Origin of the sequence: Mucilaginibacter sp. (genome assembly GCF_039921305.1) — a bacterium.
Lineage (GTDB): Bacteria > Bacteroidota > Bacteroidia > Sphingobacteriales > Sphingobacteriaceae > Mucilaginibacter.
Genome location: NZ_JBDSCA010000047.1, coordinates 1 through 57671 on the forward strand (window position 1 = coordinate 1; position 57671 = coordinate 57671).

General features: G+C 42.1%; 40 protein-coding genes and 1 riboswitch (1 of these 41 running past the window's edge). Of the genes, 34 read left to right on the forward strand and 6 right to left on the reverse strand.

Annotated features, from left to right (window positions below; all coding sequences use genetic code 11):
• The 3 genes from ABIN91_RS14385 to ABIN91_RS14395 form a co-directional block, all read left to right on the forward strand.
• Window positions 1-240: hypothetical protein (locus ABIN91_RS14385; protein WP_348051902.1), on the forward strand; the 240-nt coding region annotated here is incomplete at its 5' end.
• Window positions 241-345: 105 nt separating this feature from the next.
• The gene (locus ABIN91_RS14390; protein ID WP_348051904.1) at window positions 346-969 is read left to right on the forward strand and encodes a hypothetical protein; all 624 of its coding nucleotides are present in this window, start codon (window positions 346-348) and stop codon (window positions 967-969) included.
• A gap of 171 nt (window positions 970-1140) precedes the next feature.
• Window positions 1141-2652, forward strand: coding sequence for a malate:quinone oxidoreductase (locus tag ABIN91_RS14395; RefSeq protein WP_348051905.1), 1512 nt, complete (start codon window positions 1141-1143; stop codon window positions 2650-2652).
• 416 nt (window positions 2653-3068) lie between these two features.
• Here the strand turns inward: ABIN91_RS14395 and ABIN91_RS14400 are convergent, their stop codons facing one another.
• Both ABIN91_RS14400 and ABIN91_RS14405 read right to left on the reverse strand, forming a co-directional pair.
• The gene (locus ABIN91_RS14400; RefSeq protein ID WP_348051906.1) at window positions 3069-3242 is read right to left on the reverse strand and encodes a hypothetical protein; all 174 of its coding nucleotides are present in this window, start codon (window positions 3240-3242) and stop codon (window positions 3069-3071) included.
• 167 nt (window positions 3243-3409) lie between these two features.
• Window positions 3410-3580, reverse strand: a complete 171-nt coding sequence (locus ABIN91_RS14405; protein ID WP_348051907.1) for a hypothetical protein — start codon at window positions 3578-3580, stop codon at window positions 3410-3412.
• Window positions 3581-3889: 309 nt separating this feature from the next.
• Between ABIN91_RS14405 and ABIN91_RS14410 the strand changes: the two genes are divergently transcribed.
• The 11 genes from ABIN91_RS14410 to ABIN91_RS14460 all read left to right on the forward strand — a co-directional run bounded on the left by ABIN91_RS14410 (window position 3890) and on the right by ABIN91_RS14460 (window position 22219).
• Window positions 3890-4483 (forward strand): sigma-70 family RNA polymerase sigma factor, encoded by a 594-nt coding sequence (locus ABIN91_RS14410; RefSeq protein ID WP_348051909.1) that lies wholly within the window; start codon window positions 3890-3892, stop codon window positions 4481-4483.
• Between the two features lie 64 nt (window positions 4484-4547).
• Window positions 4548-5747: a FecR domain-containing protein gene (locus tag ABIN91_RS14415; protein WP_348051911.1), complete on the forward strand. Its 1200-nt coding sequence runs from the start codon at window positions 4548-4550 to the stop codon at window positions 5745-5747.
• A 189-nt stretch (window positions 5748-5936) separates the two neighbouring features.
• Window positions 5937-9257 carry a TonB-dependent receptor gene (locus ABIN91_RS14420; protein WP_348051912.1) on the forward strand — a complete coding sequence of 1107 codons (3321 nt, stop codon included), beginning with the start codon at window positions 5937-5939 and terminating at the stop codon, window positions 9255-9257.
• A gap of 12 nt (window positions 9258-9269) precedes the next feature.
• Window positions 9270-10820: a RagB/SusD family nutrient uptake outer membrane protein gene (locus ABIN91_RS14425; RefSeq protein WP_348051913.1), complete on the forward strand. Its 1551-nt coding sequence runs from the start codon at window positions 9270-9272 to the stop codon at window positions 10818-10820.
• A gap of 495 nt (window positions 10821-11315) precedes the next feature.
• Window positions 11316-11912, forward strand: coding sequence for an RNA polymerase sigma-70 factor (locus ABIN91_RS14430; RefSeq protein WP_348051915.1), 597 nt, complete (start codon window positions 11316-11318; stop codon window positions 11910-11912).
• Window positions 11913-12072: 160 nt separating this feature from the next.
• Window positions 12073-13080, forward strand: a complete 1008-nt coding sequence (locus ABIN91_RS14435) for a FecR family protein (RefSeq protein ID WP_348051917.1) — start codon at window positions 12073-12075, stop codon at window positions 13078-13080.
• Between the two features lie 188 nt (window positions 13081-13268).
• The gene (locus ABIN91_RS14440) at window positions 13269-16697 is read left to right on the forward strand and encodes a TonB-dependent receptor (RefSeq protein ID WP_348051918.1); all 3429 of its coding nucleotides are present in this window, start codon (window positions 13269-13271) and stop codon (window positions 16695-16697) included.
• Between the two features lie 11 nt (window positions 16698-16708).
• Window positions 16709-18565 (forward strand): RagB/SusD family nutrient uptake outer membrane protein, encoded by a 1857-nt coding sequence (locus ABIN91_RS14445; protein WP_348051920.1) that lies wholly within the window; start codon window positions 16709-16711, stop codon window positions 18563-18565.
• Window positions 18566-18635: 70 nt separating this feature from the next.
• Window positions 18636-19043, forward strand: a complete 408-nt coding sequence (locus tag ABIN91_RS14450; protein WP_348051921.1) for a hypothetical protein — start codon at window positions 18636-18638, stop codon at window positions 19041-19043.
• A gap of 29 nt (window positions 19044-19072) precedes the next feature.
• Window positions 19073-20071, forward strand: a complete 999-nt coding sequence (locus ABIN91_RS14455) for a DUF4466 family protein (protein ID WP_348051922.1) — start codon at window positions 19073-19075, stop codon at window positions 20069-20071.
• Between the two features lie 198 nt (window positions 20072-20269).
• Window positions 20270-22219 (forward strand): heparinase II/III family protein, encoded by a 1950-nt coding sequence (locus tag ABIN91_RS14460; protein ID WP_348051924.1) that lies wholly within the window; start codon window positions 20270-20272, stop codon window positions 22217-22219.
• A gap of 164 nt (window positions 22220-22383) precedes the next feature.
• Here the strand turns inward: ABIN91_RS14460 and ABIN91_RS14465 are convergent, their stop codons facing one another.
• The 3 genes from ABIN91_RS14465 to ABIN91_RS14475 are packed head-to-tail and all read right to left on the reverse strand — an operon-like array spanning window position 22384 to window position 27383.
• Window positions 22384-22875: a DUF4231 domain-containing protein gene (locus ABIN91_RS14465; protein ID WP_348051925.1), complete on the reverse strand. Its 492-nt coding sequence runs from the start codon at window positions 22873-22875 to the stop codon at window positions 22384-22386.
• Between the two features lie 51 nt (window positions 22876-22926).
• Window positions 22927-25935: a hypothetical protein gene (locus ABIN91_RS14470; protein WP_348051926.1), complete on the reverse strand. Its 3009-nt coding sequence runs from the start codon at window positions 25933-25935 to the stop codon at window positions 22927-22929.
• Window positions 25935-27383: a toll/interleukin-1 receptor domain-containing protein gene (locus ABIN91_RS14475; RefSeq protein WP_348051927.1), complete on the reverse strand. Its 1449-nt coding sequence runs from the start codon at window positions 27381-27383 to the stop codon at window positions 25935-25937. Before ABIN91_RS14475 ends, ABIN91_RS14470 begins: the two co-directional genes overlap by 1 nt.
• Before the next feature lie 676 nt (window positions 27384-28059).
• Window positions 28060-28152: riboswitch (TPP riboswitch) on the forward strand.
• Between the two features lie 70 nt (window positions 28153-28222).
• On the opposite strand from ABIN91_RS14475, the gene thiS reads away from it, so the two are divergent.
• Genes thiS through tenA form a run of 9 tightly spaced genes read left to right on the forward strand, consistent with a single transcriptional unit; the run spans window position 28223 to window position 35997 of the window.
• The gene (thiS, locus tag ABIN91_RS14480) at window positions 28223-28426 is read left to right on the forward strand and encodes a sulfur carrier protein ThiS (protein ID WP_348051929.1); all 204 of its coding nucleotides are present in this window, start codon (window positions 28223-28225) and stop codon (window positions 28424-28426) included.
• A 17-nt stretch (window positions 28427-28443) separates the two neighbouring features.
• Window positions 28444-30327: a phosphomethylpyrimidine synthase ThiC gene (thiC, locus tag ABIN91_RS14485; protein ID WP_348051930.1), complete on the forward strand. Its 1884-nt coding sequence runs from the start codon at window positions 28444-28446 to the stop codon at window positions 30325-30327.
• Window positions 30327-30926, forward strand: a complete 600-nt coding sequence (locus ABIN91_RS14490) for a thiamine phosphate synthase (protein ID WP_348051931.1) — start codon at window positions 30327-30329, stop codon at window positions 30924-30926. Before thiC ends, ABIN91_RS14490 begins: the two co-directional genes overlap by 1 nt.
• A 6-nt stretch (window positions 30927-30932) precedes the next feature.
• Window positions 30933-31577 (forward strand): thiamine phosphate synthase, encoded by a 645-nt coding sequence (locus ABIN91_RS14495; protein WP_348051932.1) that lies wholly within the window; start codon window positions 30933-30935, stop codon window positions 31575-31577.
• A gap of 11 nt (window positions 31578-31588) precedes the next feature.
• Complete coding sequence (locus tag ABIN91_RS14500) at window positions 31589-32356, forward strand: thiazole synthase (RefSeq protein ID WP_348051933.1); 768 nt, start codon at window positions 31589-31591, stop codon at window positions 32354-32356.
• Window positions 32349-33461, forward strand: coding sequence for a 2-iminoacetate synthase ThiH (thiH, locus tag ABIN91_RS14505; protein ID WP_348051934.1), 1113 nt, complete (start codon window positions 32349-32351; stop codon window positions 33459-33461). Before ABIN91_RS14500 ends, thiH begins: the two co-directional genes overlap by 8 nt.
• Window positions 33462-33471: 10 nt before the next feature.
• A complete protein-coding gene (locus tag ABIN91_RS14510; protein WP_348051935.1) occupies window positions 33472-34524 on the forward strand; it encodes a HesA/MoeB/ThiF family protein in 1053 nt (350 codons plus the stop codon).
• Window positions 34521-35357: a bifunctional hydroxymethylpyrimidine kinase/phosphomethylpyrimidine kinase gene (thiD, locus tag ABIN91_RS14515; RefSeq protein ID WP_348051936.1), complete on the forward strand. Its 837-nt coding sequence runs from the start codon at window positions 34521-34523 to the stop codon at window positions 35355-35357. Before ABIN91_RS14510 ends, thiD begins: the two co-directional genes overlap by 4 nt.
• On the forward strand, window positions 35344-35997 hold the full coding sequence (tenA, locus tag ABIN91_RS14520; RefSeq protein ID WP_348051937.1) for a thiaminase II: 654 nt from the start codon (window positions 35344-35346) through the stop codon (window positions 35995-35997). Before thiD ends, tenA begins: the two co-directional genes overlap by 14 nt.
• Before the next feature lie 386 nt (window positions 35998-36383).
• On the opposite strand, the gene ABIN91_RS14525 is transcribed toward tenA, so the two are convergent.
• Entirely contained in the window at window positions 36384-36989 is a 606-nt protein-coding gene (locus ABIN91_RS14525) for a sigma-70 family RNA polymerase sigma factor (protein WP_348051938.1), read from the reverse strand.
• A 209-nt stretch (window positions 36990-37198) separates the two neighbouring features.
• Between ABIN91_RS14525 and ABIN91_RS14530 the strand changes: the two genes are divergently transcribed.
• The 11 genes from ABIN91_RS14530 to ABIN91_RS14580 form a co-directional block, all read left to right on the forward strand.
• Complete coding sequence (locus ABIN91_RS14530) at window positions 37199-38353, forward strand: FecR domain-containing protein (RefSeq protein WP_348051939.1); 1155 nt, start codon at window positions 37199-37201, stop codon at window positions 38351-38353.
• 195 nt (window positions 38354-38548) lie between these two features.
• On the forward strand, window positions 38549-42004 hold the full coding sequence (locus ABIN91_RS14535) for a TonB-dependent receptor (protein ID WP_348051940.1): 3456 nt from the start codon (window positions 38549-38551) through the stop codon (window positions 42002-42004).
• 20 nt (window positions 42005-42024) lie between these two features.
• Window positions 42025-43461 carry a RagB/SusD family nutrient uptake outer membrane protein gene (locus ABIN91_RS14540; protein WP_348051941.1) on the forward strand — a complete coding sequence of 479 codons (1437 nt, stop codon included), beginning with the start codon at window positions 42025-42027 and terminating at the stop codon, window positions 43459-43461.
• A gap of 108 nt (window positions 43462-43569) precedes the next feature.
• Window positions 43570-45906, forward strand: a complete 2337-nt coding sequence (locus ABIN91_RS14545; RefSeq protein WP_348051942.1) for a GH92 family glycosyl hydrolase — start codon at window positions 43570-43572, stop codon at window positions 45904-45906.
• A 15-nt stretch (window positions 45907-45921) separates the two neighbouring features.
• A complete protein-coding gene (locus ABIN91_RS14550; RefSeq protein ID WP_348051943.1) occupies window positions 45922-47085 on the forward strand; it encodes a glycerate kinase in 1164 nt (387 codons plus the stop codon).
• On the forward strand, window positions 47082-47864 hold the full coding sequence (locus ABIN91_RS14555) for an aldolase/citrate lyase family protein (protein WP_348051944.1): 783 nt from the start codon (window positions 47082-47084) through the stop codon (window positions 47862-47864). Before ABIN91_RS14550 ends, ABIN91_RS14555 begins: the two co-directional genes overlap by 4 nt.
• Window positions 47864-49318 carry an SLC13 family permease gene (locus tag ABIN91_RS14560; protein WP_348051945.1) on the forward strand — a complete coding sequence of 485 codons (1455 nt, stop codon included), beginning with the start codon at window positions 47864-47866 and terminating at the stop codon, window positions 49316-49318. The genes ABIN91_RS14555 and ABIN91_RS14560 overlap by 1 nt, the downstream gene beginning before the upstream one ends.
• Before the next feature lie 22 nt (window positions 49319-49340).
• Window positions 49341-50219 (forward strand): 2-hydroxy-3-oxopropionate reductase, encoded by an 879-nt coding sequence (locus ABIN91_RS14565; RefSeq protein WP_348051947.1) that lies wholly within the window; start codon window positions 49341-49343, stop codon window positions 50217-50219.
• Between the two features lie 11 nt (window positions 50220-50230).
• Complete coding sequence (locus ABIN91_RS14570; RefSeq protein WP_348051948.1) at window positions 50231-51556, forward strand: enolase C-terminal domain-like protein; 1326 nt, start codon at window positions 50231-50233, stop codon at window positions 51554-51556.
• Between the two features lie 564 nt (window positions 51557-52120).
• Window positions 52121-56305 carry a two-component regulator propeller domain-containing protein gene (locus ABIN91_RS14575; RefSeq protein ID WP_348051949.1) on the forward strand — a complete coding sequence of 1395 codons (4185 nt, stop codon included), beginning with the start codon at window positions 52121-52123 and terminating at the stop codon, window positions 56303-56305.
• A 305-nt stretch (window positions 56306-56610) separates the two neighbouring features.
• Window positions 56611-57671, forward strand: partial view of a TonB-dependent receptor gene (locus ABIN91_RS14580; RefSeq protein WP_348051950.1) — the beginning only. 2119 nt of this gene lie beyond the right edge of the window; the window shows 1061 of its 3180 coding nt (coding positions 1-1061); its start codon is at window positions 56611-56613; the stop codon falls past the right edge of the window.

The window sequence follows — 57671 nt, forward strand, 5'->3', positions numbered from 1 at the left end:
GCTTTTGTTGAGGAGGCTCAGGAATCAAGAACCAAGAATCAGGAGGAAGAGGGTTTTGTGGTGAATGGTGATGGGGAGCTTGTTGCGGAGGCTGCTATAGAGGATGCAGTTATGCAGGTTGATGATGTCGATGTCTTGGAGGGTTCATCCGCTACAGCGGGAAAAATCCTTACTTTATCCCCCCCTGTTGATACAGTTTTTGCTGGAGTAGGGTATACCAGAGTTGGTCGGGATTTATAATCCCCGACCTAACATTAAGTGGATTTACAATATAGGAATTATAAACCCCATATCCCTTCTCAAACATCCGGCCTCGCCAAACGTTCTATAATCAAACCAAACGCCATGCCTACAGAAGACTCAAACATCCCCGCACAGCAAAAAGGTAACCAGCACGATACCGTTGAGCAAATCACGGTTAAAACCCGTGAACAGGCCATCGGGCTTTATTACGAGGCAAGGACGCGCTTGCTGGATGTATCCAATTGGAGCCAGATAGCGCACGGACCGTCTTCAGAATTTACCCTTACCGATAGTGAGGGCCATAAAATAACCAGACTGGCACAGCAGGGCGATAAATTAAAGATCGACCTTCCGGGACCGGGCTCATTAATAGGCGGCGGTAACGATTGGGTGCTGATAGAACAGATTCAGGATGAACTGGATTCACTTTTGGATACTGAGCTTACATCTATACGGGTTAGGCCAACCTATAACCCCGAGAGTGACGAAGCAACTATAGCGCATTTTTTTACTAATGATGCTACCAGTACATTTTTGATAAAACGCTTTGGTACCACGGTAAGCGCCGAAATACATGGCCGAAATGAAATACCCAATACCCATGGCAATTTTATTGATGTAATAAGGCATCTAAGTGTTGCTATGGGCGATTTGTTTGGCTTCTCAAAACCGCAATGGAAACATTTGACAAAGGGTTTGCTGGATAATGAGCTGAAGCAGAAATAGACAATTTTAACTGAATACCGGCATTGAAAACGGCAGGTTGTCGTATTTTTAAGATACTGTTAATTTAAGAGCACCATTTGGGTTGCCTATTGTCATAATTGCATCAATTAAACTTTATTTTTGAAATAAAGTTTAAAAAATAGGGCTATATTTGCATTCTTAATAAATGTTATGACTAAAAAGAATAAATCCGTTGAAAGCCCTGATGTAGTGTTGATTGGCGCCGGAATTATGAGCGCAACGCTTGGCGCAATGCTTAAACAATTGCAGCCCGATTTAACCATCGAAATATTTGAAAGACTGGACATTGTAGCCGGCGAAAGCTCGGATGCCTGGAATAACGCGGGCACCGGCCACTCTGCCCTTTGCGAATTGAACTACACGCCGCAGCGCGAAGATGGTTCGGTTGAAACAGCAAAAGCCGTTAAAATTGCCGAATCGTTCGAGGTATCAAAAGAATACTGGGCTTATTTGGTTGAGCAGGGTTTAGTTGAATCGCCAGAAAAGTTTATCCGCAGCATACCACACATGAGCTTTGTTTGGGGCGATAAAAACGTTGATTATTTAAAAAAGCGCCACGAAGCATTGGAGCAATTCCATTTGTTTAAAGGCATGCAATATACCGAGAACCACGCCGAAATAGCCGAATGGGTTCCCCTGATTATGGAGGGCCGCGATCCGAATGAAAAGGTTGCAGCTACCCGTATGGAGATAGGTACTGATGTTAATTTCGGTTCGTTAACCCGTAACCTGTTTAATTACTTAACAGCCCAGCCAGGCGTTAAAATGCACATGAACCACGAGGTTAGGGATTTGAAACAAGATGATAACCATAACTGGGATGTTACCGTTAGGGATATCAACACCAAAAAGAAACGTAAACTAAAAACCAAATTCATATTTATAGGTGCAGGCGGTGGCTCGTTGCTGCTGCTCGAGAAATCAGGCATCCCGGAAGGTAAAGGTTTTGGTGGTTTCCCGGTAAGCGGGCAATGGCTAAAATGTGTCAACCCGGAGGTGATTGAGCAACACCAGGCCAAAGTTTATGGCAAGGCAAGCGTAGGTGCGCCGCCAATGAGCGTTCCGCATTTGGATACCCGGATGATCAACGGAAAAAAAGCTTTGCTGTTTGGCCCGTACGCGGGTTTTTCAACCAAGTTTTTAAAGCACGGTTCGTTTATGGATCTGCCTTTATCTATCAAGGCAAATAACATTTTACCAATGATGAAGGCCGGATTGGATAACATTCCGTTAACTAAATATCTGATAGATCAGGTTCGCCAATCGCCAGAGGATAGGTTAGATGCCCTTAAAGAATACTGCCCAACAGCCAAAATGGAAGATTGGGAACTGGAAGTTGCAGGCCAGCGTGTACAGGTAATTAAAAAGGACCCTGAATTGGGTGGTATTTTAGAGTTTGGTACCGAGGTAGTAACCGCTGGCGATGGCAGCATTGCCTGTTTGTTAGGTGCATCACCAGGCGCGTCAACATCGGTATCTATTATGCTCGACTTATTGAAACGCTGCTTTGCCAGCAAACTATACACACACGAGTGGCAAGAGAAATTAAAGGAAATGATCCCGTCATACGGTCAGCCTTTATCCGAAAATAACCAGCTTGCCGAAGAAACCCGTGCCCGTACCAGCGATGTACTGCACCTGGTTACTTTACAGGAAGCATAATTTGATCCCGAAAGCCGGATATCCGATTCCGGATTTTAATATAAAGGGAAAGGGCTTTGCAAATGCAAAGCCCTTTCCCTTTATCCGCAACTGCTTATACTATTTAACAGTTTTTACCGGCTGTGCCACAATCCAGGCAGCTCCATCGGCAGGTAAACAAGCTGTAAAAAAAGCTATTGGCTGCTCTTTTTCATCAATATAAATAAAGGGGCTTTCGCGCCTTTTAAAAATTTCGGAGGTGCCATCATCATAAACAACAGTTTTAGTATAAACCGCTTGTGTTGATAGCGGAGTATAACTGATACCATCTTTTGAAAAGTACCTTACGCCATTTTTAACTGCACCGGTTACATCGCCGGCAAAATCGCTGCATATTACATTATACTGGTTATTTGCCCACCATATAGTAGGGTCTTCTACCCATTTTTATCTGGCAGCATATTTGAGCCAGCGTTTACCAAGATGTATTTACCATTAAAAGCTGGCGCGGTATAAGCCTGAGCTATACGGATGCCATTGATGTTTTTACGCCCGAAAACATACACGCTCCCGTCTTTTTTAATCAGCGGTGCAGGATTTGAAAAAGGCATAGCTACCGAATCGCAGCGCGTTCAGGGGCCATCAATATTATCGGCCCAGGCGTATCCAGTTGAGTTAGCGGTCGAAATATAATAAAGCACAAACTTGTTGCCTGCTTTTACAATTTTGGGGTTATGCGCCCTCACATTATCCCAATGCCCCTGGCGCTTTTGTAGTACTACTCTTTAAAACTGTAAGGGCCAAATATATTATTGGCTGTAGCGTGCACAACTTCAGAGTAAGTGCTCCAGCCATTCATGCCGTACTCTGCTGGCCAGCGGGATGCGAACATGTGGTAAGTGCTGCCAACTTTTATTACCGATGGGCACCATAAAAAATACCCATCCATTTTAAAGCCTGCGTTTTTTACAGCAGGTTGCAACACTTCGGTTAGTGATTATGCGTTTGCCAGTTTGTTACAGAAGGCGTTTTCCATCCGTTTCGGCTATCAGTTGAACAAATGCCTGCTACTTAGTGAAACCACGCTGAGGAGTTGTGTGCCAATATAGCATAAGACTTTGCAACTTTAGTGTTACATTAATTTTCTATATTCGTATACCAATTACATAATAATATAGCTACCTAATCATAATTCAATATCGCTTTTTAGTGCGTTAACGATAATGGGCAACCGTATCTATAGTTTTTTATTGAAAAAATGCCTGTAAATTTCGATGAAAATGATTTGATAAAACGTGTTTCTGGGGGTGACCGTGTTGCCTTTACAGAACTGTATACACGGTATCTTGATAACCTATACCGCTATGTTTATTTGATTTGTAAATCAAAAGAAGTTAGTGAAGAGATTGTACAAAATATTTTTGTCAAAATATGGATACAACGCGAAGGGTTAGAAAGTATCCATTCTTTCAAATCATATATCTACCGTTCAGCTAAAAATGCGCTTCTTGATCATCTTAAAAAAATCAAGGTAGAAGAAAAAGCATTGGCTATTGTTCAATATTCAACTGATGATAGTTATAACGATGCAGATAATCGGATCATCTATAAAGAATATTATCAATTAACTCAGAAAGCCATTAGTCTCCTCCCCGAAAAGAGAAAACAAATTGTAGAATTACGAACTCAGGATGATCTTAGTCTGGACGAAATATCTGCAAAACTATGTATCTCTAAATCTGTAGTTAAAAAGCAATTATATACGGGTATGGATTTTATCAGAAAGTATCTTTCTAAATACGCCGAACTTGCAAAACTCATTTTGATCACCCTTGTCTTGAATAAAATATAATCTGTAATTAAAATATTTTTATCACGAGGGGTTCTTTAGTCTTCTTCGATCGTCATACACAGATATGAACGAGAAAATGCTTAATGAATTCTTTAAAAAGTTTTCAGAAAACCGGCACACAGAATATGAGCATGAGCAATTTATCAATTGGCTAAAATCTGCATCAACCGATGAGGCGAATAAGGTAATTGAAAAATATAGTACTTTTTTTGAATCACTTGATGCGAATGAGCAGAAAGATCATTTAAGCTTGATCAATACCATAGAAACCAATCTGAATATATTGGATACTGAGGGGGATAATGAAAACAGACCCCATAAATTATGGATCAATGTTAAAAGAATAACAGCTATAGCGGCTATTCTTTTTTTGATAGCCGCATTCGGATTATACTTTTGGCCATCCCATACATCAAAGAATATTTCTCAAAATACTGTTAAAGCCAATCAAATAATTCCGGGCGGTAATAAAGCTGTCCTTACACTTGCAAATGGTTCTAAAATAATTCTTGATGATGCCAAAAACGGAATTTTAGCCAGCGAGGGAAATACCAATATCAATAAAGCAAAAGATGGCCAGTTGCTGTATCATCAATCTAAATCAAATAACGATCGCGACACGCTGGTTGCAAACAATATGATAACCACTCCGCGTGGCGGCCAATATCAGGTTATTTTGCCAGATGGTAGTAAAGTTTGGCTAAATGCAGCCTCGTCATTAAAATTTCCTACGCTTTTTAAAGGCAAGGAACGCCGTGTAGAATTAACTGGCGAAGCTTACTTTGAAGTAGCCAAAAACAAAGCTATGCCGTTTAGGGTTAGCGTAAACCACATGCAGGTTGAAGTTTTGGGTACGCATTTTAATATTATGGCCTATCCCGATGAAAACTATACTAACACCACTTTATTAGAAGGTTCTGTTAAGGTTAGCAGGGATAAAGAATCTAAAATAATTATACCGGGAGAACGGGCGTTGGTCAATAATAACTCAGGGATTGTTAAAGTAGGGCCAGCAAATATTGACGAGGCTGTTGCATGGCAAAAAGGCTATTACATATTTACAAGCGAAAATATTAAGAGTATCATGCGCAAAATAGCACGCTGGTATGATGTTGATGTTAGCTATACTGACAACTTTGACGATAAAGATTTTTCGGGAAAAATATCGCGCTTAAAGAATATTACAGAAGTGCTGAATATGCTTGAGTTAACCGGCGATGTTCATTTTAAAATTGAAGGAAGGAGGGTTAGCGTTATGCCATAATTATACAACAGGGTAACGATCTAAAAAAAAACCAGGAGCGCTTGCTACACTCCCGGTAAATGATAGGTTATTACAGAAAAATTGCGACAAACAACCAACTATATTTTTAACCTAACATTCAAATATATGAAATTATATGCTCCATTACGTAGCATGCCTAACACCTGCATTTCAAAAATTCAATTGGTAATGAAATTAACCCTTTTATTAATTGCAGCCTTTATATTGCAGGTACATGCCAATGGCTTTGGCCAAAATGTAAGTTTAAACGTGAGTAATACACCTTTAGAAAAGGTATTTAAAGAAATAAGCAAACAAACAGGCTATGGTTTTTTATACAGCGATAAGCAATTGCGGCAGGCGCCAATGGTTAACCTCACATTAAATAACGTTACATTAACAGAGGCCCTGGACAAAGTATTAGCAAATCAGCAAATTACTTATACAATTAATCAAAATACTATTATACTCAAAAAGGGTCCGGTTGCTGAAAAAGTTATTGTTACCATTGCTGGAAAAGTAATTGATGAGCAAGGACAGCCCTTGCCTGGTGTTAATGTTAAACTTAAAGGCGCTTCAACCGGTACCAGTACAGATGTTAACGGTAAATTCACTATTAATATACCCGATAAAAACAGCGCGTTAGAGTTTTCATTTATCGGCTATACCACAAAAACGGTTACATTAAATGGCCAGTCTACTATAAATGTGCAACTTGCCCCAGAACCTAAATCTTTAAATGAAGTTGTAGTTGTGGGATATGGTACGCAAAAGCGGGCAAATCTAACTGGGGCTGTAGCAACAGTATCTGGTGTGGAATTGAACAAAAGGGTGGCTACAAGCCCTACGCAGCTTTTACAGGGGCAATTGCCGGGTATGCAGGTTACACAAGCTTCGGGTGAAGCTGGGAATGAAGGAACCGCACTCAGAGTGAGAGGTTTAGGATCATATGGCGCAGCTAACGATCCATTGGTTATTATTGATGGAATACCAGGTAACTTAAATGCCCTTGATCCGCAAAATATTGCTTCGGTAACGCTATTAAAGGATGCCGCTTCGGCCGCTATATATGGTACTCGTGCCGCAAACGGTGTTATCCTGGTAACAACCAAACAGGGTGAAAATGGAAAATTCAAATTATCCTATGATTACAACATCGGCGTAACCAGCGCAACCAAGCTGCCTGATTTTGTTTACAACTCGGTACAATATATGCAGATGTATAACCAGGCGGCTACCAATTCGGGCTCTCCGCTCCAATTTACGCAAGCGCAGATAGATGCCTATGCAAATAGTACCGACAGGAATCAGTATCCCAATTATAACTGGCTGAACGAAGTTATCCAAACGGTTAATGTACAAACTCATCACCTGGGTTTAACCGGCGGTAGTAATGGTACTACTTATAATATTGGCTTAGGTTATGTAAACCAACCAGATATTATGATCGGTTTTTCCTACAAAAAGTATAACGTCCAGATAAACTTAAATTCAAAAGTAAACGAAAGGGTAACAATTGGAACAGGGATCACCTTCAATTACGGCCAGCGTATATATCCTCGCCAGGGCAGTCAGGATCAATTTCTATCCACTTTATCGCAATCGCCATTATACGGGCCTGTATTGCCTGATGGTAGTGGAAGATACAGTGCTTCGGCCTACACGTTTCAATCACCCAATAAAAACCCGGTTGCTATAGCTCAAAATGCACTGGCATCAAATAATGATGCTTACCTGCAAGGGAATGTTTTTGTGAATGTAAACATAGTTAAAGGTTTAGACTGGAAAACAAGTGGGGGATTAAACTATGATTCCCAAAAAACGTATGATTATAAACCGGTTGTCAATCTATATTATTGGTTTAATGGCGTTAATACACCTGCCGGGCCAAATGATGCCCCAGCCAGAACGTTAGATGTTGGTGGCCAGGGCCTAACTGTTACCGATGGGAATTATATTTACCCGGTTGCTTTTTCGCAGCTTACCTATAATAAAAAGATAAAAGATCATCAATTTACTTTACTGGCAGGTACGCAGGCCGAGTATAATAAAACTCAATCTTTATCAGCATCGAGGGTAATTTTTCCTAACAATTCTGTACAAGAAATTAATGCCGGTGGTGCCGGCGCGCAATCTAATACAGGTACAGCCAGCGAATGGTCTTTATATTCATTTTATGGCCGTTTTAATTATGATTACAAAGGCAAATATTTATTAGAAGCCAGCGCACGTGATGATGGTTCTTCTAAATTTGCGCCAGGTAATAAATGGGGCGTATTCCCATCCGCGTCAGTAGGCTGGAGAATTTCACGTGAATCATTTTTTGAAAAACTGCTGCCCGTTGTTTCTGATTTGAAGCTGCGTGCCTCATTGGGTAAACTTGGGAACCAGAATATTACCTCGTCTGGCTCACCTAATAATTATCCTTATCAGGTAGTATACCAAACGGGTAACCCATATCCTTTCTCGTCATCAACCTTGTCAGACGGGGCCAGGCAAAACACTTTGGCCAATCAGGATATTCAATGGGAAACTACGAACGTGTTTGATCTGGGAACAGATATTAGCCTGCTTAACGGCCGACTAAATCTAACCTTTGACTGGTATAAGAAAATGACCAGTGGAATTTTGCTTGCCCAGGTAATTCCTTCATACATTGGTTTAACGCCGCCGGTTGTAAACAGTGGCAAAATGCAAAATACGGGTTTTGAAATTTCGGCACAGTATACTGATCATATTGGCGATTTTAAATATAGTGTGATTGGTAATCTGCAGGCTAATAAAAACAAGCTTGTAACATTCGGTGCGCCCGTTATTGGTAGCACAACTATTATTCAGGAAGGGCTGCCATACGGAAGCTTTTATTTGTACCAGTATGAGGGTGTTTTCCAGTCGGCAGCGGAGATTGCCGCTTCTCCTACGCAACAATACAGCCCGATACCCGGAACACTCAAGTTTAAAGATGCAAATGCAGATGGCAAGGTTGATGCGAACGACCGGATAGTTGTACCGGGTGTTTTTCCTGACTTTGATTATTCCTTTAACACCAGTTTTGCCTATAAAGCTTTTGACCTTTCGGTGTTTCTTTATGGTTCGCATGGGCAAAAACAGTATGTTAACGGATGGGGTGAACAACCTTTTAACCAGGGATCGGTACCCACAACAGATTGGTTAAACGCCTGGACCCCAACTAACCCAAGCACTACACTGCCATTAATTTATTTAACCGGCACAGGCTTGGTTAGCAATAATATAAGTACGGTATCAACCTATTATTTAAAAGACGCATCCTTTTTAAGGATAAAAAATATACAATTTGGGTATAATGTACCAGCTAAATGGGCTAAACACATAGCTATGAGTAGTTTGAGGGTTTATTTTGCCGGAGAAAATCTTTTCACCTTCTCTCAATATCCGGGTCTTGATCCCGAAAGGATTGTATCTAATACCAGATACGTAACACACCCACAAAATAAGGTTTTCAATTTTGGAGTTCAAGCAGGCTTTTAAAAAATTAACATAATGAAAAACATACAGATATATATTATCGCGTTAGCAGGTTTAATAATGATTACTTCCTGCCAAAAGAATTTTCTGGATAGAAACCCATTAGACCAATTATCTCAAAGCACATTTTGGAAAACCCAAAATGATGCCGACCTGGCCCTGGCAGGGTGTTATAACTTTTTATGTAAAGGTTATAACGCCACAGGCGTAACCGCTGCCGGTGCAGGGTGGGGAGGCGGCTCTATGTTTTGGGAAACGATAGCTGATAATGGCTACACCATATCGAGTGGTAGTTCATTCGCTAATATTTCCACAGGTGTAATAGAATCTACCACCGGAGGTATGCAATCAGATGCCTATACTTATACCTATCAGGGCATAGCAGCATGCAATATATTTTTAGCCAATATTGGTAAAGTACCCTTAACTGCCCAGCTTAGAAATCAATACATAGGCGAGGTTAAATTTTTGAGGGCCTATCACTATTTTTTCCTTTCACAAATTTATGGCGACGTTGTTTTAACCTTAAGTCCATTAAGTGGTGATATGCAAAGTTCAACGTTTCCGCGTACAGCCAAAAGTATTGTAGTTGATTCTGTGTTGGCTGATCTAAATTTTGCGGCCAGCAACTTGCCAAATACCGCATACAGCGGGCATGTGGTGCGGGGCACGGCATTGGGTTACATAACAAAGGTGTTACTGGCTAATAATAAATGGCACGAAGCGGCAACAACCGCTAAAACTATCATGACCGAAAATCAGTTTAGCTTATATACTGGTGGCTACAATAATCTTTTTTTAAAACCGGGGCAAAATGGCAATCCCGAAATTATGTTCTCTGCACGTTATCTTCCACCTAATTTTTATAGCCCTGCCGATTGGTTGTACTCCTATTTAAATACGGTACAGGTTTTAAGTTACCTGGTTAATGATTATGAGTGTACAGACGGCTTGCCTATATCATCGTCACCTTTATATAATGCGGCTACACCTTATGCCAATCGTGATCCGCGTTTAAAGTTTACAGTGATTGTTCCGGGTGATTTAAGAGGAACAAGTGCGTCAACTGCATTTGATCCGGTAAAAGCTGCCGTGCCGAGCGGTTTCTTACCCAGAAAAGGTGTAGACCCTACCAGGTTCCCTACCACCTATGCCACACAATCCGATCAGGATTGGGTATTTTTAAGATATGCAGATATATTGCTGATGTATGCAGAAGCTCAGAACGAAGATGTAGGGCCTGATATTTCGGTATATAGCGCTATCAATTCAGTAAGAAGCAGGCCGGGCGTTAACATGCCTCCATTAATTGCGGGCCTTTCTCAAGCTGTTATGCGTACCAAAATTCAGCATGAAAGACGAATAGAATTCGCATTGGAAGGCCAACGCTATTTTGAGTTAAAGCGGTGGAAACTTGACCGAACCATTATACCAACCGTAAAAGATCCTAATAATGCTTTCAGAACATTTGCTTTAAGAGATACATTATGGCCAGTTCCGCAATCGGAAATTGATATTGCAAAAAGTTTTAATAATACGGGCTTTAAACAAACACCTGGTTATTAATTAAAATAAAATTGGCAAACTTTAAACTCCACTCTCTTCTTTGATTTTTGAGGAACTCGGTATCGGTTTAAGCCACTATAAACGCAGCCTCTTGTATGGGGGCTGCGTTTTTTTGCTGTGCGGGTAAAGTTCAAGTGAATCTCGGTCTCTTCAATTACCGTTACAAACACGCTAATATTACAATATAAATTTGGGAGCGGCTCATCTTTAAATCAGTCGCCAGGCATGGCAAAATCGCTTATTAATTAGCTAAAGGGTTAATAAATCCGAATTGATAAACTATGTACATTGTAACTTGTAACTTGTATTTTATTACAACTAATAAGCTATCTTTTCATTTGATGGTTGTAAAATGTTTGTTACTTTTTATTTTTTCCATTAACTTAGATAACTAGTTATAAGCCATTTTTACTATTTAACATACATCATTGTTTTTAATACACAATGTACAAGTGATGTTTACACTATTGATTTGACTATGATTGAGAATTAAGTATGCGGGATTTTGAGAAACTTTCCGATGAAGAACTTTCAGTATTACTTTCAAAAGAAGTTACTGCGGCTTTTCACGAAATATTTAATCGGTACTGGTCTCAATTGTATACAACTGCTTATAGGCGGGTTAGAAGCAGAGAAGCAGCCGAAGAAATTGTTCAAGATCTGTTTACAAGCTTATGGGTAAAAAGAAAAAATACCCGGATCCATACTTCTCTTGCAGCTTACCTGTTTACTTCGGTGCGATATCTCGTGTTAAACCATGTTGAGAAAGAGGCAGTTAGGAAAACTTATAAAGACTCGCTGCAAGTTGTGAAAACAGTTTATCAGAACCCAACTGAAGAAACCGTTTTGTTGAATGATCTGACCCGAAAAATTGAAGAGGAAATAGATCTTTTGCCTTTAAAGTGCCGTTCAGTTTTTGAACTTAGCCGAAAGGAATACAAAACCAATAAAGAAATTGCTGTTATGCTTGGAATATCCGAAAAAACAGTTGAAAACCATCTTACCAAAGCACTTACCAGGTTACGATTAAGTTTAAACGATGTAATAAGCTTAACTTTTATAATATGGTTTGCCAACCATGGTGGTAAATAATGTTCGCCTGAACAATTGAGTACTGATATAAATATTCTCCCGGAATATGTTAACTAAATCCTGTTAGTTATTTTTTTTTGATTTGAGTAGGGGAAGTAGGCAGGCTACCTGACTTTACTATTACGAGAATCAATATAAACCAGTTTCTTAAAAAAATTTAATGAAAAAAGATATTTCTCCGGACCTGATCCGAAAATATTTGAACGGGCAATGTACTCCCCAGGAAACAGTTGCTGTGGATGAATGGTACAATTCTTTCGACGGCGACCCCGATGCTGTTTCTATGCTCTCAGCAAAGCAGCAGGATGAATTAAAAGCAACCTTGATCAAAAAGATAAGCGCTAACGTGAAATTATTGGGGCAACCTGAGTTAACCCTACAAAGGGAAATTTTCCCGCTTAGAAAGATGATTTATTACATGTCGGGTATTGCTGCAATACTATTAATAGTACTTCTGTTTACTGTTTTCAATCAAAAAACCTCACATCAAAATATTGTATCAGATACAGCCGAACAGCTATCGGTTACAAACCTCTCCAAAAGTATTAAAAAGCAAATATTATCAGATGGGAGTACTGTTTGGCTTAGTCCTCAAAGTAATATCAAATATCCTAAACTGTTTACCGGGGCTCAAAGAGAAGTTCGTATGGTAGGCGAAGCCTTTTTTGAAGTTCATAAAGATCATAAACATCCATTTATTATTTATAGCGGCGGTTTAGTTACCCGGGTTTGGGGAACAAGCTTTAGGATAAGGGCGTATAAAAATATCCCGACAGAAGTATCTGTTGTTACAGGAAAAGTTTCAGTCCACATTCCTAAGCAAAATTCGGTTGGGGTTATGCTTTTCCCTAATCAAAAGGTAACTTATTTAAAGGATAAAGATGCTCTGAAGACAGATACCAGAGTAAAAGATGTTTCGATGCAGATATGGCAAAAAACCCGGCTTTCTTTTGATAACATCCCGTTAAATGAGGTAATGAAGATACTTAATCAAAAGTTTGACGTCAGCATAAGCACCGAAGATCAACATCTGAGCCATTTTGTACTGAATGCGGATTTTACAGATCTGAATTTGCCGGCTATCCTTGAGATGCTGGAAAAATCGCTGGAGATTACTTATCAATTTGATGATAAGGGAATCGTATTAAAAAGCAAAAACCAATTATAATAAACCAACCAATTACAAACCAACCCAATAAGCGTATGATGGAAAAATAGAAACAGAAGCCCGTTAGTGAAAAAAGATCAGAAGTGTCGTAACCACTCCTGACCTAAAAATTACCCGGTATGAACGCCTGAAAAATTCAGGTGAAGGGGTGTATTCGTCTCAATTTTTAAAAAGAAACAACCGAATTTATGGAAATTAATTTACAAATTCATTTTGACTGGTGGAAAATTATGAAGGTCACATTTAGTCAGTTATCAATAATACTTATACTCACAGGGCTCTCCTACGCCCGGCCCGGTAAGGCGCAATCAGTGCTAAATCAGGTGGTAAATTTGTCTGTGGATAATTCCAGCCTGGAAAGCACATTGAAAAAACTGGGGAAAGATTTTGATATCAAATTTGTTTACAGCAAAAATATAATCAGAATAGATGATAAAGTGTCTCTTAATGCTGTAAACGAAAAATTGGGGACAGTACTTGACAAGTTGCTTTGGCCCAATGGGATATCTTTTGAAGTTGTTAATGAGCGCATTATTCTGAGCAGAAATAAGAAGGCAATTGAATATGCTGAACAGGCAGGTATTGTACTGGATGAGAAGGCTCAGATAATTGTTAAAGGGAAAGTAACCGATGAAAATGGGCCGCTACCCGGGGTAAGCATTAAGCTTAAAGGTACCAATATCGTTACCATTACCGATCTAATGGGTAATTATTCGCTTAGCGTTCCGGATGGCAATGGAACTCTGGTTTTTGTATACGTTAGCTATACAACACAGGAGATAGCCATTAATGGGCGTACCAATATCAATGTTCTGCTAAAGGCGGAAACAACGGCATTAAATGAAGTTGTTGTAGTGGGCTATGGAAGCCAGAAAAAAGTTAACCTGGTAGGTTCTGTTGCTACCGTTAAAATGGACGAAAAGATAACAAGCCGGGCTCTTTCCAATGTTTCGTCGGGCCTTAGCGGGCTTGTTCCGGGTTTAGCCGCTACACAATCTACTGGCATGGCCGGTAAAAATGGCGCCGCCCTGATTATCCGCGGGCTTGGAACAGTGAATAACAGTAGCCCACTTGTAGTAGTGGACGGTATGCCGGATGTTGACATAAATAGGATCAATATAAATGACATAGAAACTATTTCGGTATTAAAAGATGCTACTTCCTCATCTGTGTATGGTTCAAGAGCTGCTAACGGTGTGATTCTTATTACCACAAAATCCGGCAAGGGGATGAAAAAAACAGCTATTAACTTTAGCAGTAATACAGCAGTTGAAGTTCCTACCAAAGGATTTGATTTTTTGTCAGATTATCCACTCGCGTTAACGCTGGAACAACGCCTGGCTTCTACCAATACCTCGCTTGCTAACCAGCGGTATAAAAATGGTACTATTGATCAATGGATGGCTTTATCAATGATCGATCCGTTGCGTTACCCCAATACCGATTGGTGGAGTATTATTATGCGAAATGGTACTTTACAAAACTATAACCTATCCGAGTCTGGTGGAAGCGACAAATCTAACTTCTTTATCTCTTTAGGGTTAAAAAACGAAAAAGGTCTGCAGATAAATAATGATTATAATCAATATAACGCACGTTTTAATTATGATTATGCGCTGCGAAGCAATATGAATACCGGTGTTAAATTTAATGGCAACTGGTCTAACTTTGTTTATGCTTTGTCTGATGGGTTTACCGATCCCAGTTCCACCAATACAGCCGGTTTAGACATGCGTTTTGCAATTGCAGGTATTACCCCTTATGATCCTGCCTCACAACATTATGGTGGTGTAATGGCTTACGGCGAAGACCCGCAAGCCTATAATCCTTATACCGTATATGTAAACAACCTTAACAGGCAGGAGCGCCAGGAAGCCAATACCAGTATGTATATTGATTGGACTCCATTTAAAGGATTAACAGGCACTGTAGAATATGCATTGAATTATTATAACCAGTTTAGCTGGAATGCCGATATACCTAACCAGGCATTTAATTTCCAAACCAATAGCTACGGAAGCCGTGTATATGTAGGCCCTAATTCGCCAATAGTAAATAATACCAATACCGGTTACAAAACCTTATTAAACGGGCGTTTAAAGTATCAAACAAACTTTGGCAAATATCATGATGTATCAGCATTGTTTGTTTATAGTGAAGAGTATTGGCATGATCGTTTTCAGGGAAGCTCAAGGAATGACCGCCTTTATCCAACACTTCACGAGATTGACGCGGCATTAACGGATATACAAACAACGGGAGGTAATTCAAGTTCCGAAGGACTTAAATCCTACATCGGGCGGGTAAACTATACTGCCTACAACAAATACCTTTTGGAGGGCGACTTTCGTATTGATGGCTCTTCCAGGTTTGCTCCGGGTCAGCAATATGGCCTTTTCCCCTCGGTAGCATTAGGTTGGCGCTTTACCGAAGAAGAGCTTTTTAAACCTTTTCTTAGCAAATTTTTAAACAGCGGTAAGTTTCGCGCTTCGTATGGTAGTTTGGGTAATAATAGTGGTGTTGGCCGTTATGAGCAGCAAACCACATTAAATACAAATAATTACATCATTGGCGGCACCGTAACCCAGGGCTTTACAAATAATAAGTTAGTTAACCAGGCATTAACCTGGGAAGTAACAACCGTGTTGAACCTGGGTTTAGACCTTAGCTTTTTTAACAGCAGGCTAACCACCGAGTTTGATTATTATAATCGCTTAACAACAGGGATGAACCGCCCTTCCGATTTGTCAAATCTACTAAGCGGCGCTTATAGCGCTCCTCGCACAAATATTGGCAATTTAAGAAACCGTGGCATTGAAGGTAATATTGCATGGCGCGATAAGGCAGGCACAGTTAACTATGGTGTTAACTTAAACGCTTCCTTTAATTCATCAACACTTGAAAAATGGAATGAATATATTGGCCGCGGCGCTACACTTTCTGGTAACAGCATTTTTCTTAACATGCCATACGGTTATGTGTATGCTTACGAGGCTATTGGCATTGCCCAAACCTGGCAAGACGTATACAATGCAGTTCCGCAGGGTGCACAACCCGGTGACATTCTTCGAAAAGATTTGAATGGCGATGGCCGTATTGATGCGAATGATATGAAGGCCTTACCTAATGTTCAACAAAAAACGCCTACTACTTTCTTCGCGTTAAACGGTTATGTGGCATGGAAAGGTATTGATGTGTCTTTTCTATGGCAAGGTTCGGCAGGTCGTAAAGATTTTTGGCTAAACAACTTTAACAACGTCAATTTTAGTTCAAGCCGGTACGCCGTTACACAGGCACACGTAGATAATCCATGGTCTCTTGAAAACCGCAATGGCCTGTGGCCGCGTCTCGGTGGAAGCGGTGGTAATACCGCCGCCTCAACATTCTGGCTGGACGACATGAGTTACCTGCGGTTAAAAAATATCCAGGTGGGTTATACCTTTCCGCAAAAATTGGTCAAAAGATTGGGTATTGCCAATTTACGTATTACCGGGTCTGCCGAAAACCTGTTAACCATAACTTCTTACCGGGGGCTTGATCCTGAAAAGGCCGGAGATAATGATAATCTCTATCCGCTCAATAAAGCTTTTTCACTTTCTGTTCAACTGGGCTTTTAAACTGCACAATTATGAAAAAAGTAAAACTAAACTCAATAAAGCTTTCTATAGCTATACTGGCAGTTTGCATGATGATGCAAACCGCCTGCAGAAAAAACTTATTATACCAGGAGCCTACTACCGATTTGGCCGCAAACGTTTTTTGGAAAACAGAGGCTGATGCCACCGCCGGATTAATGGGAGCCTATGCTGCTGCAAGGCCATGTTTTGATCGTGATTATTATTTTGACGGACAGGGCGAATATGTAAGAGACCGGAGTACAACCAATAGCACCCTGAGCGGCGATTTACGGCTGGGTGATGCCTATAACGGGGGTAATTACAATCCAACCGGCTATGGCGCAAGTTTTGATAAAATGTACAAATACTTGTATGGTACGGTTAACCGGGCTAACTATGTTATTGAAAATGTACGCAAAATGCAATCAAGTGGTGTTGTTGCATCGCCTGCCGTATTAGAAACAATTGTAGGCGAGGCCCGTTTGCTGCGGGGCCTGGCTTATTTTAAACTGATATCTATGTGGGGTGATGTTCCTTATCTCTCTAAGGTAGTATATGATAATTCGGAGGTATCGCGACTTCCGCGTTCGCCAATTGGTTTAATAAAAGATTCTATTATGGCCGATTATACGTATGCATTTGCCAAACTCCCGGTAAAATCAACCCAATTAGGCCGGGCCTCTAAGCCTGCCGCTTTAGCCTTACGCGGAAAACTACAGCTTTACTGGGCATCATGGAAAAAGAACGGCTGGCCTGAGCTGGAGGGTTTTGTGCAAAGCTCTACCGAAGCCACCGCTGCCTATACTGCTGCCGCTGCTGATTTTAATGCTGTTATAAATAATTATGGCATAACGCTATACATGAATGGCGATCCCGGCCAGATAGATGCATTAGGTAAAGCAGATATATTACCCAATTATTTCACCCTATTTACACCAAAAGCCAACGGCGACCCCGAAATGTTAATGGTTTTTACCCATGGTGGTACGGGTACCAATCAAGGCGAAGAGCTGATGCGTGATTTTGCGGGCCGTACTCAGGAAGGTTCGCAATGTTGGGTTACTCCGCGCTATGAGATAGCCAACAGATATCAATCTCTAGTAACCGGTGATTTTGTTACCCCAATGATCCCGATGAATCCTACAACCAATGTTAACGCCAGAACCACCCTTAATTCGGCAGTTAATCCAAACAGTTATGCTAATCGCGATTACCGCATGAAATCAACCATTATGTGGGATTATGAAATGAGCATTGGTATGTCTTCACTGGTATCAACAGGATTTACTCCTTATATCTACAAAACTTTTGGTATTAACGTAACTATTAACGGCGTAAATTATATTTCATACAATACAGATGGCACAAACTCAGGATACGTATTCCGGAAGTTCGTTCGTAACTATGCCGGACAAGGCCGTAGCGATGGCGACTTTGCCTGGCCGGTAATTCGGTTAGCGGATGTATACCTGATGTATGCCGAAGCGACCAATGAAGTGAGTGGGCCACTGGCAGATGCTATAACACTGGTGAACAAGGTACGCCACCGTGGCAATCTCCCGGCATTAGCTGCAGTAAAAACAGCCACTAAACAAACTTTTTTTGATGCCATTGAACAGGAAAGAATTATTGAATTAGTGGGCGAAGGCCAGCGTTCATTCGACCTGCGCAGGTGGCGGGCAATTGAAAGAGTTTGGGGGCCGCCGGGAAGCGCAGGTGTTTGGCGCATTGATACCCAAGGCGCTAACGTAACACTTTATTACCAAAATACGTCAGACAGGGAATATCAGCAAAATTATATTTTCAGGATCCCACCAAGTGAGAGGGATAAAAACCCATTGCTTACCCAGAATATTCCATGGAGATAACCGGTTTAAAAAAATAAAATGTTAAACAAATAAAGCTCGTGGAGCTTCATCAAAATCAAAAAATATAAAGATGAAAAAATATATAAAAATAATGCTGGCGCTTTTTATGGTAACACTTACCTGGGTTGCGTGCAAAAAAGATTACCCCGTAGATGAAGATGGATTGCTCATTACAACAAGGACAGATTGTTTTGTAAGTAACATTGAATTGCTGGGGACTGATTTTGTAACGGTTAGAACCGTGGCGCCCGTAATTGATACAACAGCCCAAACCATTGCGGTAACCGTACAATTCGGAACAGATCTTAAAAATATTTACCCACAATTTACCCTGGCTACGGATGCAAAGCTAGATCCTAAAGTTACCGGCAGGGTTGATTTTTCTGATTTGGCTAATCCCAAAGTATATACTGTTGTGTCGGGAAATCGTAAAGTGAGAAAGGCCTATAAAATCTTTATCACCGTTCAACCCCGTTAATCATTTTTTTTAAATTAATAATAGATCTAATGAAACGTAAATCCATATATTTCAATTATATTTTTTCCCTGGTGGTAGTACTGCTTTTTGCAGTTGGCTGTACTAAGAATAAAGAGTACGCCATCCCAACTCCAAAAGACGTTCTCCAAAATAATGTAATCAAAAGAACCCTGGGGCCTAACATTGTTGGGCAAAAAATAGAGTTTGCCTATGCAATGGCTATCCTTCCAGAAAAGGGAAAATTGGTTTCCGCAGAAGTAGAAGCTTCTATAAGCGGCGCCACAGGAACTTTCCTTGAAAATAAATCATACTATACTGATGGCGGCGGCGTTGATGTAGGCATCCAGGTTGGGTCTGCATCGGTTACAACGGCAACAAAAACCAAAGTTACATTCACCAAAGATACCTCAGCCGCCACGCTCCGGTACTATTATGTGATCCCCGAAGAGGCCCGGGGTAAAACTGTTTCTTTTACATTTTCGGCCAAAAGCAGTGATGGCGAATCTGTATCTTATAACGTTGGGCCGTATACCATAGCTAAGATGGATATGACACGCAATATTACCGTGTCTGATGGTAACCTGGCCTACTTATCCATAGCCGATATGGCTGCTTACAATGCCACAACTGCTGCATCCAGCCCGGATAAGATTGATCTTGTTTATCTGTATCGTAATCTTACAACGAGTGCCTTTAATCATGCATTAGTGTCTCCTGCTGCGGATGTGGCTTATCTTCCTGGCATAACACTACCAACGGGCGTAAACCGGAGTACTAAAATTATTAAAGTATTTAACCTGCAAGATTTCAACCTCGCGCAATTGCAATATGGTATTTATATAGATGATCTTGATTTTCTACAGATTGATTTCTCTACGGCACCCAATTACGCTATTAACCTCAAGTTAGATGCAGGGGCCTGGGTAGAAACCGCAGATGGCAAGTACAGGGCTTATATATACATGAACGCGGTTAATAACACTACAAAAAGTGCAACCATCAGTATGAAGCGCTATACGCTTAAATAGCTATTTGTAATATGTATCGTATGGGTTGTAACTCATACGATACATTATTTGAATATTGCGGGAAGCGATCTCCCGGCATATAAGCTACACCTAATTACCGTCGGGCTATGGCTACTTCAGCCCCTTATGTAACCCAGCAAACTTCATTTAATATCAGTAATAATAATCACCTACCAATCGAAAAATAATAGTTACCTCATGAAAAAAATTACATTAATTGTTTTTGCATTATTTGTTAGCGTACAGGTATTAGCTCAAAAAAAGAATGTTTTAAGCGGGAAGTTTTCAATAGAAGAATTGAGAAACATTTTAATCCCACAAACAAAGTGGACTCCTTTTCCTAAACTTCAAAATAGGGAAGGCTGGTTAGCCGCCGATCAGGAAATGCTGAAAGGCAATCTGAAAATAGCAGAAACTTATCTTAATTACAACTGGCCTTCCATACCGGCAACAAAATCTTTGCTGATTGAACGTACAGGTAACCGTAGCGAATATGAGGAGATAGCAGCAGAAAAACGTAAGGTACTCGGCATACTGCTACTTGCGGAAATATATGAAAACAAAGGCAGGTTTATAGATCCCATAATTAATGGTGTGTGGTCTATCTGCGAAGAATCTTACTGGGGAGCCCCGGCTCATTTCCCTAAAACAAAAGAATATTCGGGTTTAATGGATGTTTCACAACCCTTTGTTGAACTGTTTGGTGCAGAAACATCAACTTGTCTTGCCTGGGTAGATTATTTTTTGGGTGACAAACTTGACGCGGTTTCTCCGCAGATCAGAAAAAGGATCTACCTTGAGGTTAATAACCGGATATTTCAACCCGTAATGACTAAACCTCATAGCTGGATGACGACTAACGCCAATGGCCGGAGGCCTAATAACTGGAACCCGTGGATATGTTCAAATTGGCTCAATGCTACTTTACTGCTTGAAAAAGATGAAAACAAACGGCTTGCTATGGTTTTTAAAATACTCCATGTTTTAGACGAGTTTTTAAACCCGTATCCGCAGGATGGTGGCTGCGACGAAGGCCCCGGATATTGGGGAGCTGCCACAGCCTGTTTATATGACAATGTTTCTATGCTCAACCTGGCAACCAATAATTCCTTTCAATATGTTTATCAGGATGAGAAATTCAAAAATATGGGTAAATTTATTTACCGGGCTCAAATTAGTAAAGACTACTTTTTGAATTTTGCCGATGCCGACCCGCAACCTAGAATGGCTACCGCTTTGATCTACCGTTTTGGAAAAGATATTCAAGAACAGGACATGATGAAATTTGGTGCCTATTATCGCAGGCCTAAAAATGGGGAATTAGGATTGTCTCGCTATTTCAGAAACCTGTTTGAACTTTTTATGCAGGATGAATTTCAAAAAGCCCCACAGGGAGCGCCATTACCTAAAGATGTATGGTTGCCGGATATCCAGGTGATGATTGCAAGGGATGAACAGGGAACCGACAAAGGATTATTTGTAGCAGCCAAAGGAGGAAATAATGATGAAAGCCATAACCATAATGATGTTGGCAATTATGTAGTTTATTATGACGGGCTACCTTTGTTGATTGATGTTGGAAAAGGCACCTATACCCGTAAAACCTTCGGCAGTCAGCGATATGAGATTTGGTCCAATAATTCCGATTATCATAATACACCCACCATTAACGGAAAAGTTCAACTTCCGGGAAGTGAATACAAAGCCGGTAATATTTCTTATAAACAAGGTAAGGAATTTACTGAACTTTCTATGGATATATCAAAAGCATATCCTGCGGATGCCGGCGTAAATAGCTGGCAAAGAACAATTCACCTTAACAGAGGGAAAAATGTGGAGGTTAATGATGTGATCAGTTTAAAAAAGGCAGATGCTGTTACTCAAAATTTAATGACTTGTTACCAATCGGAAGTAAAAATACCTGGTGAACTCATTATTCATTACATGCCCAGCAAGGCAAAAGCCAGGGATTTTATTATTAAATATAATGCAAAACAACTAAGGCCAATGATTGAGAAAGTAAAACTTGGAGCACCAGAAGATAAAGGAATTGAGCAGAAATGGGGCGATAATATTTATAGGATCAGTTTTAAGATGATGGCTCCAAAAACTAATGATCACATTAATTTTGTAATAGCGCCCAAGTGAGTTTTTAGATTGAAAAAAGGAACTAAAAAAGCTATGAACGCAGAAAGATAATCTGATTCAGTAATAATTAAGGCTATTTAAAAACTAAATCTCCATATTGCACGGAGGTTTAGTTTTTTAATTTTTCAATGTTCGACGCTTTTTTGTGGCTTTTTCGATCAGCTTCAAGGTTTAGCTATCGTTTCTTCTTTAGCCGGCTTATCCTTGTCTTGCAAGCTCTTAACGGGCCACTCCCTATGTTCACTGCCTAAAATAGCCTCCACACGGGTAACAAATACCGATTCTTTGTCAATTTCGTCTTTGATGTAATCACCTACATTAAAGTTATAATAGTAAAGTTCGGGCTTCAGCATTTCGTAGGTTGTGCGTGATTTGATCCACAACTCCTGGTAATTAAATGTTTTTAAACCGGTGGTCAATATGGCTACTATGGTTGATGTTACCAACACCAATACGCTTAGGTCTATCGGTACTACAAAGTCGCCCCATTTTATGGTTTTTAGTGCTGCAAAAACTGGGGTAAGCGCCGTAAGCACGATCAGTATCCATTGAAAGCGCTTATACTTCTTTTGGTTTCTGCCCGATGTTGCCTCATAATAATTCAATTGATCCTGGTAGCGGTTGGCTACATAATCGTCAAATGCTGCTTTGTCCATGGTGATGGGTTGATTTTGGTTTTTAAATATAATGTTTTCTAGGATCCGTATTTATTGTAAAAGGTTAGCTATGTTAGCTTTGAACATTTTATGATAATTTTCGAACATCGTTTTTTGCTGTTCAGAAAATTTAGTTTTATACTCTTTATTGGTAATCAGTGATCTGTACATTTCGTCTATCTCTTGTAACGAAAGTTTAATATTATCAAGATAATCTATGTCGCCCTGGTAAAGGTTAGTAACCGGCATACTCATAAAATAGGTCATCGTTGTTTTATACAGTTGGGTTACGTTGGTTGGCTCGAGCAAATACTTCGAGAACTCATCATTTTTTCCAAGGCCAACTGTATAATAATCAAAAGGAGAAAAGTGGGTTAGCTTGTTTTGTTTATACAAACTCAAGGGGCTTTCGGTGCTCCATAACGATAAAATGCCATCTCGTGAGCCTGTGATTAGGGTGTTCTTATCGGCCGAAAATGAAGTATATATAACATCAGATTCCCGTGCTTTCATTATCCGCAAACGTTTCATTGTGCGCAAATCCCATAAGATCGTTAAATAATCATTACTTCCACTTAATAAAAAATTGCCATCGCGTGATATCGAAAGATGGTTAACCCTGCCGGTGTGCCCAAATAACAGTTTAAGCGATCTGGGATAATGGTGTGCATCTGATAAATTCTCTTTTTTATCAGCTTCGTTCAAGTTTTGAATTCTCCATGTTTCAATGCCCCCATCAGGTTCACCGACTATCAGGTAACGATCTTTAGGGTCAACAGCTATTGAAGTGATAGATGTCGATCCACGGTACGGGGCAAAACGATATACTTCCCTTATTTTTTCTGGTCTTGATACATCTATTCTGTAAATAATTTTATAGCCGCTTGCATAACCCACGGCAATGTGTTTATTATCATTCAAAAAAACAGATCCTACCTGTTGCGATCCCTTATACTTATCTGGCAGGGCACAAACAAATGATCTGGTTTTATAATTATAAACCGTATCGAGTACTATAATATATTCTCCGTTGTTCGAAACGCTGATATTATGAGCGTCGATGCTTCCCAAACCTGCCCCGAATTTATTTAAAACATGTCCGTCGCTATCTTGAATCTTTGCCGTTGCTTTGTTATCATGACTAACAATATATCTTTTACCATTTAAGGAAAGATATTTAAGGTGCTCAAAATATGTTCCGGTCTCACTTCGTATCGATTCCAGCATTTGGGTTTTAATATTCCAGATCGAGTTAGAGTGCCTGTTCAATACCGAAAGGTGGGTTTGGTCAGTAATTATCGCATCATTTAGATCATCATCACCATAAAGTTCCGAAACGGGGTACGAACTCAATAAATAACCATAGTTCAATTTTTCATATTCGTTAATAAACTCGTCTATTTTTTCGTCGTTTCTGAAAATTTCTTTTGCCTGTTGCGCAATAATATAACTCAAAGTAGGATTGTCGCGCCTGATAGTACTCAATATTGTTAATATCCGGTTTTGCCGGGCTAGGCGCTCATTTTGCGTTGCCTTTGCCGTTAAGCCATCTGCTATCGATCTTTGTTTGATCGCCTCTTGCCGTTGCCACTCGGCTTCTTTTTTTTCCGCGGTTGTGACGATGATAAAAAGTATCCCGATGATCAACAGTATACTTAAACTTATCCAGCCAAATATCTGCTTCCTCTTTTTAGATGTCTTTGTTCTCTCTTCTGCAATTTTTTCTGTATCCCTAAGCACCTGTTCAACCGCCGCCATGCGGGCAACATCGGCATTTACCGGGGCAATAAATCTATCGTGGCATAGCTGGTAAAAATTATCATGTCCTACAATCTCGCGTATAAAACCGGTTGATAATAATACCGATGTAGTGATTTTAAAGATCGAGTTGGGATCATCGGAGTCAGATAGTTTTTTGGCCAGTACCAGGTCCCTCGAATCCTCCACCACCAGTTCCGTAATAATATATAGCCGGTGTTGGTCAAACTCGGCATCTGAAAGTGGTATGTGTTTCTCTGCGATTGTATCTTTTACCTGCTGCCAGGTATTGTTGTAAAAATCGTTAATAATATCGCCGATAGGGGGGATCTGCCTTTCGGACACCACGATTGTGCCGCTTGCCGCCTTCCTTTTCACACCACTGGCTATAATGCCCTTTTCTATATTACTAAAAACGATCTGTAACTGTATCGGATCTATCAGCTCTGTATCGCTATCGGCTATCTCAGCCAGCTTGCGCTCTACAATATCAATGCTCTCAAATTCAAACTTAGGTGAGGCAAAATCGCCATCGGCCTGGCTAGGCTTTAGTACCGCTTCCTTGGCGCTTTCCTTGTTTAAATGCTTGAGTACGATATCGTTTTTTAAAATATCGGGTATCACATCCGATAAGAGGCTCATCGTGCCCAGCTTATCTTCCCGAACCACAAAAATGAGCTTTACGTTCAGTGGCTCTTTTAAAAAATCGCTATTGGCATTAAACTCGTTCTTTTCTTCTTCGGTAAGGTCTTCTTTTTCAACAATAAGCGCCGTATTGGCTAATATTTGTTTATGCAGTTTAGCTGGTATATCAGCACTTAATAACTCGGCCAGCGCAGCTTTAAAACCCGCTATTTGTTTCTGATCAAAGCCTTGCAGCTGCTCAAACTGGTCAAAAATGATCAGCAGTTTTTTATTGGTTTTGGATAGCTTTTTGGCCAGCACCCATAATTTATCATTGCTGGTATTAATATAGGGTAGTTCTATACCGGTCAACGGCGGCAGGCTGTCCTTAACCTTCCGGATCATATCATCAATAAGCACTAAACCTGCGGTAGGCTCATCAAAACGAACGGTCAACGCTAAATAGTCTGGTTGGTTCGCCTTCAGTAAAGGCAATAAGCCAGCCTGTATTACCGAACTTTTCCCTGTTCCCGATTCTGCATGCAGCACCAGCGTTTGGTTCAGTATTACCTGGGTATACAAGCGCTGTGAGTCTTCATTTCGCCCAAAAAAGATATCCTTATCTTCTTCGCGGTAAAAATTTAGTCCCGGGTAACGGTATTTTTTTTCGGTGTGCATCAGTCTTCCTTTAATTTGGTTAATACACAACCTATAAAAGCATCAAATTCGGCCTTTTTATTGTCCGCTATGTCAAAGCGTTTGGTTTGGCTGTCGGTAGTAATATCGGTATAGCCAAGGTTTAGGTTCAGCTTATCGCCAATGTTGGTAATGAATTGATTAATAAAGGTGAATATTTTTAAATAGTTATTGCACTCCTCGGTACCCAGCCGCGCAGGGTCGCCCGATATCTCCTGGTATTTTTCGAACCAATATTTTTTATATATCTTTTGTATCTCGTCCTTACCTTTATCAGCGGCTATAATGGCCGAAGCGTCTGTCATCATCACTACAAATATCCGTTTATCCTTATCAGGATATTCCGTTACCCGGATGGCCTCAAGCATGCAATACATCGACTTTAGATATTTATCACTGATCACCATAATCACCGTTTTGCCTGAGCCAATGGTATCCATAAAACTATTAATGCTCCCGCCAAAACTCAGGTCCCGTTTATCCCTGAATAGGGTGTAAATATTATCTGTTCTATCGGCGAAACACTGGTCAATCAGGTTAACTATATTCTCGCGCTCAGCGTTGGTATCGTCCTTCCATGCATACGAAATAAAAGTACTGTATTTGCCCGTAGCGCTTGGTTTGCGCAAATCTTCGGTACAACGGGCCAAAATATTGTCTATACATTGTGTGGCGTTCTCGGTAGTGAACTCCATATTTACCGAGTTTTCCATAATCATGCTAATATTATCGGTAGCCTCCGTTAGTAGTGTGCAAATGTTCGTTTTGCGGTGCAGGCCAAGCTTATGGCAAACCAATTGGTAATACCACGAATCGAACTTAAATCCCAGGAATAGGAAACTATTGGCTATGCTTTTTAAATAGATCTCAATATTATCCGGCAACGAATTTACGGCCAGTAACAATTGGATAGATTCGTAAAGCTTGGTATGTGTTAGAATAAGCGACTGCGCTATTTCCTGCGTGCCCAACAAGTTATAAATAATAGGTATTTGCTTGGTGGGTATGGGCAGCGAGTTAAATAGCGCTTTGGAATCGGCAGCAAAATATCCCTGTTGATACGCTATTGATTTGCGTTTGTATATGTTGTTTAAAGCCTCATCAGGGCAAACATTTATAATGAGCGGGAATTTGATACGCGATATTTTTTCGAGTAATACCGGGTCGCCCACATTCTTATAAAACTCACTTACGCGGCTGCTTACGCGGGTTTCGCCAAAATTGTCTTTAAAATAAAATAGGTTGTCACCACTTAAATATTTTGATCCCGGTGCATAAGTATCAACTAATTGCGAAAAATGAGTTTTATAATCTACTCCGGTTTGGCTTACAGAAAGCTCAGGCCCCAGTATCAGCACGCACTGACCCTGACCCGACAGGATATTCTCGGCTATAGCTTGGTACAGTTGCTCTAAATGTTCGGGCATCATGATAAATTTAACATGATATAGCCTGTTTAAGCAATAACGAAATCATATTTAAAGTTTAGGTTGTGTAACATTAGTAAATCCAGTGGTGACCATTAAGCCCTGCCCTGAATATTACATTAATATTAACATGATAAACTTAAATATTTTTTAGGTCAAAAAGAAATGAGAATAATAAGATTATCAATAATTTATGATGCACCGAAAATAGGGGCAATAGAGGATCTTGAAACGTGGCTCGAACCATTTAATTTAGGAAGCTAACAACCTCAGTCTGTTAGAAAGGGGTTCGAGAAGTTTCCCCTACGGGCTACTTGTATATTATGGAGATGTGACTACCTTATTTCGGGTCAAATTGACCACTGGGTTAGCCGACTTTGGTTGCAGTAATGCCATAAAAGCATATACAAAAATAGTTATTTAAAAGGTAATAATATCTGGAAAGGGAATAGGGTACCGAAATTGGTGCCGTTTAGGCTGGATCGGGTTGTACTAGATCTGGAATTTCTTAGAAAGCGTTGCTGCGAGAAGCTATAATAACAGATGAGAACTTCTTGTATTTTTTGTTCTCCCATGATCCCACCGGGATAACTTTTACCCCGTGTAGATTCACATAAGCGGTTAACATTTGCCCACTCAAGAATAATTTGGTTATTCTTAAAACTTTTCTATATGTTTACTGCAACTTTAGGGGTGTCCTTTACGGACTGAGATAATACCCTTTGAACCTGATGCAGTTAGTACTGCCGAAGGGAAAAGTGACGACAACTTTACCTGATATTTAAGTTGTTTTTTCTTTCCTCCATACGGGGCCATTCCTAAAAGTTGTTTTTAGATACAGAATGGAAATTACCGTCAATCAACAAATTTACCAGGTTACCGATGTTTGCAGCGTGCAACATTTACTTACGGCTGTATTAAATATCCCCGCTAAAGGTATTGCAGTGGCTGTTAACCAGGCCATTATTTCTAAAGCGAGTTGGGAAAGCCATATCCTCCATCCCGGCGATCAGGTCATTATCATCAAAGCCACACAAGGCGGCTAACCATAAAATCCAAACAAATGAAGCAAGAAAAAATTCCGACAGACCATGTATTGACTACCGCTCCCTTTCCGGCCTCGAAAAAGGTTTTTGTACAGGGGCAGCTGCACGACATACAGGTAGCCATGCGCGAGATAAGTTTAAGCGATACCAAACTGCATGGTAGGTTCGGCGAAACCGAACCAAATGCGCCGGTTACCGTATACGACACCAGCGGCCCTTACACCGATGTTAATGCGGAGATAGATGTAAAAAAAGGCTTGTCGCGCCTGCGTGAACAATGGATCATGGACAGAGGCGATGTGGAACGGTTGGACCATATTTCATCACAATATGGACAGCAACGTTTAAACGACAAAAGCCTCGATAGCCTGCGTTTCAACCATACCACCAAACCTTTCCGCGCCAAAGCGGGGATGAATGTATCGCAAATGCATTATGCCAAAAAAGGGATCATTACGCCCGAAATGGAATATATCGCTATTCGTGAAAACCAGCGGATCGATCTTTTGAAAGAACAACTCAACGGGCAATATGAAGTAATGAGCCATCAGCACCAGGGCCATAGCTTTGGAGCGAATACGCCGAAAGGTTCAATCACGCCGGAGTTTGTGAGGCAGGAAGTAGCTGCCGGACGCGCGGTGATCCCATCCAACATTAATCACCCCGAAATTGAGCCGATGATCATTGGCCGTAATTTTCTGGTAAAGATCAATGCCAATATCGGCAACTCGGCAGTTACCTCAAGTATCGAAGAAGAAGTAGAAAAGGCAGTATGGGCCTGCCGTTGGGGCGCTGATACCATTATGGATCTTTCCACCGGAAAGAATATTCACGAGACCCGCGAATGGATCATCCGTAATTCACCTGTTCCTATTGGTACGGTACCCATCTACCAGGCATTAGAAAAAGTAAACGGTAAAGCCGAAGACCTGACTTGGGAATTGTTCCGCGATACCCTGATCGAGCAGGCTGAGCAAGGCGTTGACTACTTCACCATTCATGCCGGCGTATTGCTGCGCTATGTGCCTTTAACCGCCAAACGTATTACGGGCATCGTATCACGTGGCGGTTCAATTATGGCGAAATGGTGTTTAGCGCATCATAAGGAAAACTTCCTTTACACACATTTCGAAGAGATCTGTGAGATCATGAAAGCTTACGATGTGTCGTTTTCACTAGGTGACGGTCTGCGCCCCGGTTGTATTGCCGATGCGAATGATGCGGCCCAATTTGGTGAACTGGAAACTTTGGGTGAATTGACCAAAATTGCCTGGAAACATGATGTGCAAACCATTATCGAAGGCCCTGGCCATGTGCCGATGCACCTCATTAAGGAAAATATGGAGAAACAATTACAACATTGCTCAGAGGCTCCGTTTTATACATTAGGGCCATTGACTACGGATATCGCGCCAGGTTATGACCATATCACTTCAGCCATTGGTGCGGCCATGATCGGCTGGTTTGGTACGGCGATGCTTTGTTATGTGACGCCTAAAGAGCACTTGGGCTTGCCGAATAAAAAAGACGTAAAGGATGGCGTAATAACTTATAAGATTGCTGCTCATGCTGCTGATCTGGCTAAAGGGCATCCCGGTGCGCAATACCGCGATAATGCGCTGAGCAAGGCCCGCTTTGAGTTTCGGTGGGAAGACCAGTTCAACCTGTCGCTTGACCCGGATACCGCAAAAGAGTTTCATGATGAGACCTTGCCTGCTGACGGTGCGAAGATCGCACACTTCTGTTCCATGTGCGGCCCAAATTTTTGTTCAATGAAGATCACACAGGATGTACGGGAATATGCCAAAGAAAACGGTATGGAGGAAGAAGACGCTTTAGCAAAAGGTATGGCAGAAAAATCAAGAGAGTTTACTGAAAAAGGCAGCGAAATTTATTTGTAATGGAACTGATCGTCATATCCGATCCCGGAGCAGTTGCCGATGAAGCGTCAATCATCAACCGGCTTTTTGAAGCGGGTATGACGCGCTTTCATTTGCGTAAGCCGGATTGGAAAATTGACCAGTTTATTGATCTGCTGTTGGGCATAGATCCCACATTTTACAACGCTATAGCATTACATCAGCAACATTACTTAACCGGTACTTTTGGTATAAAGCGCTTGCATTACACTGAAAACCAACGGGTAATAACCGGCACGGAAAAATTAACACAACAAAACCAAAAAGGCTATACGCTAAGTACTTCGGTACATCATATTGCGCATATATCTTTACTGGAATACTTCGATTATGCCTTTTTTAGTCCGGTGTTTAACAGCATATCCAAACCAGGCTATCAAAGCCAGTTGGAGGATGGCTTCCGTTTAGAAAAAGTTAACGCGCTGCCTAAAGTGATCGCACTGGGCGGAATTGATGAAACAAACCTGGAGCGAGTCCGGGAAATGAATTTTGATGGTGCGGCGGTACTGGGTGCGATATGGAATGATCCTTACCAGGCGGTCGCTACTTTCAAAAGGTTAAAAGATTTAGCAAATAACTAAAGAGGGATGATCGACAGATTACATTACATATCGCAACAGCCAGAAAATGGCACACATATCACCGCGATAAAAGCCGCGCTCGAAGCCGGTGCCCGGTGGATACAATTGAGGGTTAAAAACCAACCTGAAGAAGATATTCTGCAATATGCGCTTTATGCAGGTGAATTATGCAAAGAATATGGCGCGAAACTGATCGTGAATGATCATCCTGAAATTGCCTTGAAGGCAGGCGCTTATGGTCTGCACCTCGGCCTGGATGACATGCCGGTTGAAAAGGCTCGGGCTATTGTTGGTAAAAGCATGATCATTGGCGGTACTGCCAATACCTTTGAGCATATCAAACAAAGGGTTGCAGAAGGTGTGGATTATATCGGCCTGGGGCCATACCGGTTCACCAAAACCAAACAAAAGCTCAGCCCCATATTAGGTTTGGAAGGCTACGCGGAGATCATCAAACGGGTGAGACTGGCAGATATTCAAATACCTATTATAGCTATAGGCGGCATAGAAGAACAGGACATTAGCGCTATCATGAAAACCGGGTTATATGGTGTAGCAGTTTCGGGCGCGATCACTTATGCGGTTGATCCGGCACAAACTGTTCAGCAGATGTATGAGCAACTAAATACCAATTCCTTAAAGGAAGTTTAAAACGATAAGAAATGTTAAGAATAGCCGATAAAACTTTTAGTTCACGCCTGTTTACAGGTACAGGAAAATTCAGTTCGTCTTCTCTAATGGAAGAGGCCTTGTTGGCGTCAGGTTCTGAACTGGTTACGGTCGCCCTAAAACGGGTCGATGTCAAAAACAATGAGCAGGATGATCTGCTGATCCGTTTAAAATACCCACATATCAATTTGCTGCCCAATACCTCGGGAGTGCGCAATGCTAAGGAAGCGGTTTTTGCCGCCCAATTGGCGCGTGAGGCCCTGGAAACTAACTGGATCAAACTGGAGATACATCCTGATCCTAAATACCTAATGCCCGACCCGATAGAAACACTAAAAGCAACAGAGGAACTGGCTAAACTGGGCTTTATTGTTTTGCCTTATATCCATGCCGACCCGGTGCTTTGTAAACGCTTAGAAGATGCGGGTACGTCGGCAGTAATGCCCTTAGGCTCGCCTATAGGAAGCAACAAAGGCTTAAAGACGATCGATTTTTTAGAGATCATCATCAGCCAAAGTAATGTACCGGTGATCATTGATGCCGGTATCGGCTCACCATCGGATGCGGCCTGGGCCATGGAAATTGGCGCCGATGCGGTTTTGGTCAACACGGCAATCGCCGTTTCCAGTAACCCGGTACAAATGGCAGCCGCTTTTAAATTGGCCGTTGAAGCCGGACGTATGGCTTTTGAAGCAAAATTAGCCTCACCTGTTTCACATGCGATAGCCAGCAGCCCGTTAACCTCATTTTTAGATGAATAGCTTTAACGACCTTTTTGAAACGTATAACTGGGACGAAACCAAAGCCAGTATCTATGCGAAGACCAGTGACGATGTGGAACGGGCTTTATCGGCTACTAAAAGAACTTTAGACGATTTCAAAGCTCTCGTATCGCCTGCTGCGGCACCTTACCTGGAGCAAATGGCACAGATCAGCCAGCAACTTACTTTAAAACGTTTTGGTAAGGTGCTGCAAATGTACGTACCGCTTTATTTATCAAACGAGTGCAGCAACATCTGCACCTACTGCGGCTTTAGCTATGACAATAAGGTGAAGCGTAAAACGCTTTCGCCAATGGAGATCATGCAGGAGGTTGCGGTGATCAAAGATATGGGTTACGAGCATGTGTTGCTGGTTACCGGTGAAGACAATGTGAACGTACACGTAGATTACTTTAAAAAAGTACTGGAACTGATCCGTCCGCATTTCGCGCATATCTCTATGGAAATACAACCTATGGATCTGGAAGATTATGAGCAGTTAACCCCCTATGGTTTAAATACCGTATTGGTGTATCAGGAAACTTATCATCAGGAAGATTATAAAAAGCACCACCCGAAAGGTAAAAAATCAAATTTCAAATATCGGGTGGAAACGCCCGACCGACTGGGAAAAGCAGGGATACACAAAATGGGGCTTGGGGTATTGATCGGCCTCGAAGACTGGCGCACCGATTGTTTTTTTACGGCGCTGCACTTAAATTACCTGGAAAAGAAATACTGGCAAAGTAAATACAGCCTGTCATTCCCAAGGTTGCGCCCATTTAGTGGTGGCCTGGAACCTAAAGTAGAGATGAGCGACCGGGAACTAGTGCAGCTGATCTGCGCTTACCGTTTATTCAACGAAGAAGTAGAATTATCGATCTCTACCCGCGAATCACCAAATTTCCGTAACAACATCATCAAATTGGGCATTACATCCATCAGTGCCGGTTCAAAAACAAATCCGGGTGGCTATATCGTAGAACCCGAATCGCTGGAACAGTTTGAAATTAGTGATGAGCGAAGCCCTGCCGAAATTGCCCAGGTAATTACGGCGCAAGGTTATGAGGCAGTATGGAAAGACTGGGATAATTGTTTAGCTTAAATTAACAGGTATGCTTAGCCGCGAAGAATTAAAACAATATAACCGCCAAATTATCTTACCGGAATTGGGTATTGGCGGACAGGAAAAACTGAAGGCAGCCAAGGTTCTGATGATCGGTGCGGGAGGTTTAGGTTGCCCCGTTCTACAATACCTGGTAGCAGCCGGTGTTGGTAATATGGGTATTGTGGACGATGATGTAGTTGACCGAAGCAATCTGCACCGGCAGATCTTATATTCCGTTGCCGATGTGGGGAAACCGAAAGCGGTAACAGCCCAACAAAAACTCGAACAAATTAATCCACATGTGACGATAACCGCTTATCAGGAACGCGTCACCGACGAAAATGCCGCAAGACTTATTGGAGCATACGATCTGATCATAGATGGCTCAGATAATTTTCCGACCAGGTATTTGATCAACGATACTTGTGTTACGCTGAACAAACCGCTGGTTTTTGGTTCTATATTTAAGTTTGAGGGGCAGGTATCGGTTTTTAATTACCTTAAAGGGCCAAACTACCGGGATGTGTTTGCCGAAGCACCGCCCGAAGACGAAGTACCCAACTGTGCTGAGATCGGCGTGATTGGTGTACTGCCAGGTATGATCGGGACGCATATGGCCAATGAAGCGATCAAGATCATTTGCAAGATAGGCGAAACACTTTCCGGCAGGTTATTAAGTATAAACGCACTGGATAACAGCATAAATATTTTTAAGATAGCCGGGCAAAAGCAAACCATACAGAAACCTGCGACAACTGAAGAGAAGCTCGCTGAAATTGCGAATGAAGAGATTTCGATAGACCTGTTAAAAACATGGATGGCGAGAACGCCTGAAAAAGTTTACCTGGTAGATGTGCGCGAGGGCTATGAATTTGAGGATTACAACATTGGGGGCGTAAATGTATCCCTATACGATCTAAATGAGCATATTTCGACTTTTCCTGCTGATAAAAAACTCGTCTTTATATGCCAAATGGGTCAGCGAAGCAAAATGGCCGTTAATATTGTCAAGCCGTACTTTAAGGGAGAAATTTTCAGCGTAAAAAATGGAATTTCATGAGCCAGCAATTTAAATATACTGCCGTACTTACTATTGCCGGGTCAGACAGTGGCGGAGGCGCGGGCATACAAGCGGATCTGAAAACCTTCAGCGCTTTGGGCTGCTATGGCACATCGGCCATTACCGCGGTTACCGTTCAAAATACTTTAGGGGTAACTGGTATCCACAGCATTCCGCCGGAAATAGTCCAGGGGCAGATAAGGTCTGTGATGGATGATATTAAACCGGCAGCGATCAAAATAGGCATGGTACACTCCGCTGAACTGGCCATCGCTATTGCCGACGTTTTAAAAGATTACCCCGATATCCCGGTCATTTTCGACCCGGTAATGGTATCAACCAGTGGTCACCGACTGATAGAAAGCGATACTATAGCTACCCTTAAAAAAGAACTATTTCCGATAGCAAAAGTGATCACTCCTAATTTGGACGAGGCGGAGCTACTTTCAGCGATGAAGATCAGCACAGTTGGTGATATGAAAGAAGCCGCCAGCCGGATGATCAGTGCGGGATGTAACGCTGTTTTAGTAAAAGGCGGCCATACCAAAGGTGCCGAGCTGTTTGATGTCTACCTTGACAAGAACGGATCTGAAAAGATATTTCGTTCCGCTGCTATACAAACCAATAATACACATGGCACCGGATGTACGCTTTCTTCGGCTATAGCATCTTTTATTGCTCTAGGTGATGAAATGATTATCGCAATAGAAAAAGCAAAAATATATGTCCACCAGGCCATCCTTTCCGGAAAGGATGTGAAAACAGGAGAAGGCCATGGACCATTAAACCATTTTTTTGAACCTCATCAAATGATCAAACATGAAATGGAGTGAAAGCGTATGGCAAAAAGCCGAGCCTGTATTTGAGGGGATAATTACCATGCCTTTTATCCGGGAACTGATCGCAGGTACATTAGCATTAGAAAAATTCAAATTTTACATTGCCCAGGATTCCAAATATCTGGAGCATTTTGGCCGGGCATTGGCGTTGATCGGGGCACGGTCAAATCGGGTGGATCTTGTACTTGATTTCATTAGATTTGCAGAAGGGGCCATTGTTGTGGAAAACGCCTTACACGCCAGTTATTTTAAAGAATACGGTATTGACAAAAACCTAAGTCAATCACTGGCCTGCCATCATTATACCAGCTACCTCCTTAAAGAAGCAGCATTGGCACAGGTAGAAGTTGCCATGGCATCAGTATTGCCCTGCTTTTGGATCTATAAAAAGGTTGGCGATCACATCTTTCAGCAGCAGCACAAACAAAATAACCCTTACGCAACCTGGATCGATACCTACGCTGGGGAAGAGTTTGGCTTACTGGTCGAAAAGGCGATCAATATATGTGATGAAGCCGCTAATAGCTGTACGGCGATACAGCAGGAGAAAATGACGGAAGCATTTCTATATTCGTGCCAGTTGGAGTGGCTATTCTGGGATGGTGCCTGGCGATTGGAACACTGGCCCTTTTAACCATACAATATGTAAGTGTAATGAGTGTTGGTCGACACAATGAGCCTGTTCATCGTCTCAATATAGATCTTATGGCTGTATAAACGATATAGCGATATATTGGTATTTAAAGAATTATAAAGTTCATACTACTTCGAATTAAACCATTACGCTTATTTTCCGTATAATGGCTGATTAGAGCTAATAGATGATGTTCAGGAGTTCTGGTCATTTTGTGATGTTGACATTGAACCTGCCTGTAGCGGGATCTTGGGCTACGGTTCCCAGGTTCATGAAACGCACAGTTACTGTATCAGCTGCGCTGATCCAGGCCATGTAACTCCCCATCGCTCTGTGATCGAAGCCGCAGGAATACCTAAAGAAACGGTATCGCCGGCAACTGCTTGCTAAAGGGTTGCATTACAAAAACAAGCTAAAACAACTAAGTACCTCAGGGATGTACGTAAGTGTTTTAAAGCTACTGTTAACTGATTTTCTACCGTGCGTTTTGATATACCCAATTTTACAGCTATTTCGTTAATTGATAAATTATCCCTGCGGCTCAAGCTATATATCTCGCGGCAACGTTTGGGTAGGTCGTTTAGCAATATATCAATTTTGTCTTGCATTTCCTGTTCGTCCAGTTTGGTTTCACCGTCATTATAGGCTTGCTGGTCGGGCATTAAATAGGCTGTGTCTTCGGCGTATTCGTAATCTTCAACGTATTGTATCGGGATGGCCTTTAAGGTTTGCCGTTTACGTATACCATGGTAACTGGCAGCAGTAATAACATAAGCTTTAAATAACGAAATATTCAGTTGAAGGCGTTTGGTCCAGATGTTAAGGAAAATATCATGCGCAATTTCTAATGCAGCCTCTTCATCTTTAACATACTTGTGGGCAACGCTATAAACTGTAGACCAATGACGTTCAAATAATAGATTAAACGCCTTTTCATCATTAAGTTTAATAGCCTCAAATAGTTCTGAGTCTGTTAAAGTTTTGCCTGGCATATAATTGGGTGCGATAAAACTATGCAATATAAACCGGGAATGAAAAATATTTATGAATTTAAAAACTGATAATACGCTGTTTATGTGGGCTTTTTTTACCGAGATCGAAAAAATGAAGTATGTTTTTTATTTTTTTATGTGTGTTGAAAAGCTTTTATGTATCTGTACTTATATAACCCAATTATAAACCCCTAAAGGTTCAAATATTCATGACAGAAGAACAATATCTTTCGCTATGCGAGAAGTATTTACAAGGCAATTGTAATGCCCGCGAAGAAGCCCTTATAAAAAGCTATCAGAATGAGCACGGGTTGGGCGAGGATGATCTGGTGGCGGGTTATACTATTGCCGATAAAGAACGTGTAAAACAACTGCTTTATAATAAACTACAGGCAAGCCTTCATGCGCAACAAACACGTGTTATTGGCATGCGCCGTTGGGTTTATGCCGTTGCCGCATCTGTATTGGTGTTTTTATCGGTCGGTATTTATATAATAAATACCCGTAAAAGCACCTCTGTAATTGCTAAAGTTAATACCCCGGCCCGGCAAAAAGATATACAGCCCGGAACCAATAAGGCGATCTTAACACTAGCTAACGGTAAACATATCCAACTTGATGATGCCAAAAATGGCGTATTAAGTAAGCAAGGTAACTCGGCCATAACCAAATCGGGTAATGGTATAGTTATTAAAAATGGTAGCGGTAACGCTCTTGCTGATATTGCTTTAAACACCATTACCATACCACGCGGCGGCAAATACAACATCACCCTGCCCGACGGTACCCATGTTTGGCTTAACGCTTCATCATCATTAACATTCCCTACAGTATTTACCGGCAACCAACGTAAGGTGGCTGTAACCGGCGAAGCTTATTTTGAAGTGGCCAAAAACAAAGCCATGCCTTTTAAAATTGATGTGAACGGCAAACAGGTTGTTGAGGTATTAGGTACCCATTTTAACATTAACGCTTATGCCGACGAGCGTACCATAACCACTACACTGTTAGAAGGTTCGGTCAAAATAAACTATCAGGATAAGTCGACATTGATAAAACCCGGCGAAATGGCGGTTAATACCGATGGCAGCGGCGTAACCGTTAAACCGGCTGATGTTGATGAGGTAATGGCCTGGAAAAACGATCAGTTTGTTTTTAACAGCGAAAACATTGTATCTATCATGAAAAAAATATCACGGTGGTATGATGTTGATGTTATTTTTAAAGGTGATATGGCCAAAATAAACTTTGATGGTAACTACTCGCGGGCTAAAGGACTATCAAGCCTGCTTAAAAATATCGAATTAGTTGATAAGGTCCGTATTGTTACGGAAGAAAGGAGGATCACGGTTATAGCAAAATAATTACATCCCAAAAAGATCCAAAAACCGGGAGTGTTGAGACCACCCCCGGCGTTGATCAGCCTTGAAGGTTGATAAAGGATAAAAAAACCAATTAGATCGTTAACCAATTATTTAATCCTAAAACAAATGTATAAAATTTTTACTGCACTAAAGTGCGGGAAGATGCCTCGTCGTATCCTTAAATTTATATTGATCATGAAGCTTACGGTCATCATAATGCTGCTTGCTTTTTTACAGGTAAGTGCTGCCACACTGGCTCAGCAGGTAAGCATCAATGTGAAAAATACTCCCGTAAAAGAAGTTCTTGTTCAATTAACAAAACAAACCGGTTATAATTTTATTTGCGATGCTAATATTATAAGCGCTGCCAGACTAGTTACACTTAAAGCTGTTGATGCCGAATTAAAAAAGGTATTAGAAGGTTGCTTTGATAAAGAGTTTGTAGAAATTATTGCCGGCAATAATAATACCATCGTAATTAAAGGGCGTAATATAGTTATAAAACCGGTTGCTATAGCGGCAATTACCATTACAGGTAAAGTAAGCGATAGTCACGGCCAAACATTACCAGGAGTAAGTGTTACCTTAAAAGGCACACAAACAGGTACCATGACCGATATTAACGGGGCCTATACCATTAAAGTGCCAAATGGCGCAAGTGTACTGGTGTTCTCGTTCATCGGGATGGTTAGCCAGGAGATAGTGGTTGGTAGCAAAATACTTATTGATGTGACCCTGGCTGATTCGCCACATACCTTGAATGATGTTGTAGTAGTGGGCTACGGTACACAATCACGGGCAACGGTAACAGCGGCCATTACTAAAGTAGAAGGTAAAAACATAAGCAACCAGCCGGTAAGTACCCCCGGCGAAGCCTTAGCCGGTTTAGCAGCAGGTGTGCAGGTACAATCAGATCAGGGTGCAAAACCCGGTGCCGCTCCAACCATCCGTGTGCGTGGTGTGAGCTCGTTAAGTTCGTCGAACGATCCGTTGTATGTTGTTGATGGCTATCCGCTGGAAACAGCTTCTAACTTTAACCTGATCAATCCCGGCGATATCGAATCGTTAGAGGTATTGAAGGATGCAGCTTCGGCCGCTATTTACGGTTCGCGTGCGGCCAACGGTGTGGTGTTGGTAACTACCAAAAGGGGTAAGGCCGGCAAAACCACATTTTCGGCAACAGCCTACACAGGCATGCAACAGGTAACCAAGTTTATCGACGTTTTAAAAAAGAACGAATATGTACAACAGGTTAAAGATCTGAGTAGGTTACGAGGGTTACAATATCCTACTATTTTGGATGGCGATATATCAAGCCTGCCCGATGTTGATTGGCAAAAGGCCATTTTCAGGTCGGCCCCTTTAAGTGATTTTGAGCTGAATGCTTCTGGCGGCAGCGAAAAAGTGCGCTTTAATGCATCTGCTGGTTTTTTTAAACAGCAAGGTGTATTAATAGGTACCAGTTACAGCCGTTACACAACCCGGTTAAATTTAGATGCCGACCTGATCAAAAACGTAAAATTCGGTTTTTCCATATCACCATCTTACTCCGAACAATTCAGGCAGCCATCATCTGGTCAGGCAAGTGGTGCCGGTGCCAACCCAACTGATTATTTAATTGGTGTACCGGGATTAGTTGCCGATGTAAATTTACCAAGTCCGCTTAACCAGGCCTTAACGTTCCAGCCAATAGTACCGGTTTATAAAGCTAACGGCGATTTTCAGGAACCGTATGATCGCGACCTGAATTATAACTTATCGCCAACCGCCGTCTTTTCGGCGAGTAATTTTTACAACCCTGTAAATATTTTAAGCTTATCCATCAATCGTTCAAGGGCGTTCCGTACGTTAAGTAACGCGTTTTTAGAATATTCGCCTATCAGCGACCTGAAGTTAAAGACCTATTTAGGTGCCACTTTAGAGAACGAGCAGGTACATGCCTATATACCGGGTACAATGGCCTATAGTTTAGCGCCAACTGCAACAGGTTCAAACCCTCAGTTAGGTGGTATATTCGCTTCGGATAACTCACGCACCAGTTTTGACTGGGTTTGGGAAAATACCGCAACCTATGATAAGCAAATAGGTAAACATCACTTTAATGTGTTGGGTTTATTCTCGGCCCAAAAGTATAATTCGCAAATTAACTATACCGCAGGTGTGCCGGGTACCTTTATAACTACCGCGGTCGAAAGTCCGCTGGCTTCGCCTAATACAGTAGGCTCCGAAGCGTTTGATGCCAATACCTTCGTGTCGTATGCAGGCAGGTTCATTTACGATTATGCCAAAAGATACCTGTTCACCGCCGCTGTTCGTCAGGATGCGTCTTCGCGTTTTGGCCCTAATAACAGGTATGCATTGTTCCCATCATTCTCTATGGGATGGCGTTTGGCCGAAGAACCGTTTTTTAAGGATAAACTGGCCAAATTAGCTATTAACGAATTAAAGTTACGTGGTGGTTACGGCCGTACGGGTAATGCTAACATCGGTAGCTTTAGCTATGTAAACTCAGTTGCGCTTAATAAAAATTACGCATCGGGCAACACCAGGTTATTTGGTACCCAGCAAAGCGGTTTTGCCAATCCTGATCTTACCTGGGAAAAGAACGATCAAACTAGTATGGGTATGGATCTGAGCTTTTTGCAGAACAAAATTGCGTTCACTTTTGATTATTTTATCCGTTACTCAAATGGCATGTTGCTTAACAAAGCATTGCCGCTTGCTGTGGGTTATGCATCATCGGCCCTGTATGCATCATCGTATCAGGCTAACTTAGGTAAACTTCAAAATAAAGGTTTTGAGTTTACGGCCAATACCAATTTCAAAATAGGCCCCGTTGTATGGAGCACCAACGCCAATTTCTCTACTTATAAAACCAAGATACTAGATCTGGGCGGGCCGAGCGCTTTACCTGCGGTACGTGCCATTAATGGTTGGAACAACGTTTATCAGGTTCAGGTAGGCCAGCCGTTGGGTATTATGTACGGGTACCAGATAATCGGTATTTACCGAAGTGCGGCCGATCTGGCAAATTATCCTAAGCAAGTTACAGGTAACGTTGTTGGCGATGTGATCATTAAAGATCAGAACGGCGATGGTAAGATAGACGTTAACGACATGACCAATTTGGGCCATGGTTTACCCGATTTTACTTACGGATTGACCAACACCTTCCAGTACAAAAACTTCGATCTTAGTATTTTGATGCAGGGCGTACAAGGCGTAAATATCATTAATGGTAATAACAGGCAAACAATAACCGGTAACAACAACCAAAATTCGCGTGCCGATTTTTATAATAATTATTACGATCCATTGTATCCTAACCGGGATGTTAAATATCCAAGCGTAACTAATTCGAGTGCGCTTCCGGGTGCGGCACTTACCAGTTTAAGTGTTGAGAACGGATCATACTTAAGGGTGCGGAATATTACATTGGGTTACCGCATGCGCGATAAGGACCTTACCCATCTGTTCATCAAGTCGGCAAGGATATACTTTACGGCGCAAAATCCGTTCCTCATAACCAAATATTCGGGCTATAATCCCGAAGCCAATATTATGGGTGGCGATCCTACAACACCGGGTGTTGATCAGGGTACCTATCCTACGGCACGCACATTAATTGTAGGTATCAATTTTGGATTTTAATTGCTTTAACCTAAAGAATCATGAAAATTAAAAAACTAATTATAAGCAGCATATCGGTATTCACATTGGCTATTGTGTTACCATCGTGCAGCAAAAATTTTGTAGACCTTACCCCACAGGGCATAGTTCCGGTTTCTACCTATTATAATACCGAGATAGATATACAAAGTGCCCTTACCGGTGCATACAGCAGTTTACGGCCTATTTACAACGAGCAATATGGTTTTGGCGAAATACCATCGGACAATGCCCAAACCTACGGCGAAAGCGAAGTGTTGTATGGCGAGGAAGATAAACTGACATGGACAGCCACATCAACTAACGTGCAAAATGCATGGATGCGTTTTTATACTACCATTGCTTACGCCAATATTGTTTTGGGCCATGTAAATACACCTATAATGACCCAGGCCAACCGTGATAGTTACATTGGGCAGGCTAAGTTTTTAAGGGCGTTAATGTATTTTAACCTGGTACGTATGTTTGGTGGTGTTCCGTTAGTACTAACCGAGATCACATCCGAACAGCAGGCATATACTTATAACCGAGCTACCGCTGCTGCGGTATACGCGCAAATAGAAAAGGACTTGACCGAGGCCGCTGCCGTATTACCGGCATCGTACACCGGAACCAATATTGGGCGTGCAACCAGCATTGCTGCAAATGGTTTATTGGGTAAGGTTTACATGTTCGAGAACAAGTTTATACAGGCCGAAGCTATACTGGCAACAGTGTCGGCAACTTCGGGTACGCTTATACCCTACAACCAGGTTTTTGGTTTAGGTAATGATAATAATAAGGATATCATTTTTTCTGTACAGTACCTAAATGGAGGCTATAGCGAAGGCAATACTTATGCAAGGGGGTTTGTTCCACAACCATCGGGCACAACCATTACAACATCGGTTACTGGTAACAGTAATAACGTAGGTACCGCAAACCTTTACAACGCTTTTGAAGCCGGCGATAGCCGCCTGGCAACTTCAATTGGCATATATAATGCCGGCACACTTACCTACTATTACGCTAAAAAGTTTATTTACTCAAGCGTAACCGGGGTAAGCGAAGGCGATAACGATTGGCCGGTTTTACGTTATGGCGATGTAATTTTACTTTACGCCGAAGCACTGAACGAAAACGGTAAAACCCCTGAGTCATTAGTGCAGCTTAATCTTGTTCGCACCAGGGCAAACCTTGCACCAAAGCTCGGATTAATACAATCTGATGCCCGCACAGCCATTCGCAACGAAAGGAGAGTAGAGCTTTGCTTTGAAGCCGAAAGATGGTTCGATCTGGTACGTTGGGGTACTTACATCCCGGTGATGACGGCTTTTAAAGCTACCGGCTCTATCAACGGTACCATAGGTAACATTACTACAAATTTAGGTCTATACCCTATCCCACTTCGGGAAATACAGTTAAACCCTAATTTAACGCAGAACCCCGGGTATAATTAATTAGAAAACTATCTGTCCCGTCGCAATGCTAATTGCGGCGGGTTTAGATCATCGCATAGCATCGCATAAAGCGTATGTTGGTTAGTTTATAATAGTAGTTTACCTTTAATGCTAATAGCGATTGCATTGATGTATTTCCAATACTCCAAAATGAACAATATTTCTACATCACTTTTTGCCCTGTGCGGCATTGCGGCTTTATTAACCGGTTCGGCAACCTTTGGGCAGGATATTGTAAAATACGTGCAGCCAATGGCAGGTACTGCAACGGCAACTACTTCATCGGCCTTAAAACATGGCTCGGTACAGGCAAGGTATGCCAATACTATACCCGCCGTTACGGCTCCCTTCGGTATGACACAGTGGACACCACAAACCCAGGCCACCGAAAGTAAATGCGTACCGCCCTATTATTATAAAGATGATATGTTAAGTGGTTTGCGCGGCTCGCACTGGTTAAGCGGCTCCTGCACGCAAGATTACGGCAGCTTTACCATTATGCCCATTACCGGTAATTTAAAAACAACCAACTACGCCGCCAAATTTGATCATGATGATGAAATATCATCGCCCGATTTATACCAGGTAAACATTAAACCCTACCAGGTAACCGCAGCCGTAACAGCAACCGAGCGTTGCGGTATGATGCAGTTTACCATGAACAAAAGCGACAGCCTGTATTTATTGATAACACCTAACAGCGATTACCACGAAGGTTTTATTAAAGTGGATGAAAAGCGCGGAGAAATATACGGCTACAACCCCGGACACCGTATTTACCAGGGTTGGGGCAAAAGCGCGGGTTTCAGTGGCTTTTTTGTCATCAGGTTTGATAGGGGTTTAGTCCGTAGAGGCACTTTTGCCGGAGATAAGATCTTTAAAACAGACAGCATAAAAAACGGAACTAATATGGGCGCGTATATAGGCTTTAAGTTAAATAAAGGCGAAAAGCTGACTATTCGCATAGGTACATCGTTTACCGGGTTTGATGGAGCGCGTAAAAACTTGCAGGCCGAAATGCCCTCCTTTAATTTTGAGCAAACAGCTGTGGCAAATAAGGCCATCTGGCAAAAAGCGCTTAGCCAAATAAAAGTTGAATCCGCCAACGAGCGCGACAAAACTATTTTTTATACGGCCTATTACCACGCCATGCAGCAGCCTCGTTTGTTTAACGATGTTGACGGGCGATACCCTCGTTTCTCATCAAGCTACCAAACCGAACAATTGGCCAGCGGTAATTATTATGATGATTTTTCGATGTGGGATATTTACCGGGCCGAGATACCTATGTTCGAAATATTAAACCCAACGTTTGTAAACAACCTGGTGCAATCGCTCATATTAAAAGGTAAACAAGGTGGCTGGATGCCGATATTTCCTTGTTGGAATAGTTATACGTCCGAAATGATAGGCGATCATACTACATCGGTTATCAGTTCGGCATATCTTAAAGGTATCCGCAATTACAATGTTGCCGAAGCGTACCAGTTGCTTAAACACAATGCCTTTGATATACCCGCCAGCCACGCCGATTACGTTGAAGGCAAGGGCCGCCGTGCGCTGGATAGCTATTTAAAATACAACTACATCCCGGTTGAGGATAGCGTGCTGGATGCATTCCATAAAATGGAGCAGGTGAGCCGTACCATGGAATATGCTTATGATGATTTCGCCCTGGCGCAATTTGCCAAAGGCCTGCAAAAAAACGCCGACTATACTACGCTGATTAAACGTGCCGGGTATTACAAAAATGTGTTCGATACGCAAAGCGGTTTTGTACGAGGCAAGCATAGCAACAGTAGCTGGTCAACCCCTTTTGATCCGGATAAAAAGGAAACTTATATTACCGAAGGTACCGCCCGCCAATATACCTTCTATGTTCCGCACGATGTGCCGGGTTTATATAAACTGATGGGCGGCTCAAACAAAATGGAACGGGCATTAGATAGTTTGTTTAGTAAAGGCGAGTACTGGCACGGTAACGAGCCGGGCCACCAAATACCGTTTATGTACAATTACACGCCATCGCCATGGAAAACGCAAGCTGCCGTACGAAAAATATTGGCAGCCGAATATAGTGACGGACCCGGGGGCTTAGGTGGTAATGATGATGCGGGGCAAATGTCGGCATGGTACATGTTTGCGGCTATGGGTTTTTACCCCGTAAACCCGGTATCGGGTGAGTATTTGCTGTGCTCTCCAATATTTGATCATGTTGCTATCAGCCTGAAAGATGGCAAAATTTTTAATGTTGCTTGCCATAAAACCAGTAAAAACGCACAATACATACACTTGGTTAAATGGAATGGTAAGCCAATGCTTAATAGTTTTATCCGCTACAGCGATATTATGAATGGCGGTAAACTGGATATATATTTGCAGGATACTGCCAGTAAAAGCTGGGCTAACAAACCGGCGTATCAATCTAAGGGAATCACCAAATAAATACCGAATAACGGAATGGACCCCAACGTTTTAAATATACTTATTGCCCCCAATGCTTTTAAACACGCCGTTGATGCCGAGGCTGCAGCCCTGGCCATTAAAAAGGGTTTTGAAGAAAGCGATTTGGACTGTATTTGCCAGTGCTTCCCGATAGCGGATGGAGGCGACGGTACCGGCAGCCTGATCATTAAACAGTGTGTGGGTGAAATAGTAACCGTAACCGTTCAGGATCCTTTAGGGCGTAACATTGATGCATCTTTTGGGGTAATTGATGGCGGTGAAACGGCGGTTATTGAAATGGCTTCGGCTTCGGGTATCAGGCTTTTAAAGCCTGAAGAATTGTCGCCATTAAGGGTAACATCGTTTGGTACAGGTCAGCTAATGATCGCTGCTTTAGACAGGGGCGTAAAACGAATAATATTGGCCATGGGCGGCTCTGCTACTGTTGATGGCGGCGCGGGTATTTTATCCGCATTGGGTGTGCAGTTTTTGAATAACGAAGGGCGTGAGCTGCCGGGTACACCCGAAACAATGGCTACACTGGCCGAAATAAATACGTCTCATCTGGACGAAAGAATATTGAACTGTGAAGTGACTATACTTTGCGATGTTGATAATTTACTGTTAGGCCCGCAAGGTTCGGCAGCGGTATTTGGACCTCAAAAGGGTGCTTCGGAAACTAATGTACATCAATTGGAAATGGCGTTGACCCAATTTTCTATGATCGCGTTTCAGCACACAGGTATGGATATGGCATCGGTAAAACATGGTGGTACAGCCGGAGGCGCGGCGGCCGGTTTAAACTGCTTTATAAACGCAAGGTTAGCTAACGGGATAGATACTTTTTTAGCCCTTACCAATTTTAATGCGGTATTAAAAAACGCTGACGTGGTTGTTACAGGCGAGGGTAGTATTGATGAGCAAACCCTGCAAGGCAAGGGCCCGTTTGGTGTAGCTAAACAGGCCAAACTTAAAGGCTTGCCTGTAATTGGCATGGCTGGGAGGGTGCCGTTAAAGCCTTCGGCACAAATGTTAAAATACTTTGATATATTGCTATCTATTAATGATCAGGATACAGACCTACAAACTGCCTTAGCCAATACAACTGATAATTTAACCGGAACGGCTACCTCTATTGGCAATATGCTAAAATCAAACCCTAACTCCATCTTAAAATGAAAGACCTAAAGAAACGACTTAAGCAAGGCGAAACTTTAAATGGCTGCTGGCTAAACGCCGGTAGCGCTATCACCGCCGAAATTGTGGGCCTATCGGGTTATGATTGGGTTTTGATAGATCTGGAACATGGTTCAGGGGCCGAAATTGATGTGCTGCATCAATTACAGGCTTTACAGCATACGCCCGCAGCAGCACTTGTGCGGGTTGAAAGTACTGCCCCGCAACGCATACACCGTGTATTGGATATGGGTGCCGAAGGTGTAATGTGCCCAAAGGTTAATAATGCCGACGAAGCAAAAGCCGTAGTTAAAGGGTTGCATTACCCACCGGTAGGCTCCAGAGGGGTTGCTAAAATGGTACGTGCAACCGGTTATGGTAAAGATTTTAACGATTACTACCGCGATTCGTTTGAGAACGTTTTGGGGGTTATACAGATAGAAACCTTAGAGGCTTTAAACCACTTGAATGAGATAGCCGCTTTGGATGGTGTTGACGTACTATTTATTGGCCCGGCAGACCTAACCATGGAAATGGGAATTTTTGGCGAGTTTGATAACCCTCGCTTTACCGATGCTGTAAAAGCGATAGTAAGCGCGGCAAATAAGGCTGGCAAGGCTACTGGTATACTATTTTTTAACCCCGACGATTATAATACTTATCACAATTTTGGTATCAGGCTGATGGCTTGCGGTGCGGATGCCGCCTTTGTGGCCGACGGCGCACGCAACCTGGCCGCTAAACTTAACGCCATGCGAGTGGCGGCAAACAAACCGGCCTAATGCAAAATATCATAACTGATCCGGTATTCATTTTGGCGGCAGGCATATTGGTTGTTGTTGCCGGTATTATCGGCTTTAAGCTGCACCCGTTTTTGGCCATGTTGTTTGGTGCTTTGGTAGTAGCTATGTTAACGCCGGCGTTTTCGGTAGAGCAATATGCGCTAAACAAGGGCATGTCGGCCAAGGCCGCGCTCGAACTTTCGCACAAAAACATTGGCGAAAGGGTAGCTATTGAGTTTGGCAATACCTGCGCTAAAATAGGGGTGTTAATAGCCATGGCATCTATTATAGGCAAATGCTTGTTAGAGAGCGGCGCTGCCGAGCGCATCATCCGGTCAATATTGAAACTTACCGGCATAAACAAAGCGCCTGTAGCCTTTTTGGTGAGCAGCTTTTTTATTGGCATACCTGTTTTTTTTGATACCGTGCTGTTGCTGATGATACCCCTGGCAAAAGCGATAACAGTGCGCATCGGTAAAAACTATCTGTTATTTATCATGTGTATTATGGCTGGTGCTGCCATGGCTAATTCGTTGGTACCACCAGCACCGGGCCCGCTATTTTTGGTTGGCGAAATGCACGTACCTATTGGCATGATGATGATCGGCGGTACTTTTTTAGGGTTAATTACCATAACAAGCGGCTATGCTTATGCTGCGTGGGCCAACAAAAAATGGCCCGTACCATTGCGCGATTCGGTTGATGCTCACCTTGAAGATATCGAGGAAATATCGCGAAAAGATACTTCACAATTGCCGGGCCTCGGTATTTCGTTGATGCCTGTTTTAATACCCTTGCTATTTATCTGTTTCAATACCATACTTACATCGCTACCTGCCACCAATTTAAAAGGTGGAGGTGCGGCATTTACGGCGCTCATTAGCACGGTTGAATTTATGGGCGATAAAAACATGGCATTGGTAATAGGCGGCATAGCCGCGCTCATTATTTTAGCTATGCAAAAAAGGGCGGGTAAAGAAGCTATTGGCACATCCGTACAAGCGGCGTTAATGGGTGGTGGGGGTATCATCCTCATTATTGCGGCAGGGGGGGCATTTGGCGGTATGCTGCAACAAAGCGGCATCAGCATGCGGATAGCTGATCTAACCAAAAACTACCAGATGGCATTAATTCCGCTGGCGTTTTTTATTACGGCAATTGTACGTACGGCGCAAGGTTCGGCAACGGTGGCGTTAATAACGGCTTCGGGTATCCTTTCGGGGATGGCAACCGGGGCGCACCTAAGTTACCACCCTTTATACCTATGCCTGGCCATTGGCTGCGGCTCTAAACTGGTACCCTGGATGAACGATGCCGGCTTTTGGGTGGTATGCCGGGTAAGTAACCTAACCGAGCGCGAGGCTCTCAAAACAATTTCGCCATTACTGGCAATTATGGGCATAAGCGGGCTAATAGCTATAATGATAGCCGCTAAACTGCTCCCTTCAATTTAACATATCAACAATAAATAACTAAATGGAAAAAATTGGATTTATAGGATTAGGCATTATGGGCAAAGCCATGGCCTTAAATTTACTTAAAGCCGGCTATCCTGTAGCGGTTCTCGAAAAAAATAAGGCTGCAGCCGAAGTGGTAAATGCCGGGGCAACCGTGTACACAAGTGCAATGCTAATAGCCCAAAACAGCGATATTGTTATTACTATGCTGCCCGATTCGCCCGAAGTAGAAGATGTTATATCGGGAGCAGATGGTGTATTGGCGGGTATTAAAACGGGTGCTTTGTTTATTGATATGAGTACCATAGCACCTTCTACAGCAAAAAACATATACCGGTTATTTCAACAAAAAAATGTGGAAGCGCTTGATGCGCCTGTATCCGGTGGCCAGGTTGGCGCCGAAGCTGCATCATTATCTATTATGGTTGGCGGCACCCAGGCTGCTTTTAACCGTGCGCTGCCTGTATTTAGTTGCGTGGGCAAAAATATAGTGCTGATAGGCGAAGCAGGCTCAGGGCAAGTAACCAAAGCATGTAACCAAATGATAGTTGGCATAACCATTAACGCCATTGCCGAAGCTTTTACATTAGCTAATAAAGCAGGCCTTGATCTTGGAAAAATGCGCGAAGTGCTTTTGGGCGGTTTTGCCCAAAGTCGAATTTTGGACCTGCACGGCCAACGTATTATCGACCGTAATTTTAAACCCGGCTTTAAAATCAAACTTCACCGTAAGGATATGAATATAGCCTTGCAGGCAGGTAAAGAGTTTTCGGTACCCTTGTATGGTACCGCGCAGGTAGCTAATCACATGGATGCGCTAATAGCGCAGGGTAAAGGCGAACTTGACCACAGCGCTATTGCTTTATTAATAGAACAATTATCAAATATCAGCCAATAAAACTATTCCGAATGACAACTATAGATAGCAAGTTTTTGAAACAGAATGGCCCCAGGATAAAGCAATTTATTATTACCCCAATTGCTGTAATTGATCCACCGTTGTTAAATGCTGCAGGTTTACACGCGCCTTATGCATTGCGTACCATTGTTGAATTAATTACCGATGATAATATATCGGGTATCAGCGAAATTCCGGGCAATATCAGTATTGATGAAGCACTTGAACAATCAAAAAGCCTTATCATTGGACGCGATCCCTTCCAGCTGAATGAAATAAGGTATGTTTTAGAAAGCTTTTTTGGTAAAGAAACCGCATCGCAGCGTGGCTATACGCCTTGGGATCAGCGTAAGCTTGTTCACATATTCAGTGCTATCGAAGTTGCCTGTCTTGATATTATCGGTAAGGTAACCGGCCGGCCAATAGTTGATATATTAGGCGGCAAAATGCGCGATGCCGTTCCGTTTTCGGCATACCTGTTTTACAAACACGAAGGTGCCGGTGGCGAACTGGGCTTTGGTACCGATGCAAGTGCCACAGGATGGGCTGCTGGCCGGCAGGCAAGCGCACTTAACCCGGCCCAAATTGTTGATCAGGCAAAAGCCATGTGTAATGAGTTTGGCTTTAAATCTATCAAGCTAAAAGGCGGGGTATTTGAACCGCGCGTAGAAGTTGATTCGGTGTTTGCTTTGCGCGAAGCCTTTGGCGCAGATGTTCCTTTACGTATCGACCCAAATGCCTTATGGACTGTGGAAACATCGATAAAATATGGCCGCGAAATGGAAAGCGTGTTGGAATACCTGGAAGACCCAACCCGGGGCCAGGCAAACATGGCCGAAGTACGCAAAGCGGTAAAAACACCATTGGCAACCAATATGTGTACTACCGCTTTTGATGATATACCCCATAGTATAGCTATTGGCGCCGAAGATATTATTTTGAGCGATCACCATTTTTGGGGTGGCCTTAAAAGTTCGATGGAGCTATCTAAGATATGCGAAACCTTTGGCCGTGGCTTATCAATGCACTCCAATAGTCACCTGGGCATATCCCTTGCCGCTATGGTGCATTTAGGCGCCGCCTTACCAACAGTGCCCTATGCTCTTGATACCCATTACCCTTGGCAAAGCGACGAGGTAATAACCGCCGGGAGGTTTAAGTTTGAAGATGGCTCGGTGGCTGTATCAAACGAACCGGGGTTAGGCGTTGAGCTTAACCGCGACGAATTGGCCAGGCTGCACCAAAACTACCTCAACTGCGGTTTAACCAAGCGCGACGATGAAGTAGAAATGCAAAAGGTTGAACCGGGCTGGAAGTTTAAAACCGTGCGCTGGTAGTTTTATTTCTGTTTTCGTCGTTTAAGTAATATTGTAGTTAAGTAGTAGTTATGCTGACCCAATTATCAAAGCGTTTCGAAGTCCAGGCGCAACGTATAAGCGATACCACCGGTAAGCTCGTTATGCACATTCAATTTTACACCTGATGTTTAACGAAAATAACTGATCACCCTACAAGGAGATAGGCCGAAAAATCATTTTACCCCAATACCAATTCTACAGCTAAATCTTTGTGCCTTAAAGCGCCCCCTGTTTTCACCAAAATCATCCAATCATAAGAAAACCGGGGACGTTCTTCAGACGAGCGTAGCCTGCCGCCGGGCAGTTTCAAAATAAGGGGGCGCTCTCAATGTCATTAAGTTAAGCTCAAGAGGCAGCAAAACCAATCGGCCACTATCCAACCTTTACCGCAGGTACAACCGCCCAGCTCTACCATATCCCTAAAATAAATCTATATCCAGCAACTACAGTGATATTAATGGAATGCATTTGCTTTTTACATTGTCAAATAGTTAACATTGTGCTACCTTTATATGTCACAAACATTTATAATCAGTGCCCTTAATGGCGATATTCCAATATATCACTAAAAAACACATCGTGGTCGTTGCTTTAATGTTGTTCACTTTGTGTTCAACGGCTCAGCAATTGCCATTAAAATTCCATCACCTTTCGTATAAGGAGGGTTTGGTTCAAAGCCCTATCGGGGTTATTTTTCAGGATGATAAGGGCTTCATCTGGATAGGTAACTGGAAGGGGTTAACCAGATATAACGGCTATGATTTTCATACTTACAGGCATCAGGATAAAAATCCAAAAACGATAAGTAATAACCGCGTAAACACCATTTGCGAGGATGGAAATAAAAACCTTTGGATAGGTACATCCAATGGGTTAAACATCTATGACCCTAAGGCCGATGTGTTTAAGTCGGTAGGTATCCAGAATATAAAAGGAGGGCGCAATTACATTTCGTCCGTTATTCAGGATGGTTACGGCAATTTATGGGCAGCAACCTTTGGGGGCGTTAAGCAGGTTGACACGGTTAATTATAAATTGACTGATGTTAAAAGCTTTTCGACACCACAAAACAGCGATATTTTCAGCGGCATTACTTTTATACTTTACCAGGATAAGCAGTCGACTATTTGGGTAGGCACACGTCGTGGAGTTAAACGATTCAACCCCAAAACACAACAGATCATTGCACTTCCAAAATCGATCCAGGATAATGCCGAATTAATGGCAGCCAAAGTATTGGTGATACAACAGGATAGAAACGGCGATATTTGGTTCGGTACCGAAACTTCGGGCCTATTCAGGTACAGTAATGCTACCGGTGTATGTGTCCACTATATTCATTCGGATACTGACCCCAATTCACTCTCGTCTGATTGGGTTAAAGCTATTATGGTGCACAGCGACAATACCATTTGGATTGGTACACGCCGCGGCTTAAGTATTTTTGACAGCAACACCGGTGTTTTCAAAACATTTGTTCATAACTCGTCGGACGATGATAGTTTGAACGACAGTACCATTTGGAGCTTTCTGCAGGATAACGCTTCGGGGGTTTGGATAGGCACCTTTGCCGGCGGAATTAATATTTATTATCCCGGTAATAACAATTTCTCCAATGTCGGCGAAAGCAAAGGCTCACATATTGGGCTCAACCATCCGGTAGTAAATGCCATTAGCGAGGATGCTGATAACAAGTTGTGGATAGGTACAATGGGCGGCGGCCTAAACCTGATAGACCGAAAAACGGGCAGTAGTAGCTATTACTCTGTAAAAAGTAACCGTCAGGGTAACTCAAGTAATGGCGTTAAAGCTATCGCACCCGATAAGCAAGGCAATTTATGGATAGGTACGCTTGATGGCTTGTGCCGTTTTAACAAACAAACCAAGGCTGTTACCTATTACAAGTTCCCGGTGCACGAAGGTAAGTTAAGCGAAAACCTGATCAATACTGTATTGCCCGATAACGATGGCGTTTGGGCAGGCACCAATGGCGGGGGATTACAGTTTTTAAACTATAGCGGCCAGTTTATAACCTATCAGCACGATGCTAAAGACAAAAAATCACTCAGTGATAATTTTGTGACCGCCTTAATTAAGGATGATAAAGGCAACCTATGGATCGGCACCCAAAACGGATTGAATTATTTTAATACCGAAAAAAGGAAGTTCACTGCCGTTTACAAACGATCGGAACGAAACTCGATCAGCAATAGCACAGTGATCAGTTTATTTTATGATAATGACCATCATCTTTGGATAGGTACCGAAAATGGCAGTCTGAATTATTTTGACGAGATCAATAAACTATTTTATGTCATTGATAGTAAGTTAGGTTTAACCGACGATGTGATCCATGCTATTGTTCAGGATAACAGTGGCAAACTTTGGTTGAGTACCGATAATGGATTATTTAAGGTGCATTTTAAGAACTTTAAGGTTCCCTTTAACGCAAATGATATTGAGGTAACGCAGTATACCGCTAACGATGGTTTGGCCAGTAACCAGTTTGAAACCAATTCGGGTATAAAAACTCGGAACGGCGATGTGCTTTTCGGTGGGATAAATGGCTTAACTGTATTTAACCCTAACCGTTTACTTAAAAATACTTTTGAGCCAAAAGTAATTTTAACCAACCTGCTCATTAAAAACAAGCCGGTGATAATTGGAGACGAAAGCTCCCCGCTCAAACAATCCATCACTGAAACTAAAACTTTAACCTTAAGTTACGATCAGGGTTTTATTAGTTTGGAGTTTGCGGCCCTGAATTTTAATAATCCCGAAAATAACCAATACGCCTATAAATTGCAAGGATTGAACAATAGTGACGGCTGGCACTATGTTGGCACCCAACACTCGGCAAGCTACACCAACTTACAACCCGGCGATTATAAGTTTATTGTAAAAGCCACTAACAACGATGGTGTTTGGAGCAACAATACGGCAACCATTAATATTACGGTATTGCCGCCTTTTTGGCGAACATGGTGGGCATATTTGTTATATCTGTTGAGTTTTGCTACGGTTTTGTATGTGGCTTTCAATATTTTCCAAACACGGGCCAAACTGAAACGCGATCTGTATCACGAACACCTGCAAAACGAGCGCCAGCAGGAAATGTATCAAATGAAACTTAACTTTTTTACCAATGTATCGCACGAGATCCGTACACCACTTACGCTGATCTTGGGTCCACTGGAAAAGATCATGGAATCGGCCCGTAAAAACGGTGATATTTTCAGGCAACTGGGCCATGTAAAAAATAATGCCGACCGCCTGATGCGCCTGGTTACCGAGCTGCTTGATTTTAGAAAGGCCGAAACCGGGAACCTCAAACTATATTACGCCGAAAACGACATTGTTAAATTTTTGGAAGAGATCTTTTTATCCTTCCAAAACCTGGCCATGCGCCGAAACATCAATTACACTTTTGAGCAACCAGAAGCCGGGATATCCATTTATATGGATAAAGACCAACTGGAAAAGGTATTTTTCAATCTGTTATCAAATGCTTTTAAATTTACGACCGATGGCGGTACCATCCACGTAAGTGTAAAAGAACAGAATAGCGGTGCCGAGATACAGATAACCGATAACGGAAAGGGAATACCAGAGAGCAGCCAAGATAAATTATTTGTAGATTTTTTTCAGGTTGATGATCCGCATGCGCATAATTTGGGTACGGGTATTGGCTTGGCCTTGTCTAAAAATATTGTTGAGCTACACAAGGGCCTCATATCGGTATACAGTAAACCGGCAACAGCCACCCAAAATGGGGTAACGGTATTTACGGTTTGGTTAAGGGGCGGAGATCAACATCTGGATACAAGCCGTATTATTGAGAACGAAATCAGCACTGAGGATGTGTCGCATTATTATATTCAATCGCAGGTTGATCAGATGATCGACGAGAAGCCCGTGCTAATTGCACCGGCAAGCAACAGTACCATATTGATCGTAGAGGATAACGACGAGATCAGGCGTTTTATCCGCGAGGCTTTGGAAACTACTTACAACGTTATAGAAAACGTAAATGGTGCCTTGGGGCTGCAAGCCGCTTTACAGACCATGCCCGATATGATCATTACCGATGTAATGATGCCAGAGATGGACGGTACGGAATTATGCCGGCATGTTAAGTCGGACGAGCGGTTGAACCATATCCCTGTTATTATGCTTACCGCAAGGGCGGCTTTTGTACACCAGCTTAACGGTTTTGAGCATGGTGCGGATGCGTATATCACTAAACCCTTTAGTTTGCAATTATTACAGTTACAGGTGCATAACATACTTGCATCTAAAAAAGCTATGCAGCAACGCTTTAGCCGTGAGTTGTTGTTGCATCCGCGTACTGGCGAACCGGCTTCACCCGAAGAAAAGTTTTTGGTAAAGTTGATGGCCATTATCGAAAAGAATATAGAGGACACCGAGTTTGGCGTTACCGAACTGATGGATGAAATTGGGATGAGCAAAAATGTACTTTACAAAAAGGTGCAAATGCTAACTGATCTTTCCGTTGCCGATTTTATCAAATCCATCCGTTTACAAAAGGCTATGCAACTGCTCGATCAAAATCAACTGAGCATTGCCAATGTAGCCTTTGCGGTTGGCTTTAATGACCGAAAATATTTTAGCAAGGAGTTTAAAAAGCAGTTCGATCTGTCTCCATCAGAATATTTGGTAAGCCGCTCAATTGCCCCGAAAAGCAATAAGGTTTTACAAAACCCGTAATTTACTCCAGTATAACCCCTGTTTTTTTATTAAAAGGGAAAATATCACCCCTATTTAGGGCCGTTTGAGCCCCCTTTAAACTGTACGACCTGTACATATTTGCCTAACCAACAAACCAAATTTTTTATGAGAACCAATCAACGCACACCTTGTGATGTATGCTGTACGGCCAGTTCCATCAGCGCCCCTTCCACCACCTGTTTGGGTAGGGTATTTAATTCATTGTTAAAAACATTCATTAACTAATTGTACATGGCCCGCGCTTGCAACAGCGTTGGCCACATTTACTAAACAAATTATTTTGTATGGAATTACTTTACTATGTAAACGTTCCGGGGCGTAAACTTCAAAGCATAAAACAAGCAGTCAGCAAATTAATGTTAACCTTATTATTGGTTTGCTTTAGTTCTGTATTGTTTGCCCAAAGTTTTACCGTTACCGGAACCGTAAACGACTCAAAAGGTGAAAGCCTGCCCGGGGTTAGCGTGCGCGTTAAAGGCACACAAAATGGTGTAACTACCGATGTTAATGGTAAGTACAGCCTTAATGTAAGCACTAATACTACGGTGCTTGCATTTTCTTTTGTTGGTTTTAGCGCACAAGAATTTACCGTTGGTGCCAAAAGGGTAATCAACATAACCCTGGCCGATGATAGCAAGAACCTTAACGAGGTTGTTATTTTAGGTTATAACCAGCAACAGAAAAAATCATCGCTAACGGCGGCGGTTAGTATTGTAAGTGGCGAAAAGATTTTACAATCGCCAACGGCAAATACTACCAACTCTTTAGTAGGTAGGGTTACAGGTTTAACAGCAGTACAGCAAAGTGGTGTACCAGGAGCCGATGGTGCCATCTTGAACATTCGTGGTGTGGCCACCTACAATAATTCGGGTGCTATTGTTGTAGTTGATGGTATTGAGCGCCCTAATTTTGGCGACATCGACCCGAATGAGATCGAGAATATCACTGTTTTAAAGGATGCCGCGTCTACAGCTATATATGGTATTCGTGGAGCCAATGGTGTTATTGTGGTCACTACCAAAGCCGGTAAAATAGGTGCACCCAAAATCAGTTATTCCGGGAACGTGAGTATTCAAACTTATACCGGTATCCCCAAAGCTTTAAGCTCTTACGATAACGCTTTGTTAATGAACGAAGGCTTAATGAACGACGGATCGGCCGCTAAATGGAGCGATGCGGAATTGCAAAAATTTAAAGACGGGTCGGACCCTTACGGTTATCCGGATGTGAACTGGTTTAAATACTTAACCAAAACAGCATATCCGCAAACACAACACAACTTTAACATCAGCGGTGGTACCAAAGTGATAAGGTGCTTCGTATCAGTAGGTTACCTGTATCAGGA

Coding starts and splice junctions, on each gene's coding strand:
- ABIN91_RS14390 (WP_348051904.1), top strand. CDS start 346: ATGCCTACAGAAGACTCAAACATCCCCGCACAGCAAAAAGGTAACCAG.
- ABIN91_RS14395 (WP_348051905.1), top strand. CDS start 1,141: ATGACTAAAAAGAATAAATCCGTTGAAAGCCCTGATGTAGTGTTGATT.
- ABIN91_RS14400 (WP_348051906.1), bottom strand. CDS start 3,242: ATGCCTTTTTCAAATCCTGCACCGCTGATTAAAAAAGACGGGAGCGTG.
- ABIN91_RS14405 (WP_348051907.1), bottom strand. CDS start 3,580: ATGGATGGGTATTTTTTATGGTGCCCATCGGTAATAAAAGTTGGCAGC.
- ABIN91_RS14410 (WP_348051909.1), top strand. CDS start 3,890: ATGCCTGTAAATTTCGATGAAAATGATTTGATAAAACGTGTTTCTGGG.
- ABIN91_RS14415 (WP_348051911.1), top strand. CDS start 4,548: ATGAACGAGAAAATGCTTAATGAATTCTTTAAAAAGTTTTCAGAAAAC.
- ABIN91_RS14420 (WP_348051912.1), top strand. CDS start 5,937: ATGAAATTAACCCTTTTATTAATTGCAGCCTTTATATTGCAGGTACAT.
- ABIN91_RS14425 (WP_348051913.1), top strand. CDS start 9,270: ATGAAAAACATACAGATATATATTATCGCGTTAGCAGGTTTAATAATG.
- ABIN91_RS14430 (WP_348051915.1), top strand. CDS start 11,316: ATGCGGGATTTTGAGAAACTTTCCGATGAAGAACTTTCAGTATTACTT.
- ABIN91_RS14435 (WP_348051917.1), top strand. CDS start 12,073: ATGAAAAAAGATATTTCTCCGGACCTGATCCGAAAATATTTGAACGGG.
- ABIN91_RS14440 (WP_348051918.1), top strand. CDS start 13,269: ATGGAAATTAATTTACAAATTCATTTTGACTGGTGGAAAATTATGAAG.
- ABIN91_RS14445 (WP_348051920.1), top strand. CDS start 16,709: ATGAAAAAAGTAAAACTAAACTCAATAAAGCTTTCTATAGCTATACTG.
- ABIN91_RS14450 (WP_348051921.1), top strand. CDS start 18,636: ATGAAAAAATATATAAAAATAATGCTGGCGCTTTTTATGGTAACACTT.
- ABIN91_RS14455 (WP_348051922.1), top strand. CDS start 19,073: ATGAAACGTAAATCCATATATTTCAATTATATTTTTTCCCTGGTGGTA.
- ABIN91_RS14460 (WP_348051924.1), top strand. CDS start 20,270: ATGAAAAAAATTACATTAATTGTTTTTGCATTATTTGTTAGCGTACAG.
- ABIN91_RS14465 (WP_348051925.1), bottom strand. CDS start 22,875: ATGGACAAAGCAGCATTTGACGATTATGTAGCCAACCGCTACCAGGAT.
- ABIN91_RS14470 (WP_348051926.1), bottom strand. CDS start 25,935: ATGCACACCGAAAAAAAATACCGTTACCCGGGACTAAATTTTTACCGC.
- ABIN91_RS14475 (WP_348051927.1), bottom strand. CDS start 27,383: ATGATGCCCGAACATTTAGAGCAACTGTACCAAGCTATAGCCGAGAAT.
- thiS (WP_348051929.1), top strand. CDS start 28,223: ATGGAAATTACCGTCAATCAACAAATTTACCAGGTTACCGATGTTTGC.
- thiC (WP_348051930.1), top strand. CDS start 28,444: ATGAAGCAAGAAAAAATTCCGACAGACCATGTATTGACTACCGCTCCC.
- ABIN91_RS14490 (WP_348051931.1), top strand. CDS start 30,327: ATGGAACTGATCGTCATATCCGATCCCGGAGCAGTTGCCGATGAAGCG.
- ABIN91_RS14495 (WP_348051932.1), top strand. CDS start 30,933: ATGATCGACAGATTACATTACATATCGCAACAGCCAGAAAATGGCACA.
- ABIN91_RS14500 (WP_348051933.1), top strand. CDS start 31,589: ATGTTAAGAATAGCCGATAAAACTTTTAGTTCACGCCTGTTTACAGGT.
- thiH (WP_348051934.1), top strand. CDS start 32,349: ATGAATAGCTTTAACGACCTTTTTGAAACGTATAACTGGGACGAAACC.
- ABIN91_RS14510 (WP_348051935.1), top strand. CDS start 33,472: ATGCTTAGCCGCGAAGAATTAAAACAATATAACCGCCAAATTATCTTA.
- thiD (WP_348051936.1), top strand. CDS start 34,521: ATGAGCCAGCAATTTAAATATACTGCCGTACTTACTATTGCCGGGTCA.
- tenA (WP_348051937.1), top strand. CDS start 35,344: ATGAAATGGAGTGAAAGCGTATGGCAAAAAGCCGAGCCTGTATTTGAG.
- ABIN91_RS14525 (WP_348051938.1), bottom strand. CDS start 36,989: ATGCCAGGCAAAACTTTAACAGACTCAGAACTATTTGAGGCTATTAAA.
- ABIN91_RS14530 (WP_348051939.1), top strand. CDS start 37,199: ATGACAGAAGAACAATATCTTTCGCTATGCGAGAAGTATTTACAAGGC.
- ABIN91_RS14535 (WP_348051940.1), top strand. CDS start 38,549: ATGAAGCTTACGGTCATCATAATGCTGCTTGCTTTTTTACAGGTAAGT.
- ABIN91_RS14540 (WP_348051941.1), top strand. CDS start 42,025: ATGAAAATTAAAAAACTAATTATAAGCAGCATATCGGTATTCACATTG.
- ABIN91_RS14545 (WP_348051942.1), top strand. CDS start 43,570: ATGCTAATAGCGATTGCATTGATGTATTTCCAATACTCCAAAATGAAC.
- ABIN91_RS14550 (WP_348051943.1), top strand. CDS start 45,922: ATGGACCCCAACGTTTTAAATATACTTATTGCCCCCAATGCTTTTAAA.
- ABIN91_RS14555 (WP_348051944.1), top strand. CDS start 47,082: ATGAAAGACCTAAAGAAACGACTTAAGCAAGGCGAAACTTTAAATGGC.
- ABIN91_RS14560 (WP_348051945.1), top strand. CDS start 47,864: ATGCAAAATATCATAACTGATCCGGTATTCATTTTGGCGGCAGGCATA.
- ABIN91_RS14565 (WP_348051947.1), top strand. CDS start 49,341: ATGGAAAAAATTGGATTTATAGGATTAGGCATTATGGGCAAAGCCATG.
- ABIN91_RS14570 (WP_348051948.1), top strand. CDS start 50,231: ATGACAACTATAGATAGCAAGTTTTTGAAACAGAATGGCCCCAGGATA.
- ABIN91_RS14575 (WP_348051949.1), top strand. CDS start 52,121: ATGGCGATATTCCAATATATCACTAAAAAACACATCGTGGTCGTTGCT.